The sequence below is a fragment of the uncultured Campylobacter sp. genome (assembly GCF_938045625.1).
Lineage (GTDB): Bacteria > Campylobacterota > Campylobacteria > Campylobacterales > Campylobacteraceae > Campylobacter_A.
Genome location: NZ_CALIAV010000065.1, coordinates 1 through 54,763, shown reverse-complemented (window position 1 = coordinate 54,763; position 54,763 = coordinate 1). Strand labels below are relative to the sequence as shown.

The following is a 54,763-nucleotide window of genomic DNA, read 5'->3' as shown; positions in this document are numbered from 1 at the left end:
AATTCTTTATAAAATACATTAAAAGGTTCATTAATTTTTAATACTTCTCTAAAGCTTGTTGAAAATTTTTTGTTCTTTTTCTTTAGCTTTAGTAGCTTAAAATAATCACTTTGAGTTTTTGTGTTTTCTGGCTCTTTCATAAATTCTAGAAAGCCAATATCGGCATTAAAACTTTTTGCTATAGCTTCTAGTGAATTTAGTTTTCTTATGTCCAAGTATATACCTAAAAATAAAAGTGGATATGGAATAAATAGGATTAGATTGTAATTGACTTACCATCGAATACGATTCGTATTCCAAATTATTTTTCCATACCCTTTTATAATTTTAGCATAATAAATCTAAATATTCTACGCCACGATGTTTGGAAACTCAAACACCGTTTTGCCGCTTTTTATCGTGATTACCGCTGCGCCTTTTAGCATTTTGCCTAGTAGCGGGGAGTTTTGGGATTTTGATTTATTTAGGTTTTTGTCGTAGAGATACTCAAAACCCGGATCGATTATCGCGATGTCGGCGAGATAGCCCTCCGCGATCACGCCTTTGTCTTTTAGTTTTAAAATTTTAGCCGCATTATAAGACGTCAGAGCCGCCATTTTCTCGTAGTCTATCACGCCGTCTCTTACTAGATCTAGTGTCATAGGCACGAGTGTTTGTAGGCCGAGTATTCCAAAAGGCGCCTTGTCGAATTCTAAAAATTTCTCGTCGTTATGGTGTGGGGCGTGGTCGGTCACGATGACGTCGATGAGACCGCTTTTTAGGCCATCTCTGATCGCCTCTACGTCTGATTTCGTGCGAAGCGGCGGCGACATTTTAAAGTTCGTATCGTAGCCTAGCAGCTCGTCCTCGGTATAGGTAAAGTGGTGCGGAGTCGCCTCGCAGGTCACGTTTATGCCGGCTGCGCGAGCCTGCGCGATGAGCTTTAGCGACCACTCGGAGCTAACGTGCGCGATGTGGATGTGGCCGCCCGTGAGCTTGGCTAGTAGCAGATCGCGCGAAACCATGATCTCTTCTTGCTCGCGCGGCATACCCTTGATGCCTAGTATCGCCGAGACGCGGCCTTCGTTCATATGGCCGCCGCGACATAGCGAGCAGTCCTGGGAGTGGTTGATGACGAAGCTGCCGAAGTGCTTTGAGTACTCAAGCGCGTATCTCATCACGTCGCTGCTAGCTACGGGCAGGCCGTCGTCGCTAAACGCCACTGCGCCAGCCTCAGTCATATCGCCCATCTCTACGCACTTTTTGCCGTCCATTTTGCTCGTTATCGCGCCGATTGGTAGCAGGTCGATGAGACCGCGGGCTCTAGCTTTAGCTACCATATCGCGCGTGACGACGGCGTTGTCGTTTACTGGATTTGTATTTGCCATCGGGCAGCAGGTGGTTACGCCGCCTGCGACCGCGGTTTCAGAGCCCGTGCTTATATCGTCTTTATACTCAAGGCCGGGATCTCGAAAATGCACGTGCATATCGATGAGACCCGGCATCACGAGCTTGCCGCTAGCGTCTATTACCTTATCCGCCGTCGGTTCGCTCGCGGTGATGAGAGAGATCTTGTCGCCTTCTATCAGGACGTTTGCTTTTTGTGAGCCGTTATGATTTACGATCGTGCCATTTTTGATGAGAGTTTTCATTTTGTGCCTTTGTTTTTTATGAGAGTATCTAGGATCGCCATCCTGACGGCGACACCGTTTTCGACCTGATTTAGCACGTGCGAGTAGCGCGGATCGTCGGCTACGTCGGAGTTTATCTCGACGCCGCGGTTTATCGGGCCTGGGTGTAGGATCATGACGCCTTCTTTGGCGTATTGCATTTTGGCTTGGGTTAGGCCGAAAAATTTGGAGTATTCGCGTACGGACGGAAATGCTATCTCGTCATCCTGACGCTCTAGCTGGATACGCAGCATGATGATAACGTCCGAGTCCTCGACGGCCTCACGCATATCGGAGCAAATTTGACAGCCAAAAGCCTCCATACCCGTTAAAAACATCGGTGGGCCAAAGAGCTTAACCTTAGCTCCGAGCGTTTTTAGGACGTAGATGTTTGAGCGCGCCACGCGGCTGTGAAAGATATCGCCGATGATGGCGACCGTGAGATTTTCTAGACTGCCGCGATTTTCCAGTATGGTAAAGAGATCAAGTAGCGCTTGGCTAGGGTGTTCGTTTAACCCGTCGCCTGCGTTTACGACGTGAGCATCGGTATTTTCAGCGATAAATTTAGCTGCGCCCGAGCTGTAGTGGCGCACGACTACGATGTCTGTTTTCATCGCGACGATGTTATGGACGGTGTCGATGAGCGTTTCGCCCTTTTTGGTACTAGAGCTTGAGGCGGTGAAATTTATAGCGTCGGCTCCTAGGCGCTTAGCCGCGATTTCAAAGCTCGTTCGCGTCCTAGTCGAGTTTTCGAAAAAGGCGTTTACGGTCGTTTTGCCGTAGAGCGACTTGGCTTTTTTGGTCTCGGAGTTGTTTAATGCCTTAAACTCCTTGGCTAAATTTAGGAAATGGTAAATTTCGTCTTTGGTTAAATTTGTAGCGGTTACGAGGTCTTTTTTGGTATAGCTCATCCGTTTTTTCCTTAGAAAGATAGAGTTAAATCAAAAAAGCGATATTACCCCGTTTTTACTTAAGATTTAATTTTGCAGCCTGCTAAACTCCGCGCCCAGACGCTGTCTAATCTCGTCGCCCGCGCGCTCGCCGTCTTTGAAATTTTCCGTGACGAGATCGTCTAGGCGGCTTAGCACCTCAAAGAGCTCACTTTCCCATTTGTCTGGGTTTCTAGCGGTGTTCATCGTCTCGATAAACGTTAGCTTCTTGCTCATCTCGCTTAGGCTTTCTAAAAACTTTTCTTTGAGATCCTCGTTTTTTAGGGCATCGTCGTAGAGCGCTTTCATCTTTAGCTCTCTTAGCTCGCCGTTTATTATCTCGCAAAAATCCTTGTACTTTTGTACCGAAATTTGACGCGCGGCCTCGGGGGAGTTGTTTGCTAAAGTACCGTTCTCATCGATCTTTCTCGTTATTTTTTGTATCTGCGTGTATAGCACGAGTGCGGCTATGACGCAGATGACGGCATAAAATGCGATAGATGACATAGGTTTCCTTTTTTAGATTTTAAATTTGCGGTTATACTGAAATTTTGCTTTTTTTACTATAAATCGCGCTAAAGCTAACCACCGCCAGCGCGCTCCAGATCAGCAAAAACGACAGCGCCTTAAGCGCGCTAACTTGCTCGCCGTAGTAAAAAACGGCAAGCAAAAGTTGCATCGAAGGTGAGATGTACTGCAAATAGCCGATCGTGCTCAAATTTAGCCTCGTGGCCGCCGAGTTAAAAAGTAAAAGCGGCACGACGGTCGCAGGCCCGCAAAGAGCGATCAAAAGCCCAAACCACGAAAAGCTAAAGTGATTTTGCCCGCTAGCGGCTACGAAAAATAGCGCGACAAGCGCGATAGGAGCGATGAGCGCAGTCTCGACGAAAAGCCCCTCTAAAGATGGCACGCTAAGGCGCTTTCTAATGAGCGAATAAAATCCAAACGTGATAGGTAAAATGATAGAGATGATAGGCAGACCGCCCGCGTCGTAAATTTGCACGCCGATAGCAACAAAGACGATAGCGATGGCAAATTTGCCCGCGCGCGATAGCTTTTCTTTTAAAATCAGCACTCCGAGAAGCATGTTTACGAGCGGATTTATGAAGTATCCTAGGCTAGTTTCCACGATCTTACCGATATTTACGGCGTAGACGTAGATCCACCAGTTTGCGGCGATGAGAACACCCGTGACAAATAGCCAAAACGTAGTTTTTTTGTCGCTTAGAATTTTCTTCGCAGCGCCTAGTTTGCGGCCAAATTTGAGTAGCAAAAACAAAAGCAGTACCGACCAAAGGATGCGGTGAGCGACTATCTCGGTGGCCGAAAGCGCGCTGAGTTGCTTGAAATAAATAGGAAAAACGCCCCAGATCACAAAGACTGATAGGCCGTAGATGAAGCCGATTTTGGTTTGATTTTTGTCTTGCATTTTTCCGCTTTTTTGGCGAAATTATATTTATTTGTCGTTAATCAAAGCTTATGTGGCTCAAAAATGCGCAGCGAGGGCAAATTTGGGGCTAAAATTTGAAATTTTATCTGTAATAAAAGTTCTTTTAGCTAAAATCGGGGTTATTTTTAAAAAAGGTTTAAAGATGTGGAGCAGAGATTCGTGGAGAAAATTTAATATCTTGCAGCAGCCAAGCTACCCAGACGAGGTCTTGCTAAAAAAGGCTGAGGATAAGCTAAAGACGATGCCGCCGCTAGTTTTTGCCGGCGAGGCTAGAAACCTAAAACAAGATTTGGCTAAAGTTTGTAACGGCGAGGCGTTTTTGCTCCAAGGCGGCGACTGCGCGGAGAGTTTTTCAAATTTCAACGCCGTAAATATCCGCGATATGTTTAAAGTGATGCTACAAATGGCGATCGTTTTGACGTTCGCCGGACGCTGCCCCGTCGTAAAAGTAGGGCGCGTGGCGGGTCAGTTTGCTAAGCCTAGAAGCTCGGACTACGAGGAGCAAGGCGGTGTAAAGCTACCAAGCTACCGCGGCGACATCATAAACGGCTTTGAATTTAATACCGAGGCTCGCATACCCGATCCAAATCGCATGATCGAGGCATACTATCAAAGCGCATCCACGATGAACCTGCTTCGCGCCTTTTCTCGCGGCGGTTTAGCCGATCTGCACGAGGTAAATCGCTGGAATCTTGGCTTTATCAAAAAGCCCGAGCTTGACGCCAAATACGGCGAGCTAGCTAGGCAGCTGAGCCAAACACTAGCATTTATGGGCGCTTGCGGTATAAATGCCTCAAATACTCCTGCCCTTAGCGAAACCAAGGTCTACACCTCGCACGAGGCGCTTTTGCTGCCGTACGAGGAGGCTCTAACGAGAGAGGATAGCCTCACTGGCGACTGGTACGACTGCTCGGCGCATATGCTCTGGATCGGCGAGCGCACGCGCGGCGTAAACGACGCTCACGTGCATTTTCTAAGCGGCGTGCACAATCCTCTAGGCGTAAAGATCGGACCAAACGCCACCGCGCAGGACGTCATCGCGCTCGCAAATGCGTTAAATCCGCAAAACGAAGCCGGTAGACTAAACGTAATAATCAGAATGGGCGCGGATAAAATCGGCGAGCGGCTGCCTAAAATCCTACGTGAAGTAAAACGCGAAGGGCTAAATATCGTCTACAGCATCGATCCGATGCACGGCAATACGATAAAAGCCGCAAACGGCTACAAAACGCGCGAATTTGACAAGATCCTAGCCGAAGTGCAGAGCTTTTTTGAAATACATAGAGCAGAAGGCACGCATGCGGGCGGCGTGCATCTAGAGATGACGGGTCAGGACGTGACCGAGTGTACGGGCGGGTCGTTTAAACTAAACGAGGATGATCTCGCGCACAGATACGAAACGCAGTGCGATCCGCGCCTAAACGCCGATCAGTCGCTAGAACTCGCGTTTTTAATCGCAGAGTTTTTAAAGAAAATTTAGCTTTATCGGGCGTAAATTTGATGAAATTTGCGTCCTTTAAATTTGACGCATTAAATTTATCAAAATTTGGCGAGGTTCAAATTTGGCTCGTAAATTTACGGAATTAAAACGAGTCAAATTTACTCACGCCCGCCTTTTGTCTTTCAAATTTGACCGTTTTTGTCTTTTTTAAATTAAATTTACCCCAAATTTCGCGAATTTCTTAAAATTTAATCCAATTTTCGCTACATTAATGAAAAATTATCAAATCGGAGAGAATCAATGAGCGATGTTTACGACATTATCGTGATAGGCGGCGGCCCTTGCGGCATCGCGACCGTCGTAGAGGCGAGAGCCAATGGATTAAAAAAAGTTTTGCTTCTCGAAAAGGGCGACAACCACAGCCAAACTATAAGAAAATTTTACAAAGACAATAAGCGCGTGGATAAAGAGTATAAAGGTCAAGACAGCACCATCCACGGCATCGTATCCTTTGAGGACGGTACAAAGGAGAGCACGCTTGATTATTTCGATAAGCTGCTAGACGAGGAAAAGATCGAGGCCGTGTTTAACTCCGAGGTCGAAAGCGTAAAGAAAAAGGACGGTTTGTTTTTCGTGCACACCGCAAAGGGCGACTATCAAGCCAAAAACGTGATGATAAGTATCGGTAAAATGGGACGCCCGAATAAACCGGACTACAAGATCCCACCTTCGCTAAATAATGTTATAAATTTTAACCTAAACTCCTGTTCTAGCGGCGAAAAAGTCCTCGTAGTAGGCGGCGGTAACTCGGCCGTAGAGTACGCCATCGAGCTATGCCAATACAACAAAACTACGCTGGCGTACCGTAAGGATAAATTTAGCCGCGTAAACGACGTAAACGTAACGGCGCTGTGGGAACTAGAAAAAGCAAATAAGCTAAAAGTGCGATTAAATCACGATATCGCCGAGATCGAAAATGAATCAGGACGCGTTAGAGTGCACTTTTCAAACGGAAAAATCAGAGTCTACGACAGGGTCGTCTACGCTATCGGCGGCTCGACTCCGGTGGATTTTCTACAAAAATGCGGAGTTGAGCTCGACGCAGACAAAGATCCTGTCGTAAACGAGCACTATGAAAGCAGCGTGCCCGGCCTATATATCGGCGGCGACATCGTGCTAAAAAACGGCGGCTCGATCGTGCTCGCGTTAAATCATGCGCATAAGGTAATCCAAGACATCAAGGAAAAATAGAGTTGAGAGCGTTAAATTTAGTTTTATTTTTTATCTGCGGTTGTTTACTCACGCTTGGCGGGTATTATTTGTATTTCGAGTTTACGAAACCGTCTACAAAGCCTACGGAACTCGCCGTGCAGATAATGAACGTCGAAGAAGCGCCTAAAAACGAGAGCGTAGGCGGTACGGGCGAGACAAATTCGGCTATCCTAAGTCAAGCTTTGCCGCAGGAAAAATATGCTAAAAATTTAGACGCGAACTATACGGACGCGCCTATTTTAGGCGACGAGGACGAGCTAAAAGAGCAAATCCGCGTCCTGCGCGCTCAAAATAAGCTACTCTATGACGATAACGTCGATCTAGTGAGTAAAAATCTAGAAATCTCAAATCTTTTAAGCGATCAACAAGCCGAGCTGGAAACCAGACGAAAACAAGCCGCTAGCGCTAACGACAAGCAGCGTCTAAGCGCGATTGATGAGCTAAATAAAAAACTAGCCAAAGCGCAAGAAGAAAACGAAAAAAATAAAAATTTAGAGCAAAATTTGACTTCGCTTCGTAGCGAGATCAAAACTCTAAAAGCCGAGCTTGAAAAAAGGCAGAGCGAATTTGACAAATCAAGTGCTAAAACGCAAAACGAGAGCCAAAATGCACTAAAAAGGTTGGAGGCTCAAAACGACGAGCTAAAAAATGAAGCGACTTCTGCTAGAGCTAAATTTGAAAGCGAACTAAGAACGGCGACCGAGGAGGCCGCAAAACTAAAGAGCGAAAATGCTAGGCTCGCAAACGAGCTAGGCCTAAAAGATAGCGAGATAAAAAGGATCACTAGCGAATACAACGCTCAGGCTCTAAATGCTCAAAATTTATCTAAAAATAGGATCGCCGCCCTAGAAAAAGAACAAGACGCGGACAAGAAAAAAATAAGTGAGCTTGAAGCGAGCCTTGAAAACGCAAATAAAAAAGCCGAGTCAAAAGCTAAGCTAAAAGCGATAAATGATGAGCTAAACGCGACGAATAAAGAGTTGGTCGCAAAGCTCGAGAAAGAAAAACAAGGATTTGAAAAAGAGATTGAACAAAACGAGGCTATATATAAAACCGAGCTTGAAAAGCTAAAAAATCAGCTCGAAAATGAGCGCCAAGAGACCGAGCGAAACGTATCCGAACTAAAGGCTAAAATCTACGAGTTGGAAGATCAAATTTCGCAAAAAGATAGCTCACTGCAAAGTGCGGAAGCTAAGGTTACAGAGCTAAACGAGTCGCTAAATATCCAAAAAGAACTGCTAGCGGACGAGATCGCCGCTGGTAAAAAAAATATCCAAAACTATAAAATTTTAAATAACAAAATCACGACTTTAGTTGAAAACGACATCAAAACAGCCAAGGAAAATAAAGAGCAACTAGACGCTCTAAATGAGCTTTTGACGCATAAAGACGCAGAGCTCGCGACTCTAAGAAAACAGATACAAGACGGAGCTAAAGATCTAAGCGACACGAAGGAAAATTTAGCTAAAACAAGTACGCAAAAAAACATCGCAAAGGGTGAAGTGGCGCAGATACTAACCAAAAATGAAGAGCTGATGAGCGAAAATGAAAATCTAAAAAAGATAATCCAGCTAAATTTTAGAGCCGAAGTTCCTAAAAAAGTTGTTTTCATCGCCTCGGTCGAGTGCTCGGATATGAGCGCGGGCTCAGACAGGCCGACGCAAGTTTGCAAAAACAAGGTAAGCGACTTTTTGCAGAGTTATAATTCAAATTATTATTTCGAGATCACGCCGATAGTGAGCCGCGGTAACTTTATCGCCACGTCAAAAGCGGCAAAAGTGATCCCGCAAGACGAGCTTGAAAAGATCGATTCATACGCAAATTTTGGTATCGGCAAAGAGCGCGCCAAGGTGGCCGGCGAGATGATAAAAGATGAATTCGGTGACTTTTCCCGCATATCGTACAGTAACGACATTATAACGTCTCAAGATAAGCAAGGATTTATCATCAAGGTATATAGATGATAATCACTCAGCCCAAAAACGGCTACCGCTACAATAGTGACACGATGTTTTTGTATGACTTTATCCGTGAGGGTGGAGTGTGCGGCGAGGTGCTAGAGGTTGGCTGCGGTAGCGGGGTTTTAGGGCTGCTTTTAAAGCGCGATTTTCCCAAAATTTCACTCAGTTTGCTTGATATTTTAGAAGCTAACGTAAATTTAGCCGCCGCAAACGCTAGCCAAAATGGACTTGAAGCCGAGTTTATATCGGCTGATTTTGCTAAATTTAAGAGCGAAAAAAGATATGATCTTATCGTCTCAAACCCGCCCTTTTACCACGACGGCGTGAAGAAAAGCGAAAACGAGCACCTTCGCACCGCTAGATATAGCGAAAATTTGCCGCTTAGCGAGCTTGTGGGTAGCGCAAATTCGCTGCTAAAGCCGCGCGGAGTTTTTAGCTTTTGCTACGACGCTAAGCGTATATCTGAAATTTTGCTTTGTTTGAGCGAATTTAAATTTACGCTTACTAGGCTTTGCTTCGTGCATCCAAAAGCGGACGGCGCGGCAAATTTGGTACTAATCGAGGCCAAAAAAAGCTCAAAATCCTTGACTCAAATTTTACCGCCGATTTTCGTTTTTGAAGGCGGCGTTTATAGTAAAAAGGCAGCCGAAATTTTCGCTACGGCAAATACGCAAAGCAAGGACGCTGTGGAGTGAGTTTGCTAAGACAAAGCGGTTTTGGTTATGAATTTGACGCTAGCAAGTGCGAGCTGTGCGGCGGTAAATGCTGCACTGGCGAGAGCGGCTATATATGGATAAGCTCCGCGGAAATCTCGGCACTGGCGGAATATTTAAAAATAAGCGAGGATGAGTTTAGATCGCGATTTTTAGATAAATTCGGATACAAATTTAGCCTCAAAGAAAAGCCCTATGAGGGCGGATTTGCGTGCGTTTTTTTTGACGAAACGGCAAAAAACTGCTCGGTTTACGACTTTCGACCGAGCCAGTGCCGCACCTTTCCGTTTTGGGACTATTTTAAGGATAAAATCAATGAATTGGAGAAAGAATGCGCGGGAATAAGGCGATTTTAAAATTTATATTGGCGGCCTTGCTTGTTTGTTTTGCTACCGCCAAAGACGGTTTTGACGAGAATTTGTACGTTATCAAGGCGCTTTTGGCGGTTGAAAACGCTAATCACGACGAGGCGACCGAGCTTTACGAGCAGCTTTACGAAAAAACTAAAAACACGGACTATCTAAAAGAGGCGCTCAGGCTCGCGTTTTTTTCTAAAAACGTAAATTTTAAAAGCATTTTAGCGCTCAGCCAAAAGGTACTAAAAGACGACGTGGACGTGCTTCGCATACAGGGCGCAAATTTGATGAGCGAAAATAAACTCGACGAAGCCGCAAGGATAATGAAAGAGCTCGTCCAAAAAGAGGACGTCTCTAAAAACCACGTCATGCTCTCTGCCGTCTACTCTATGCAAAACGACAACAAAGCCGCTCTAGGCGAGCTCGAGCGCGCGTATGAGCTAGATAGGAGCGTGGAAAATTTGCTACGCATAGTCGATCTTTTATATAACAAAATGAACGACAAAAAAGAGGCAATCAGGCACCTGGAGAGCTCGCGCCGTATCGACGGCTGCGAGGTAGAGACCTGCACGGCGCTAGTGGATATCTACGCGCAGGACGGCCGCTACTCCGATATGATCGATGTTTACGAGAGTCTTTTTGAAGCGACGAAAGAAAAAATCTATCTCGAAAAAGCGCTCGGCGTCTATGTTTTTCAAAAAAACTACGACGCGGCGATCAAATTTTTGCAAAAATACTCCTACAACGACGATGCTTTGATGGATCTTTACGCTGCGACGGGGGATTTTGCTAAGGCGTATAAAAAGGCGCAGGAGGCATTTGATAAGAACTTTAATCTCGAATATCAAGCCAAAATGGCGATATATCAGTACGAAAGAGATACGGATAAACAAACCAAAAAGATAGATAAAGATAGCCTAAAACAAGTGATCGCCAACTTTGAAAAATCAGCCGTAAAGCTAAATAATGCACTATATCTAAACTACTACGGCTACCTACTCATAGATCACGATATAGACGCGAAAAAGGGCATAGAGCTAGTAAATAGAGCCCTCGAGCTAGAGCCGGGTTCGGTGTTTTATCTAGACTCGCTAGCGTGGGGATACTATAAGCTAGGCGAGTGCAAAAAGGCTGACGAGATAATGCGGCAAGTCCTGCACGACGAGGAATTTGTAAATTCGCCCGAAGGCAAAGAGCATATAAACTCTATCAAAGAGTGCCTAAAAAAGGGTAAAAAATGATACTAGATCAGATAATTGAACGAACTAAAGAGGACTTGGCGCTGCGAAAATCGCAAACGCCTTTTGAAAAACTACAAGAGCTCGCTGTGAAAAATCTGCGCGAGATAAAAGACGCGGCAAAGGCGCTAAAAAGCAGCGCAGACGAGCCGTATCGCATCATCGCCGAGGTCAAAAAGGCAAGCCCTAGCAAAGGGCTGATAAGGCCAAATTTTGCGCCCGTAGAGATAGCAAAAGAGTACGAAAAAGGCGGCGCAAACGCTATCTCGGTTCTAACCGAGCCGCATTTTTTTAAAGGAAATTTGGAGTACTTGGCGGCCATCAGACGCGAAAGCTCGCTGCCGCTACTTCGCAAGGATTTTATCGTAGACGAGTATCAAATTTTAGAAGCGCTCGTTTACGGAGCCGATTTTATACTACTTATCGCAAAGGCTCTTGGCGCCGATGAGCTAAAACGGTTGCTTGATTACGCGCGCTCTTTGGGGCTTGAGGCCTTGGTCGAGACGCACGACGAAGAGGACGTAGAAAAGTCAAATTTCGCATGCGCAAAGATAGTCGGCGTAAATCACCGAAATTTAAGCACGTTTGAGATGGATATGAGTCTTTGCGAGAAGCTGTTTTCTGAAATCAAAAACGCAAGCGTAATCGTCGCTGAAAGCGGTATCTACGAGCATTCACAGCTAAAAGAGCTTCATGCTCAAGGAGCCGACGCATTTTTGATAGGCGAGCATTTTATGAGGCAAGAGGACTTGGCAAAAGCCGTAAAAACCGTAAAGGAGGGCTGATATGGAGCACATTTGCGCGCCGTGGAGGAGCGAATATTTTAGTAAAAAGGAGCAGGGTTGCGTCTTTTGCAACGTCGTAAATCACCCAGAAAAAGACGTCGAGACGGGCGTTTTGTTTCGCGCAAAGCGGTGTTTTGGGATTATGAATCTCTACCCGTATACGCCTGGACACTTTATGGTGATACCTTATGTACATACCGATAATATCGAAAGCCTAGACGAGCAGACGTGGTCGGAGATGAGCGCCTACGTGCGCGAGGGCGTGAAAATTTTAAAACGCGAGCTAAACGCGGCTGGTGTAAATATCGGGATGAATCTTGGCAAAGCAGGGGGCGCGGGCATCGCAGAGCATGTGCACTATCATCTAGTGCCACGCTGGAGCGGCGATACGAATTTCATCACCTCCATCGCCGAAGTACGCGTAAACGGCGTGCCTTTTACTCCGCTTTACGAGAAGCTAAAAGCCGCATTTGCTAATGTTTGCTTTAATGAGCGGTAAATTTATTTTTACCAAATTATTTTTTGGTAGAATTATCAAAATTAAAAGATATTAAGGCATACGATGAGATTTATTTTGCCGATATTTTTATCGTTTTCTTTTGTTTTTGCAGGCTTTAGCTGCGATGATGCTTTGACTGAGAAGCAGCGATTTTTCTCGCAAAATTTAACCTTTTCGGGAGAATTTGAGCCAAACTGTAATGACTCTATCCTGGGGCTAAAAGAGGTTCAAATTTTACTCTCAGCCGCTCAAAAGATCCGCGCCGAAAGTCTTGCTTGCGTTGGGAATTTAGCAACCAAAAATTTAAACGAGTTTAAATTTAAGATTTTAAAAGCCTCCTATGCGCCCGAAATTTACGCCAAAGAGCTAGAAAATCCCGATGAATACGAAAAACTCGTAGCGCAAAATAGAGCCAGGCTTCGCTACTGGGGACATCAAAGTTTAAGTAACTTCACGGTTTTTAAGGACTTTAACAAAGACTACAACGCCGTCTTGGGGCCGCTGGTAAACTACTACAAATCAAATTTCAAAATAGACGAAGGCAGCGCGATTTATTACGCTTCGAAGGTCGCAAACGAGTTTTTAAAATTTGCCGCCGCGACTTTGCAAAACGGCGATATGGACGAGTTTGCGAGAAAGGTTAGCGACCCGACTTTTACAAAATACGGCATAAATGAGGCGATATATTCTGGCGCCGTTTCGCAAGCCTCGCTTCAAAACGCTTTTAATGCCGCGCTTCTTTACGAAAAAAGCGAGGACATCATAAAGGAATTCTTGCACGCGGGCGTAAATTTAAACTACGGATTTGAGAGTTCGCTGTTTTTCGCGCTTAAAAATTTAAATAACGTAAAGCTCCTGGTTTCTAGTGGAGCGGACGTAAACTATGCAAATTTGCTCGGCGTCACTCCGCTTTTTAATGCCGTGCAGCTAAATGACATAAATTTGGTTAAATTTCTCCTCGAAAACGGAGCTCTAGTAAACAAAAGGCTGATAGACATGAGCACCAAGCTTGCATATAGCGCAAATTTGAGCGTTCAGTTGCCAAGTTTCGTAAAGCTCTGCGACTTTGACGGGGCGTCAAAAAGCGTGCTGATGAGCGCGGCAGGGGCGGCAGATGTGGAGATATTGCAGCTTTTGGTAGATAACGGCGCGGAAGTGCAGGCGGTGGATGATAACGGACTAAACGCCCTAGACTACGCGATTATCGGCAAAAAAGAGATCAACGCGCAGTATCTAAGGGCGATGGGGCTTGAGTCAAATTTGATCACCGAATAAGGAGAAAGATATGAAAGGAACGGCTTTTATTACTGGCGCTACGTCGGGTTTTGGCGAGGCGATAGCTAGGACGCTCAGCCGCGAAGGCTACAAGATCGTAGCACTGGCTCGCCGCAAGGAAAGGCTCGAAGCTCTGGCAAAGGAGCTTGGAAACACTCACATCATCGTCGCCGATATCCGCGATAAAAAGGCGGTTTTTGACGGCGTGGCAAATTTACCGCAGGAGTTTTGCGATATCGAAGTGCTCGTAAATAACGCAGGCCTAGCGCTGGGACTTGAAGGCGTAGCGCAAACTAGTATCGAGGACTTTGAGACGATGGTTGATACCAACATCAAAGGCTTTTTATACTCGACCAAGGCCGTTTTGCCGCTCATGATCGCGCGAAAGAGCGGCTATATCTTTAATCTAGGCTCGACCGCTGGCGCATGGCCGTATCCGGGCAGTCACGTTTACGGTGCGAGCAAGGCGTTTGTAAAGCAGTTTAGTAGAAATCTGCGCAACGACATCCGCGGTACCGGCATCCGCGTGACAGAGATAGCTCCCGGTATCTGCAAGACCGAGTTTAGCGAGGTTCGTTTTGGCGGCGATAAGGCTAAAGCCGATGCGGTTTACGAGGGCGTGGAGTACATCACCGCCGATGATATCGCGCAGATAGTGCTAAACTGCCTAAATATGCCTCACCGCGTAAACATCAACGTCGTCGAGGCGATGGCGACGCAGCAGACTTGGGCTGGGCTTTTTATCGAGAAAAAGTAGGCTTTTGCCGTTTGCGGATTCGGGTTAAATTTGACTCTTTTATCAAATTTAACCCGAAATTTGATGCCTAGTATTAAATTTCAAGCGGCAAACTTAATAGCGTTTTAAACCTGTGCGGTTTGAAGCAGATATCGTAAATTTACCTTTTTATACAAATGACGCTCTGCGCTTTAAATACAAAATTCGACCAACAAGCCAGAGTCTAAAATTCCTGTAAAAATCTAAACTACGAGGAAATTTAAAATTTGCCGCCGAGCGCCGTTTTAAACAAAATTTCCACAAGAGACTCATTTTTAACATAAATTTTTAATAAAGAGCTAAAAATTTTGAATTCTAAGCGAATTTAAAACAAAAATTTAAGCCGCATTTAGCTAAATTTATGCCTTAAATACCGACCGACCGCACACGGTGCGGAAAATTTGATTAAACCGACGAAAAGCAAAAAGGAGTTTTTGATGAAAAAGATTTTATTTTTGTCGCTTTTGCCGATCTTGGCGTTAGCCGTAGATCCCGAAGTAGCGAAAAAAAATGCCGAAATTTTCGGCTTTTGGACGCTCATACCGCCCGTGGTGGCGATAGTTTTGGCGTTTATCACCAAAGACGTCGTTTTGTCGCTGTTTATCGGCGTTTTTAGCGGTACATTTCTCATAAACGTCATCGATTCTAGCATCCCGATGACCTTCGTAAAGGGCTTTACTGACATCGTAAAAAGGGTCGTGGGCTCGCTGGCCGATAGCTGGAACGCGGGCATCGTGCTTCAGGTGCTTTGTATCGGCGGCGTGGTCGCGCTCATCACCAAAATGGGCGGAACCAAAGCCGTGGCGATATGGCTGAGCAAAAAGGCTAAAACAGGCGTTTCGGCTCAAATTTCAACCTGGGTGATGGGACTTTTCGTCTTTTTCGACGACTACGCGAACTCCCTCATCGTGGGCCCGATCATGCGCCCGATAACGGACAAATTTAAAGTCTCTCGCGAAAAGCTAGCCTTTATCATCGACGCTACCGCCGCTCCGATAGCGGGCCTAGCCGTCATCTCGACTTGGGTCGGACTTGAGATCTCTCTGATCAAACAAGGCTACGAGCTCATCGGCATAACGAACGTAAACGCCTTTAGTATATTCGTCGAGACGATGCCTTATAGATTTTACAACCTTTTCATGCTGTTTTTCATCGTCTGCACCGCATTTATGGGGCGCGAATTCGCCGGTATGCTAAAAGCCGAGCGCAGAGCTAGAGCGGGCGAACTGCACCCTAGACGGGGCGGAGCTATGATAGAGGACGTCGAGGATAAAACGCTAGAGCCTAAAGAAAACATAAAACTACAAAGCTCAAACGCCGTTATTCCGCTTTTGGTGCTTATTTTGGGCGCGTTTGTTAGCTTTTATTTTAGCGGTCTGGGTGCTCTTGAGGGCGAGGTTCTTGAGAGCGCGAAGGCTCATCCGCTTACGTTCCACACCTTCCAAGCTACTTTTGGCGCTGCCGATGCGTCCGTGGCGCTATTTCAGTCTGCTTTATTAGCTACGGTGGTGGCGATATTTATGGCTGTTTATAGAAAAATTTTGACCGTTCGCGAGGCGATAGAGACATGGGGCAAGGGCTGGAAAACCATGATAACCACGATCATCATCCTGCTTCTTGCGTGGTCGCTTAGCTCGGTGATCAAGGAACTTGGCACGTCTCGCTATCTAGTCGATCTGCTTTCGCAGTCTACGCCAAAGATCGTCCTTCCGGCGGCGATTTTTATGCTGGGTTCGTTTATCAGCTTTTCTACCGGCACCAGCTACGGCACGATGGGCATTTTGATGCCGCTTGCGATACCGCTAGCTAGCGCGGTCGGCATGCACAGCGGACTAGAGGGCGACGCCTTGCACGCTTATATGATAGTAAATATCTCAGCCGTTCTAACGGGCGCGATATTTGGCGATCACTGCTCTCCGATCTCGGATACTACGATACTCTCGTCTATGGGTGCTGGGTGTAACCACATCGATCACGTCCAGACGCAGATGCCTTATGCGCTTGCAGTTTGCGCGATCAGCATTTTTGCGGGATACTTCCCGACCGCACTTGGCCTAAGCATCTGGATAGTGCTTCCTTTGGGGCTTTTGGTGACGGCTTTGGTTGTTAGATTCGTCGGGCAAAGGGTTTAAATTTGCCCGATAAGTTTTGCAAATTTTTAGGAGAGTGCGGTAGCTGCACCCTTGATATGCCTTACGAGGAACAGGTTAAATTTAAAACCGAGTTCATAAGGCGCGAATTTGAACCGTTTTATAACGGCGAATTTGAGTTTTTCGCCTCGCAGAGTGCCGCTTACCGCACTAGGGCGGAATTTGGGGTTTGGCGCGACGGCGAGGAGCTAAGATACACGATGTACGGCGCTAAAGCCAAGCGTATTTTTATAGACGAGTGCCCGAAAGTAGCCGCTCCTATCGCAAATTTGATGCCGCGTTTGCTCGAAGCGCTTGCGAAAAATCAAATTTTAAAAGAGAGACTCTTTGGCGCCGAGTTTATCTCGTGCGCGAGCGGGATACTGGCGACGCTGCTCTATCATAAGCGTCTATGCCAAGCCGAGCAGAGCGAGATAGAGAGCCTAGTGCGCAAATTTGCCGATCTGAGCGTAACGATAGCTGCGAGGGCAAAGGGGCAAAAGCTGCTAAGTAATGAACTAAATTTAGAGGACAGCCTAAACATCGGCGGTAAAATTTATAAATTTACATTCGGCGACGGAGCTTTTATCCAGCCAAACACTGCCGTAAACGAAAAGATGATCGCGTGGGCGAAGAGCTGTGTAGAGCGCGGCGCAGATCTGCTCGAGCTTTACTGCGGACACGGAAACTTTACCGTCCCGATGGCGGAAAAATTTAAGCGCGTTTTGGCGACCGAGATATCGAAAAGCTCAATCGCAAATGCGCTCAAAAACTGCGAACTAAACGGCGTAGATAACATCAAATTTTTGCGAATGAGCGCCGAGGAGCTGATGAACGCGTTTGGGCGCGAGCGCGAGTTTAACCGCCTAAGAGAGCTTGATATCTTTAGCTATGACTTCTCGCACGTTTTGGTTGATCCGCCGCGCGCGGGGCTTGATGAGAGCGTGATAAATTTCATTAAAAACTACGAAAATATCATCTATATCTCCTGTTCGCCGCAGAGTCTAAAACGCGATCTAGCGCAACTTGCTCTAACGCATGAGGCGGTTAAATTTGCCGTCTTCGATCAGTTTGCAAACACAGCTCACATCGAGTGCGGCGTACTTTTAAGGAGTAAAAATGCCTAGCGATCTAAGGCAAATTTTATCCTCCGCTAAAAATATCGCGGTCGTGGGCCTTAGTCCAGATGAGGGCAAGCCTAGCAACGAGGTGGCGAAATTTCTAATCGAGAGCGGTTTTAACGTATTTCCCGTCTACCCAAAATTTGATGAAATTTTAGGGCGTAAGGTTTATCGAAATTTGACCCAAATAGATCAAGATATCGACATCGCCGTGATGTTTAGAAAAGGCGAGTTTGCGAGCGAGCTAGTAAAGGACGCCGTCAAAAAGGGCGTAAAAACGCTGTGGTTGCAGCTTGGTATAACAAACGATGCCGCAGGAGCGGTCGCGCGCGAAAACGGGATAAATTTCGTGCAGGATAGGTGTATAAAAATCGAGCTACAAAGGCTTAACTGGGCTAAATTTGACGACGAAGCTTGCACTGTAAATTTAGCGGCCCGCGGCAAAAAGTAAATGTAAAAACGAAAATAAAGAAAACGTAAGCAAAAATACGGTAAATAAACGCGCAAGCAAAAAGCGATGAAAAGTAAAATTCAAACAAAAAACGAAAGGCTAAAATGATCTCTCTAAATAAAATAATCCAAGCCAAGCGCACGATAAGCGGCTTTGTGTACAAGACGCCGTTTGCCTACAGCGCAAAGCTAAGCCTCGCAAGCGGCGCGCTCATCTACCTAAAAGAGGAAAATCTCCAGCGCACGGGCGCGTATAAGATCCGTGGCGCGTATAATAAAATCGCAAATTTAAGCGCACAGGAGCGTAAAAAAGGCGTCGTCGCAGCAAGTGCGGGCAATCACGCCCAAGGCGTAGCTATTTCAGCGCGCGAGTTTAAGACGCCTGCCACCATCGTGATGCCTGAGTCTACGCCGCTTTTAAAGGTGCTAGGCACAAAAGATCTAGGCGCCGAAGTCATCCTAAAGGGCGATAACTTCGACGAGGCCTACGCCTACGCCGTTGAGTACGCCAAGCAGCAGGGCATGAGCTTTATTCATCCATTTGACGACGAGTACGTGATGGCTGGGCAGGGCACGGTGGGGCTAGAGATGCTTGACGATCTGGCCGAGCTTGAGACCATCATCGTACCGGTGGGCGGCGGCGGGCTAATCAGCGGCATATCAAGCTGCGTAAAACAGGTAAACCCCGACATCCGCGTGGTCGCCGTGAGCGCAAAGGGTGCGCCTGCTATGTTTAACAGCTTTGGCGCTAAAAAGAGCATAAACTCAAAAACAGTTCGCACGATCGCCGATGGTATCGCGGTTCGAGACGCGAGCGAGACGACTCTGGCAAATATCCTAGAGTGCGTGGACGAGTTCGTGCAGGTCGATGACGAGGAGATCGCAAATGCGATTTTGTTCCTGCTTGAGACGCAAAAGATCGTGGTCGAGGGCGCGGGCGCGGTCGGGGTGGCTAGTATCTTGCATAACAAGGTCAAATTTAAAGCCGGCGAGCGTATCGGCATCGTGCTAAGCGGCGGAAACATCGACGTGCAGATGCTAAACGTCATCATTGAAAAAGGCCTCATCAAATCCCACCGCAAAATGGCGCTGCAAATCACGCTGATAGATAAACCAGGCGCGCTCATGAGCCTAACCGATAGCCTAAAGATCGCTAATGCCAACATCGTAAAAATCGACTACGACCGCTTCTCCACGAGTCTGGAGTACGGCGACGCTAATATCACGATCACGCTAGAAACCAAGGGCGAAGACCACCAAGAACTCATCAAAAAAGTGCTTAGAGAGCATGATTTTAAATTTATTCAGGTGTTTTAAGCTGTTTAAATTTGAGCCCAAATTTAGCTATCAAATTTGGGCTTGGCGTTAAATTTGCCTCAAATTTGCGTCAAATTTAAAACCCGTATCTCAAAGGTGCGGGTTTTGCCAAACTGCGCCGTAAATTTAAATTTATATCGATACAAAACAACCCAAAACTCAAATTTAACGATTATTTTAACGAATTTCGCTAAAATCGCCTTTTAAAGGAGCAAAGATGATAGATGTTACAAGCCTTATTTTAACGATTTTGCTAGCGGTTTGCGTATTTACGATTTTTAGATTTAATAAAGCCTTAAAAACCGCGCAAAAGCCTGCGATGACGCAGATTAGCACCGAGATATCGCAGCTAAAATCCATCGGCGAGCTATCCGTTTTTCAGGTCTATAGCAAAGAGATCGTGACCAAAACCGACCACGCATTTGGCAGCTTTGGCAAGGAGTATCTGCGCTGGCTGGTGAGCGAGAAAAAGCTCTCGATGATATTTGAGTTTGAGATAAATTTCATCTACGACCTAACGAGCCCGCGCCTAGAGATCGTAAACGTCGCGAGCGAGGAGTATCTCATCAAGATGCCGCCTTGCAAATACAAATTTTCGATCGCGAATATGAAATTTTACGACGAGAAAAACGGCAAATTTATCCCGTTTTTGCTGCCTGATTCGCTAAATGGATTTTTCGGTAGCAGCTTTAGCGAGGAGGATAAAAACAGGCTCATAGAGGAGGCGCGCGCCGAGGTCGAAAAGATGTCCGTACGCCTGATAAATCAGCTCCAGTCCAAGATCCACAAATCCGCGCGCGATACGCTAGAGGCGATCGCAAAGAGCTTCGGGGCTAGGGCGGTGAGATTTGAGTTTAACGACGAGGGCGAGCAGGTTCGGCTAAATCTGCAAAACGTGGCATGAGGGCAAGATGGCATTCGTAAAAGCGCTTTTGATAGGTAAAGCAAGACAGTACGGCAACGCGGCGGCCACGGGCGAGCTGGGCAAGGCGTGGCGCTCGGCGATATTTAAAAATGCGCAAACGGACGAAATCTACGCGAACGAGCTTGGTTTTGAGGGCGACGAGGTAGCCGACGCTAAGCATCACGGCGGCGTAAACAAAGCCGTGTTTGCAAACTCGCTAGAAAACTATCCCGCGTGGGAAGCTTATCTTGGGCTTAAAAATTTGCCGTTAGGCGCGATGGGCGAAAATTTAACCGTTAGCGGGCTGGATGAAACTAGTGTAAACGTTGGCGACGTGCATAAAATCGGCTCGCTGGTGCTACAAGTAACCCAGCCGCGAAAACCGTGTTTTAAGCTCGCAAAACGCTGGGGAAATGCAAATTTGGCTAAAGAGATTTTTGCTACGGGATTAACCGGCTGGTACTACAAAGTGCTTGAAAACGGGTCATGCAAGGCCGGCTGCGAGATAGAGATCCTGCAAAAAAACGAAAATGCTCTAAGCGTGATGCAGATAAATAAACTATTTTTTAATCCGAGTGAAAATTTGGATTTGTTGCCTAAATTTAGAGCTCTTGAAGCGCTACCTGCTAGCTGGCAGGACGATATAAATAGGCGCTTAAATGGCTCGTATAGCACGGCTTTTATGGAAAAACTTTGAAAAAACGGCGAAAATTTGCCAAAAAGCTTGACAAATAAGGTAAAAATATATATAATCACATTTCTTTTTACAGGCTGGGGTATCGCCAAGCGGTAAGGCAATTGGTTTTGGTCCAATCATCCAGAGGTTCGAATCCTCTTACCCCATCCACTCAAATTTCATCGCGGAGTAGAGCAGTGGTAGCTCGTCGGGCTCATAACCCGAAGGTCGGCGGTTCAAGTCCGTCCTCCGCAACCAAATCTAAAATTTACCCTTCACTTACCCCAAAAAATCAAATTTTGAATTAAAGAAAATTATTTATGAGCTTTGACGTATCTCAAATTTTAATCGTTTTGCTGCTGATCGTAATCGTTTTGCTGGCTTTAAAGCTATTTAAAAAGCAAAAAATCAAGCAAACTAGATATAAAAGTGATAGCGGCGATACGGTAAAAAGCCGTGCCGAGCTCATCGTGGCAAATTGGCTATTTTACCGCGGTATAGAGTTTATCTACGAGAAAAAGGTGCCGACCAAAGAACGCGTTATTAGTGATTTTTACCTGAAGCAAAGCGAAATTTATATCGAATTTTGGGGACTTGAGACGCCGCAGTATCTAAAAAGAAAAAGTAAAAAAATCAAAATTTACAAGAAAAACCGCCTAAAACTCATCCAAATGAACGACGATAGCCTGCGCGATCTAAACGTGTTTTTCGCTAAAGAATTTGCAAGACTCGGCGTGAAATATCAGATCAAACCAAAACAGTAAAATTTGTCAAATTTAAACGTTCCCGTCTTTGTCGCAAATACAAAACGCAAGAAAATGACCGTTAAATTCGGCGTATACAAAATTTACCAAATTAGAATAAAGGCGTTTGCAGTCATTTAAAAAATAGATATTAGTAAGGTATAAGAGCTGAAGTTGCCGATCGTAGTGCGCGAGCGATAAAGCCGTTTGAGCAGGGGTATGAGGATATGGTTGTTAAAAAGATTTACCGCTCGCGTAACGCTAGGCGATCGTTTATGCTTTTAAGGTCGGCAAATTTGCCCCAAAATGGTACGCAGTCGGCGGCGAGTTTGATTAAATTTGGTTGCCGCGATGAAAAACAACCCAAATCGTATCGCGCACCATTTTAAGGTTTGGCAAATTTAACCAAAATAACGATTCTTGTAAATTTGCCTCGCTCATATTACTACATCGCCAAATTTAACCTTTAGCATTTTCAAGATGCGGGTTATGCCCAAAATCGGTCAAATTTGATAAATCCGTAAAAATTAAACAAAAACTTACAAGCCTGGTCGCTTCGTTTAAATTTAACTAAAGTCCGTTTGCGTCACAGTTAGACGCGGCAAAAAGTCCGTAAAATCTCAAGCAAAGCCCGCGCAAAAGCCTAAATTCAAAGCTAAAAATGTATAATTACCCCAAATTTTTAAACAAGGAATAACAATGGATAGAGTAGAACAGGCCATAAACGACATCAAAAACGGCAAAATGGTCGTAATGGTCGACGATGAGGATCGCGAAAACGAGGGCGATCTGGTATTTGCGGCGACGTTTAGCGACACGCAAAAGGTAAATTTCGCCATCACTCACGCAAAAGGCGTGCTGTGTCTCGCGCTAAACGAGGAGATCGCGCGTCGTCTTGATCTAAATTTGATGGTGGATAAAAACACATCCTGCCACGAGACGGCGTTTACCGTCACCATAGACGCCAAAAATACGACCACGGGCGTGAGCGCATACGAGCGCGACGTCACGATCCGCCTAGCGGCCGATCCGATGTCAAAGCCGCAGGACTTCGTGCGCCCGGGACATATTTTCCCGCTCATCGCTAAAAAAGGCGGCGTACTAAGCCGCACCGGACACACCGAAGGCTCGGTCGATCTATGCAAGCTTGCCGGCCTAACGCAAGCAGCCGTCATCTGCGAGATCGTAAAAGAGGACGGAAATATGGCCCGCAGACCAGATCTAGAGGCGTTTTGCGAGAAATTTGGGCTAAATATGGTCTCGGTCTCCGAGCTCGTGCAGTACCGCCTAAAACACGAAAGCCTAATCGAGATAAAAGAAAAAAGCACGGCTAAGATAGCGGGCTTTGACGCCCTAAAATGCGAGATCCTAGATCACAAAGGCGAGCGTCACTATGCCTTTGTTTTTGGCGAGATAAAAGACAAAACCGCGGTCAAATTTCATCAAATTTCAAGCGACGTAGAGCTACTGTGCTCGGATAAATTTGACGACTTGCGAGATTCGCTCGAGTATCTAGCTAAAAACGGCGGCGTCGCGGTGTTTTTACAAGGCGAGGAGAAGTGCGGTGGACAGGTCAAGGACTACGGCATCGGGGCACAAATTTTACACAAGCTAGGCGTCAGCCGTATCGAGCTTTTAAGCGCAAATAAAAACAAAGATTTCGTCGCGTTAAAGGGCTTTGGACTTGACATCGCGGGCTACAAAGAGTAACGCAAGCGGGCCTAGCGAGGTCGCCAGGGCCTTTGCCAAGACGCTAAATTTGGGGCTTTTATACGCCGATAAAAAAGGCGTCATAAAATTTATAAATAAAAAATTTGAGCGAATTTTTGCTCTGGCGCCAAAAATTTTTTACGGGGCAAAATTTGACGATATGATCGTTGTGGCGCAGGGACTTGGCGAGCTAAAAAGCTTTGAAAATCTCAAAAATAGCCCGCTAAACTCGAGCGATTTTATAGTAAAAAAGGGCGAAAAAAGCTTCAGGCTAAACGTATCGAACGTGCTTGAGGGCGGGGTGAAATTTGACGGATTTATCCTCGCGGTCACCGACGTTACGCACGAAAAGGAGCTCGAAAAAAAGGAGCTTGAGCAAAGGCGCTCGGTGCTGGTTCACGCCAAAACCGCGCTGGTAGGCGAGATGATAAACTCCATCTCGCATCAGCAGCGCCAGCCTCTAAGCGCGCTGGGGCTGTATCTAGATAACATTGAGGAGTGCGCGAGCGAGGGCGAATTTGAGCGCATACCGGCTCAAATCGCAGCCTGCAAAAAGAGCCTAAGGCTCATGGACGAAACGATAAAGGCGTTTAGAAATTTTTATTCAAGCGGCGAGGGGACGGCGAAATTTGATCTCGTTAATATCATAAACGAGCTTATTTTGATAGTGCGGCCAGAGCTAAACTCTCACGGTATCGAGCTAAAATTTGCTCACGAGGGCGGCAAATACGAGCTTAAAAGCGTCGCTAGCTACGTGAGGCAGATCCTGCTCTCTTTGCTCTCAAACGCCAAGGACGTGCTGGTTGATAGCGGATGCGAAACGCCGCAAATTTTGATCGAGCTAAAGAGGGCCGGCGAGCTATTTAGCGTGAGCGTGAGCGATAACGGCGGCGGGGTAAAAGCAGATAGCGATAAAATTTTCGAGCTATTTTTTACGACGAAAAATACGGGCACCGGCACAGGGCTAAACGTAGCTAGGGAGCTTGCCGTAAAAAAGCTAGGCGGGTCGCTGGAGCTTGAAAACGCGGCAAATCCGACTAAATTTACGCTATTTTTGGGCGAAATTTAGACGTGGCTGTAAATTGGAAAATTAGTTTGAGGAATTAAGAACTACAAGCAAGAAACGAGGCTAGCGTGTATAGCAAAATAAAAAATATCTTAAACGGCGTAAATTTGCTCATCGTCGAGGATAACGAGAGCCTGCGCGAAAGTATCAAAATATCGGTCGAAAACTACGTGAGCGAGGTTTACGCCTGCGCAAACGCGAAAGAGGCGCTGGAGGTTTTTGAGGCAAAGGGCGTAAATTTGGTGCTTTCGGATATCAACATGCCACACATGAACGGACTTGAGATGGCGGCTCGCATCAGGGGGCTGGATAAGGACGTGCCCATTATTTTTCTCACCGCATACGATAGCGACGAAAACGTGCTTAGTGCGATAGAGCTAGGCAGCTTTGGCGTACTAAAAAAGCCCTTTGAAAAGCGCGAACTCATCATGGAAATGAGCTTTGCGGCGAATAAATTTAAAAACGATTTTGCGGAGGTCGATCTAAAAAACGGCTTTAAATTTAATGCCTTTAGCAGGCGGCTAACAAAGGACGGCGAGCCTGTGGCGCTAACGAAAAAAGAGCAAAATTTGCTCCATCTTTTTCTAAAAAATCAAGGGCGCGTCGTGAGCTTTGAGATGATCGAGGCGTGCGTCTGGCAGGAGGGTAGCTGCACCGCCGACGCGATACGAAGTTTTGTGTATAAACTACGCAAAAAACTCTATCCAGAACTCATTCAAAATGCCCAAGGCAGCGGATATGCGCTTATCTTGGGCGAGCAAAATCAGCGCACGGTGAGTCAAACGAGCTATATCTGAGGCAAGACGGCTTAATCAAAAAGTCATAGTTTAATACGAAACTCGGCGATTATAATCCGTTTAAAATTTACGTTTTCTTAAAAGCGTAAATTTAGCATAAATTAAAATTTAAGTCGTAAAATGCGAATTGCTAATTTTAAAATCAACTTTAAGGAGAAAATATGCAAATAAATTCGCAAGAAGTAACGCAGGCGCCGGGCAATAACACCGTCTTTCAAACTTGGTTGCTAAGCGGCGACGAAAACGCCTGTAAAAAGGGCTTTGAGAGGCTTTGCGCTTTGGTGGTAAATTTAAACAAAACGGCTAAAGTGAGGTTTGGCGCGGAGGCGAACGTAAACTGCGTTATCGGCATCGGACGCGACGCGTGGCTAAAACTAGGACTTCCGCAACCGCTACCAAAAGAGCTTGTAAATTTTAAAGCTATAAAAGGCGACAAGCACGAAGCCGTGAGCACTGCGGGCGATATCCACGTGCATATTAGGGCGTTAGACGCTGCGGACTGCTTTGATATGGCGCAAAATGTAAAGGCCGAGCTTTTTAAATTTGCCAAGCTCGCAGACGAAACTCAGGGTTTTAAATACCACGACGGCAGAGCGATTATCGGCTTTGTAGACGGCACCGAAAATCCAAGCGGCGAAGACCGAGATTATTTTGCCAAAGTCGGTGACGAGGATAGGAAATTTAAGGGCGGCAGCTACGTATTTGTACAAAAATATAAACACAAAATGAGAGAGTGGAATGCAACTAGCGTGAGCGAGCAAGAAAAAGTCATCGGCCGCACTAAGGCAGACGACATCGAGATGAGCGAGGATGAAAAGCCTAGCAACTCGCACTCCGCCGCGGCAAACGTAGGCGATGATAAAAAAGTCGTTCGCGGAAATATGCCTTTTGTCGAGGGAAGCGTGACGGGGACGTACTTTATCGCGTATGCTAGCACGTTTTCGACGGTTGAAGCGATGCTAAATAAGATGTTTATCGGCGAGCCGCGCGGCAACTCGGATAGATTGCTTGATTTTAGCACGCCGGTCACCGGAGCGCTATTTTTCGCGCCTACTTTTGATATGCTCTCAAGCTATAGCGCGGAGTAGGATTTTTCGGCTCGCGAACCATCCTAAATTTCGGGCGTTTTGCGGGCTGACGCTTTCAAATTTGCTTTCAATAACCTTGCCGAATTCGCTTTTAAAATTTAAAACCGAGACTAGTATTTTTTCGTAAGCTTTTACCGCTAAATTTGCAAAATTTACTTGCAAATTTACGGCATGAACCGCGCAAATATAAAATTATATTTTCATAAAATCATACTTTCATCATACTTTTCTTATATAATCCTTTTACATCTTAAATTTAAGGGAGAAAAATGAAAAAAATCCTACTATCAAGCTTGCTTGCCTGTTCGCTCTTTGCAGCGGGCGAGGTATACAGCCCGTCGGTAAAAGACGTCTATGCCGACGCGACGTCGCAAAAAAGCATAGGCAGGCTCTTGCCGACGAACGGGGTTAAAATTTTAGCCACGCAGGGCGACCGCGTGAAAATCTCCGTCAAAGGCTACCAAAATCCCGCCGTTAGCAACGTTGTTTATTTTAGTGACTCCGAGCGCGTCATCGCCGTGGCGTTTGCCAAAACCGCGACGCCCGATATAAAGGTCGTAAAAAAGGGCGCTAACGGCAAATGGGACGAGGTCGAGACCGTGGTCTATGCGCAAAAAGACGGCTTTACGAGCGATCTAGGCGGACTTTTTGCTAAGGGCGACGAGCTTTACAAAGAGAGCTGCGGAGTGTGCCATTCGCTACATCAAACCACGCACTACAAGGCAAATCAGTGGCCTAACCTGCTAAAATCGATGATCGCGCGAACGGCGATCGGCAAAGACGACGAGTGGCTGGTGATACAGTACTTGCAAAAGCACTCTGCCGACGTGAACGTGGCGAAAAAGTAAAAAGCGGCGCGTAAATTTGACGAGGGTTTACGCCTAACGCGCTCGCAAATGGACGAGATTTGCGGGAGCTAAATTTTTATAAAGGTCGCGGCAAAGCGGCTGTTTTTAAAACGCCGAATTTGAAGGTTCGGCGGATGGTAAATTTAGCGCGTAAGACGAGATGCGCGCTAAATTTGAGCGACTACTTTGCGGGCTAGGCTGCGCGAACGAGGCTTTTAGCCGTCAAATTTGACTCGCTGGACTAGAGAGCGGTCAAATTTGAGCGTAAAAGCTTAAATTTGAGTCCGTGCAAAAGACCGGCTTTGCCAGTTTGTGAAGTAAATTTTAACAGGGTACCCTACGCAGTAGGGACTTTAGGTGGGTGCAGGGAGCGCTTGCGCTTCCGCTCGGAGGTCGGATTTTATTCGACCGAGAAATAAAAATAGGAGAGAAAAATGAACCTACAAAGACGAGATGTATTAAAGGGCGGAGCGGCGCTTGCGGCGGCTCCTTTGTTTTCTAGCGTAACGGCGTCAAATTTACTCGGCGCCGAGCTAAATACGGCAAACGTACGTAACGGCGAGGTGCTAACGGCCGCTCACTGGGGTATGCTAAAAGTTAGCGTCAAAGACGGCAAGATCGTAAAATCAGAGCCGTTTCAAAAAACGAGCGAAGTGTATAATCCGTTGCAACACTACACCGCCGACATGGTCTATAAATCGCGTATAAAATACCCTATGGTGCGCAAAAGCTACCTAGAAAATCCGGACTCGCCAAAACCCGAACTAAGAGGCAAAGACGGCTGGGTACGCGTACGCTACGAGGACGTGATAAAGCTAGTAGCTAGAGAGCTAAAAAAGACGAGAAAACAAAAGGGGCTAGAGGGCGTGTTTGCGGGTAGCTACGGCTGGAAATCAAGCGGCAACGTGCACAACTCGCGAATTTTACTTCATAGATTTATGAACCTTAGCGGCGGATTCGTGGGGTCTTTGGGTGACTACTCGACGGGGGCTAGCCAGATCATCATGCCTCACGTCGTGGGTAGCATCGAGGTCTACGAGCAGCAAACTAGCTGGCCTGTGGTACTAGAAAACTCAAAAGTAGTCGTCATCTGGGGAGCAAACCCGATGGCAACCCTTCGTATAGCGTGGACTAGCACCGACGAGCAGGGCTTTAAGTACTTTGAAGAGCTAAAAAACAAAAAAGATATCAAAGTGATCATCATCGACCCTATTAAAAGCGATACGGCGCAGTACTTTGACAAGGCTCAGTGGATCGCTCCTGTGCCAAACACCGACACCGCGATGATGCTAGGCATGATGCACTACCTATACGAGAGCGGCAAATACGATAAAAACTTCATCGAGACCTATACGAGCGGCTTTGATAAGTTCCTGCCGTATCTGCTGGGTAAAACCGACGGCACGCCTAAAAATTTGGAGTGGGCGAGCAAAATTTGCGGCCTTCAAGCAAGCCTCATAAAAGAGCTTGCCAATACCTTCGCCGCTAACCGCACGATGATAATGAGCGGTTGGGGCATGCAGCGCGCGCATCACGGCGAGCAGCCGCACTGGGCAATGGTGACTTTGGCGGCGATGTTAGGACAGATCGGGCTTCCTGGCGGAGGATTTGGCCTTAGCTACCACTACTCAAATGGCGGCGCTCCGACTTGCAAGGGTGCTGTAATCGGCGGAGTAAATAGCGCAAGCGTGGGTAAATTTAACGACGAGGGCGAGTTTATCGGTACCGATAGCGGAGAATTTGACGCAAACGGCCGCTTCGTCGCTAAGGCTGCGGCGGTTGCGGGTACGGGTCAAAGCTGGCTACAAAAGGCGACTCACTATGCATTCCCAGTCGCTCGTATCGCAGACGCCCTGTTAAATCCGGGCAAAGTGATCGATCATAACGGCAAGAAAATCACGTATCCTGATATCGACTTTATCTACTGGGTCGGTGGTAATCCTTTCGCCCACCATCAGGAGACCAACCGCCTGCTAGAAGCGTGGCGCAAACCTCGCACGGTAGTCGTAAACGAATCTTATTGGACGCCGACGGCTAAGATGGCTGATATCGTATTTCCAACCACAACCGCATACGAGCGCAACGACGTCACGATGACGGGCGACTACTCAAACATGAACATCGTACCGATGAAGCAAGTCGTGGAAAAATACGGCGAAGCTCGCGATGATTATCAAATTTTCACCGATCTTTGCAAAGCGTATGCTAAAAATTTAGTCGTCGCCTACACCGACAACGGCAAGGACGAATTCGACTGGATCAAAGAGTACTACGGCGCGGCGTACGAGCAGGTTAAGGCTATACCTGATTTTGAAACCGATATGAAGCCGTTTGAGGAGTTTTGGAATGAAAATAAGCCGGTAACTTTTGCCTCGACGCCTGAGAGCGATACGTGGGTGAGATTTGGCGAGTTTAGAGAGGATCCGGTGCTAAATCCTCTAGGAACGCCAAGCGGCCTAATCGAAATTTACTCCGAAACCATCGAGAAAATGGGCTATGACGACTGCGGCGCGCATCCGATGTGGTTTGAGCCGATCGAGTGGCTAGGCATGAAAGATAAACCTGCCGAGCTACACATGCTAAGCCCGCATCCGACCGATCGCCTCCACTCGCAGCTAAACCAAACCTCTCTGCGCAAAAACTACGCGATTGCAAACCGCGAGCCGATCTGGATACACCCTAAAGACGCCGCGAAAAAAGGTATCAAAACGGGCGATTTGGTTAGAGTATTTAACGCGCGCGGCGAAGTTCTAGCGGGTGCCTTGGTGACGCAAGATATCAAAGAGGGCGTAGTTAAGCTCGCTGAGGGCGTATGGTACGACGGATTTGACGCGGGTCTTTGCAAAAACGGCTCGCCAAACGTACTAACTATCGATATCCCGACTAGCAAGCTAGCTAACGGCAACATCAGCCACACCGCGCTTGTAAATATCGAGAAATTTACGGGCAAGGCGCCTGAGCTAACGGCGTTTAGCGATCCGAAATTTGCTTAAATTTGAGGCTGCAAACTAAAATCTGCGGCTTAAATTTGATAGAGCCTCGCCGGGTTAAATTTGACTCGGCGAGGCGTTTAAAATTTAGCTTTTAAATTTAACTTGAAGCAGTTAAATTTGGATTAAATTTATCGTTTTTGCTACGCTGATTTTGCTTTCATACCGCTTTATATTTTATTCTCATAAAAATTACTTCTTATTTTTAATAAATTTGGACTGGATTTTGCTTTTAAAACATAGTTAATGTAAAGTTTTAATTTTATTTAATTTTTAACGTAGTAAAATAGAAATTTTAATCAAAATCTAAGGAGAGAAAATGCGTTCTATCACAAACAAGATCGCGCTAATGCTCATCGTCGCGCTGATCGTTTCGTTTGCCGCTATTTCGGCGGTTAGTTATTATACGGCTGAGAATAAGGTCGTTCAGCTCGTTAGCCAAAATCAGGCTCAAATTTTAAAAGACGTCAATACTGTTGCTAATTCGTTTTTTGAAGATTATTTGGCTATGGTCAAAAAAATAGCTGTAAACATCGAGAAAATTTCAGACGACGGCGATGATATAATGCGTCATTTGGTGCTAGAAAAAGAGCTTGCAAATTCGTTGGTTACTTATGTTTACTATGGACGCGAGGATGGTTATTTTTTCCAATCGGACGGTAAAAGAACAACCTTGGCCGATAACTATGATCCGCGAACTAGGGGTTGGTACGGAGCGGCTAAAAATGAAAATAAAGCTATTTATATGCAGCCTCGCTTAACTTCGACTAACGATTTGGTCGTAACTTTCGTAGCACCTGCGGTAAAAAACGGTAAATTTGTCGGTATAGTAGGTATAGATATCGATATAAAAACTCTAAGCAAAAAAATCCTCGATATGGGCAAGACCGAATACGGCTATGTTTATCTAATGAATCAAGACGGCGTCATGCTAATGCACTCAAATCCTGAGAATGTCGGCAAATCAGTCGACTCTACTACATATCTCTCCAAGCAATACGCAGAAAAGAAATTTGATAAAAACGGACTTATTCCTTATACTAACTATAAGGGCGAGAACGTAACGGCTAAACTTTTGCCTATCAACGATAAAGGCTGGCTAGCAGTCGCAGCTATCGGAGCGGATACTTTTTCTAGCAATACCCTTCCTCTACTTAAGGCTCAGCTTGCGCTAGCGGCGTTATTTATAGTCGCTCTTTCGATTTTTGTTTATGTATTGCTTAAAAAATCTCTCAGTCCGATAAAAACTATCCAAGAAAAGCTTGAGGATACGTTTAAATTCGTTACACATGAGGTATCTAAGGCTCCTGAAAAGTTAGCCGTAAATACGCAGGATGAATTCGGCGTTATGAGTAGGGCTATCAACGAAAATATAGATAAAGTAGTCTACGGCATCAAAAAAGATAGCGCTCTGATCGAGGAGATGAACGGCATCGCAAATCTCATGATAAAAGGCCATATGGGCGCAACTATAAAGGCGGATCCTAATAACCCGGCTCTAGTGCAACTAAAAGATTTGCTAAATAAATTCTTTAGCTCAATATCGTCAAATTTAAAAGACATCGCACGCGTGCTAAACTCATATAACAAAAATGATTACACCGCTAAAATCGAGCTCAAAGATGAGCTAGAAAGCGATCTAAAAGATATGATCATGGGTATAGAGAGCGCCGGTGTAGCTGTTAGCAATATGCTAAAAGAAAATCTAAACGAGGCTGAAAGCCTAGAAGCAAAAGCTAAAATCCTAGCCGAATCTATGAAAAATCTAACCGACGGAGCCCATAAGCAAGCAGACTCCATCCAAGAAAGCGCCGCCGCGATCGAGCAGATGAGTAGCTCTATGAACGCGATCAGCCAAAAGGCGCAGGACGTAACCCGCCAAAGCGAAGAGATTAAAAACATCATCGTAATAATCCGCGATATCGCCGATCAAACCAACCTGCTAGCTCTAAACGCCGCTATCGAAGCGGCAAGGGCGGGCGAACACGGTAGAGGCTTTGCCGTAGTTGCCGACGAAGTACGCAAACTAGCGGAGCGAACCCAAAAATCTCTAAGCGAAATCGAAGCCAACGCAAACGTGCTAGCTCAAAGCATCAATGAGATGAGCGAGAGCATCAAAGAGCAATCAGACGGTATAAATATGATAAATCAGTCAGTCGCGCAGATAGATACGATCACTCATCAAAATATCTCTATCGTAAATACTACCAACGACGTAACGGCCGAGATAGACGATATGGCTAAAAATATCGTCTCGGATGTTAGAAAAAATAAATTTTAAATCGAATTTTAAAAGCGAATGTCAAAAATCAGGCATTCGCTTTTTTGATTTAAACTCTACTTAATCCATTTGCAACACCGGCAAATTTAATCGCTTTGTAGCTTTCTCTTGTTTTTTCATCTTAAATTTGTGCCCTTTCGAGCTAAATTTGCCGTAAAATTTGACTATAATTTTGCAAAGGATAAAACATGCAAGAATGGGCTTTATGGGCGCTAGCTTCGGCGGTTTTTGCCGCGCTTACGGCGATTTTCGCCAAGGTCGGGCTTGAGGGCGTGGACTCAAATTTCGCGACCTTTATCAGGACGCTGGTTATCGCCGGGGCGCTGATTTTGTTTCTCACGTATGCTAAAAAGTGGCAGCCCCTTGGCGAGCTAAGCGCGCGAAACTGGGTGTTTTTGACGCTTAGCGGACTTGCGACGGGCGCGTCGTGGCTAGCGTATTTTAAGGCGCTTCAGATAGGCTCCGCCTCGCAGGTAGCGCCCATAGATAAGCTTAGCGTCGTTTTGGTAGTCGTTTTTGCGGTTATATTTTTGGGCGAGCGCCCGAGCGTCAGAGAGTGGATCGGTATCGCACTGATAGCTAGCGGCGTGTTTACGCTGGTTTTTGCAAATAGATAGCTTACGAGTAAATTTGATTTGAGTTAAATTTACCAAATTCGGCGAGCGTAAAAGCTCGCGTCAAATTTGTACCCATCAATCACAAATTTGATATATGCACATTGTCAAATTTCAACCGCAAAAATACAAGCTATCAAATTTTGCCCTTAAATTTCGCTTCATGCTCCAAAAGCCAAATTTTAGTCGCCAGCCCTTCGCCGCCGCTGTATCCGCCGAGGCCGTTTGAGGCGACGACTCTGTGGCAAGGCACGACGATTGGGATTTTGTTTTTCGCGTTTGCAGAGCCTGCCGCGCGAAATGCCCTCGGCCGCCCAGTCATCGCTGCGAGCTGGGCATACGTAACTCGCTCGCCATATGAGATCTTTTGCAGATTTTCATAAACGCACCTCTGAAACGCCGTACCGCAGATATTTAGTCGCGTTTTAAAGGTTTTTAGCTCGCCTTTAAAATACCTTTCAAGCTCGCTTAAGCAGAGCCTTAAATTTGCGTCCGTTACGTCAGTGCGGACAAAATTTCGCACGAAATTTATCTCGCAAACTCCGCTCTCGTCGCCGCAAATCTCCAAAACGCCCACAGGCGAGTCAAAATACGCTTTTTGCATAGTAATTCCTTAAAATCAAGTGCTTAAATTTAGCCAAATTTCGCTTTGTTTTGCTAAAATTACGTAAATTTTAATAAGGATAAAAGATGGATTTTTTCACGCAGTACGAAAAACACGTAAAAGAGCGCGAGGTCCTGGGCGTGCCGCCGCTGCCGCTAAACGAGGAGCAGACCAGAAAAGTCTGCGAGCTTTTAAAGCTCGAAAGCGCGCACGAGAAGGAGTTTGGCGGCGTAGGCGAAGCGATGAACGCCGCAAAGCTAGATGAAAATCAAAAGAGAGTAAAGCGGCTCGTAAATTTACTCGCAAATCGCGTAAATCCGGGTGTAGATGACGCGGCGAAGGTAAAGGCGGAGTTTTTAAACGAGATTATAAATCACGGACTTGAGATAAGCGGCCTTGACAAAATCGGCGCCGTAAATTTGCTGCGACCGATGCTGGGCGGATACAGCGTCATCGTGCTGATTGAGAGCCTAAAAAGCGCCGACGAAGCCGTAGCACAGGCCGCCTGTAACGCGCTAAAAGAGACGATTTTCGTGCATGATTATTTTAACGACGTGGCGCAGCTTGCTAAAAGCAATAAATTTGCGCTAGAAGTGCTACGCTCGTGGGCGGAGGCGGGGTGGTTTAAAGCGCGCGAGAGCCTGCCTAGGCGTATCAGAGCGGCCATCTTTAAGGTTGCAGGTGAAACCAACACCGACGATCTAAGTCCCGCTAGCGAGGCCTACACGCGCTCGGATATCCCGCTACACGCAAACGCGATGCTGGTTAAGCGTCAGCCAGGCAGCCTAGAGACGATCGGCGAGCTCAAAAAAAGCGGGCTCGAGGTCGTCTACGCGGGCGACGTCGTAGGTACGGGCAGTAGCCGAAAAAGCGGCATAAACTCCATCCAGTGGCACCTCGGGCGCGAGATAGAGGGCGTGCCAAACAAAAAGACGGGCGGTATCGTGATAGGAACGGCGATCGCGCCGATATTTTTTAACACCGCCGAGGATAGCGGCGCGCTACCGATCGTAGCCGACGCGAGCGCGCTAGAGACGGGCGACGTGGTGGATATCTATCCGTACGCGGGCGAGATTTTTCGCGTAGGGCGGGTAAATTTGAGCGCCGAGAGCAAATTTGACGGAGTACAAATTTACGGTGAAGCTAAATTTGAAAATTTAAACGAAAACGAAAAGCCCGAAGGCGAGCCCATTGCTCGCTTTACGCTTGCGCCGAACACGATATTTGACGAGATCAGAGCGGGCGGGCGCATACCGCTCATCATAGGTCGCTCGCTTTGCGGTAAGGCTAGGGCTGCGCTAAATTTGGGCGCGGAGGATATATTTGCCAAGCCTGTGCAGCCGCAAACGGACGAGAGCGAGGGCTACACACTAGCTCAAAAGATCGTAGGCAAGGCCTGCGGCGTGCAGGGCATCAGAGCCGGGCAATACTGCGAACCCGCGACGCTAACCGTAGGCTCGCAGGACACCACCGGGCCGATGACGCGCGACGAGATCAAGGAGCTGGCTAGTCTTGGATTTTCAGCCGATTTCGTGTTGCAGAGCTTTTGCCACACGGCGGCCTATCCAAAACCAAGCGACCTTGAGACGCAAAGGACGCTACCTAAATTTATGAGCTCGCGCGGCGGAGTGAGTCTGAGGCCGGGCGACGGCGTCATACACTCGTGGCTAAACCGCATGGTACTGCCAGATACCGTGGGCACGGGCGGCGACTCTCATACGCGCTTTCCTATCGGTGTGAGCTTTCCGGCTGGTAGTGGACTGGTGGCATTTGCGGCGGTATCCGGAGCTATGCCGCTAAATATGCCAGAGTCCGTGCTTGTGCGATTTAGCGGGCGGTTGCAAAAGGGCGTGACGCTACGCGATCTGGTAAACGCAATCCCGTACTACGCGATCAAGCGCGGGCTGCTCACGGTCGAAAAGAAAGGCAAGAAAAACGTATTTGCGGGTAAAATTTTAGAAATCGAGGGGCTGGAGGAGCTAAAAGTCGAGCAGGCATTTGAGCTAAGCGACGCCTCGGCTGAGCGCTCTGCGGCGGCCTGCGCGGTAAATTTGAGCGAGCAAAGCGTCGCTGAATACGTCCGCTCAAACGTCACTCTCATCGAGGCGATGATAGAGGCCGGGTATGAGAGCAGGGCGAGCCTGGAGCGCCGCGCGGCAAAAATGCGCGAGTGGCTAGCGGCGCCCGAGCTGCTGCGATCCGACAAAAACGCGCGCTACGCCGAGGTGATCGAGATAAATTTGGACGAGATCATGGAACCGATCCTAGCCTGCCCGAACGACCCAGACGACGTCGCGACCCTGAGCGAAGTGCTAGCTGATAGCTCGCGCCCGCACAAGATCGACGAGGTGTTTGTGGGTAGCTGTATGACCAATATCGGCCACTACCGAGCGCTCGGCGAGGCTCTGCGTGGGCTCGGCACGCTGCCTACTAGACTCTGGATAGCGCCGCCAACAAAGATGGATCAGCGGCTGCTGGAGGCGGAGGGCTACTACGATATCTTTCGCGCGGTGGGTGCCCGCACGGAGGTGCCCGGCTGCTCGCTTTGTATGGGTAACCAAGCCCGCGTAAATGACGGTGCGACCGTGTTTTCGACCTCGACGAGAAATTTTGATAACCGCATGGGTATGGGCGCTCGTGTGTATCTTGGTAGCGCCGAGCTAGCGGCAGTTTGCGCCGTGCTAGGTAGGCTACCAAGCGTCTCAGAATACATGAATATCGTACCCCAAAAGCTTGCAGGCAAAGAGGCGCAGATCTATCGGTATCTAAATTTTAACGAGATAGAAAATTTTAAAATTTAATTTTTCGTTGCAGTAGCGTATTTTGCACCGGCGTATATACTACTTTAGATAGTTTGGACGGCTGGCGTGTCGCATTTTCACGCTTGCGCGTCTAAACGTCTTTGCAGCGATAATCTTACGGACGGCGACTGCGCTGATCGACTAGCTTTTAGGCTAGGCAAATTTTGCGGTAAGTAGGCTGCGCCGATATTATCGGTATAGCCTAAATTTAGTCCAATGGGGTCTGAATAAGTGTGCGAGACGTTAAGCGGTAAATTCTTGTAGCTTGTAGGTTAAAGCGTAGTCTATATGCCGCATAAAATGCGTTTAAATTTTGCCCTTTTTTACGTAAATTTTTGCTTCTTTTTTTGGCGCCTACTTTAAACAAACCGTACGCTATTTACGAATTAAATATTATTTAAATTCAACTACTTTTTTATTTTAAAAATGTAAAATCTCGTTTAAAAACTTAAGGCACTAAATGACAGCACTTCTGGTAGCCGAATACATCGGCATCGCCTCTGCAGCCACGAGCGGATTTATCTTTGCGGTTAAGCGCGACTGCGACTGGCTGGGTATCTTTATCGCCGCACTTCTAACCGCGCTTGGAGGCGGATTTATGCGCGATGCTATCGTCTCGCGCCCGCCGTATTCATTTACGCACTACGCTCCGTGCATTATCGTGATGGCGATGCTCTTTCTCTCGGCGTTTTTGCGCCTGCACAAGCGAAGCGATATCGAGAAAAAATTCCTTTTCGTCACTACCGACGCCGTGGATCTGGTGAGTTTTTCTATCGTTGGAGCGATCGTGGCGCTACAGTTTGGTTATAATGTCTTTGGCGTCGTGCTGCTCGCGCTTTGCAACGGCGTGGGCGGCGGCATGATACGCGATGTGCTGTTTAACGAGATCCCATGGTGCTTAAAAACGGGGCTTTACGCGACTGTTAGTATTGTCGTGGGGCTTATATATTTTGCGATGGATTATGCGGGATTTACGAGCGTGTTTTGGGTGATGGGGCTTTTTGCGTTTGGCGTCGTGTTTAGACTTGCGGCGTATTATCTGGGCTGGAGCTTGCCGAAGCTGCAGAAGTGAAATTTGTTCTATTTCGCAGTCACAACGGCGCTTGAAATTTGAGAAATCGACCGCATTTACTTAGATAGCGAAAACGGCGAAATAGCGCGTTAAATTTGAAAATTTGACAGCGATCGGCTCCGGTTTTGGCGGCTTTGGCGGCGGCTCCCGGATGCGGATCGTTTGGCGCCTAAATTTAGCCTTGCTTGTGTGGCTGGCGGCTGTGCGCGGCACTTAAATTTAGACTTTCTTTTGCGTCCGGCTTTGGCGGCGGCTCAGCTACGAAGACCGAATTTGACCCTTGGTTGCTTTTTGTAACGAAGTTTGGTTAAATTTAAGCCGGCGGTATCGCTTTGCTCGGTGTAAATTCGGCGGTCAAATTTGAGCGGGCGTTTTGCCGGGCAAAAAATCAAGCGGCAGGCGTTTTATAAAATTTAAAATATCTTTAGAGCAGAGCTACGGTCGGCTAAATCTAAAGCCGTCATATCAAGAAAAATCCGCGTTTGACGGTAATTTTAAAGGAAAAAATATGAATTTGCGAAATTTACGCGCAAGATATGAAGAATACGGACTCGGACGTATATTTGAGGAGATAAAAAACTATGCTAAAAATGCGGTGGAAATTTCGCTAAAAGCAAGCGACGATCAGCAAATACCGATAGGGGCGTCGAAATTTGAGGGACCACTGGATCTACCGCGAAACGAGCCGTGGACAAAACTGGAAAACCGGCGAGCCGCTTCATTTTATAGCGCAGATAAATTTTAGCGAAATTTCAAAGTTTGATACCCAGAGCGAGTTGCCGAGTCGCGGTATGCTCTATCTCTTTTATGATTGCGCCGGGATGCCGTGGGGATACGATCCGAAAGACGGCGCTTTTAAAAAGGTGATTTATGCGGAGGATACGAGCGAGCTAGAGCGTAAGGTTGCGCCGTTTGAAAACAACGAAGCGTTTGCGGCGACTTCTTTAAAATTTGCAAATACGACCGAGTTGCCGGATTTGGAGAGCGATTTGGTCGGCGATATCGAGATGAGCGATGACGAAATCGACGCGTATTGGCAGATGGCGGATGATTTTTGCGAGCAGCGCAGTGAAAATAAAATTTTAGGACATTCGGACAATATCCAGGGCGGTATGGAGCTAGAGTGCGAGCTTGTAACGGCTTTTATTGCGGCGGCGATGAGGATTATAGCGGGTTGGAGTTTGAAAAATTTCGGCAAAATATCGGCGAGTGGACGCTGCTACTACAAATCGGCAGTAACGACGAAAACGAGATGATGTGGTGCGATTGCGGTAAAATTTATCTGTGGATCAGAAAAAACGATCTATGCGAGAAGAAGTTTGATAAAAGCTGGCTAGTGCTGCAGTGCGATTAAATTTGCGGCCTTATAGGATCAAATTTGAGGATTGCTGTGCTAAATCGGCACGAACTAAAAACACTCAAATTTGGCTTTCGTCTGCTGGATAAAAAGACAGAGTCGACGATGGTTGTTAAAATTTAGTAAATCAGAGTCAAATTTAAAAGTTTAATCCGCTTTTTGCAGTATTGCAGCGGCGATAGCAAAGCCTCCGTCGTGACTGATGGTAATTTGCGCGTCTTTTAGGTTAAAGTTTTTGATGATTTTTTCTGAGAGCTTTACTTTGGGGGCGTTTTTCTCGTCTTTATAAATTTGAGCGTCAAAGAACGAAAACTCAGCCGAGATCCCGCAGCCAAGAGCCTTGCTGATAGCCTCTTTAGCTGCGAAAAATCCAGCTATCGTAGCGTCCGTTTTTGCGATACGTATCTCTTCATCGTTTAAAAAATATCTCAAAAAATCCTCGCCTCGCCGCTCTTTAAGCCTTGAGATACGCGAGATCGCTACGATGTCTATGCCGATCATTGCACCACAAAGTCGGTAAAGTAGATATTTTTTATATGACCGTCGGCCAAAACCTCGTTTAGGCGGTCGACTATCTCGTCTTTTAGGCGGTTTTTGCCTTTTTGAGTACTTACCTCTTCGTACGTTTTAGACGAGAGCGTAGAAACGACGATATCTCTTATTAGCGGCTTTTTCTTATCGATTTCAGGCGTTAACGTATCGGCGCTAAGCTCTAGATCAACCTTCGTTTTTAGGTATCTCGAGCCGCTTTCGCTAAGCAAATTTACGATAAACTGATCGAGCGGATAAACCGGGCCCATATTTACATAATCGTTTGATCGCTTGCCCGCCGTATTTTTAGGCGTTGAAGCTTGAACTTGCTCGGTTTGAGTTTGTACAGCTTGCGCTTGAGCATTCTCTTCATTGCCGCCCATTAGTAAGAACGCCAAAAGTCCGCCGACCACCAAAAGAAGCAGTAAAATAACAATGATGATGATGAGAACCAGCCCGTTTCCCTTTTTGCCTTGATTTTCTGAAATTTCTTCAGCCATCTATTCTCCTTAAAATTTTAGCTATAATTATATCTTAAATTTTTGAAAAATGAGAAGGCAATGGTACATAAAACAAATGCCGCGAGGTTTCTAGACGGCAAACATATCCCCTATGAGCTAGTTGAATACGAAGTGGATGAGAGCGATCTGAGCGCCGTTCACGTAGCTGCCGTTTGCGGCGAGCAAATAGAAAAAATATATAAAACCATCGTCTGCGAATGCGAGCCTAGAGGCTATGTCGTAGCGTGCATACAGGGTGATTTGAGCTTAAATTTAAAAGCTCTGGCTAGACTCAGCGGACATAAAAAATGCGAACTTTTAAACTTAAGAGAACTTGAAAAAGTGACGGGCTATATCAGGGGTGGCTGCTCGCCGATAGCGATGAAAAAGGCGTTTGAGACGTTTTTTGACGAGAGGATTTTAAAGCAAGATTACGTCTACGTGAGTGCCGGGGTGCGCGGAAAACAGATCAAAATTGCACCTCAAAGCTTAATAGAAGCTGTCAACGCAAAGCTTGGAGACGTCGCCGTTTAGTAAAATTTAACCCAAAAATGCTAAAATACGCCGTCTTAAAATAAAATAAATTTATAAAGGTAAAATTTTGATAGACGAAATTTTTAGAGAATACGATATACGCGGTATTTACGAGCGCGATCTAAATGAAATCAGCGTCAAAGCGATCGGGTTAAATTTGGGTCGAGAGATGCTACGCCGAGGCGCAAAAAACGTTAGCGTAGGATATGACGCTAGACTAAGTGCGAATGAGATTTTCGGCTGGCTGGTTAGTGGGCTAAATTTGGCCGGGATCAAAGTCTATGATATCGGCTTGCTACCGACTCCGGTCGGGTATTTTAGCGTGTTTTCAAACAAATTTGACGCAAACATAATGATAACCGGTTCTCATAATCCAAAAGAGTACAACGGCTTTAAAATCACGATTTTTAAAGATAGTTATTTCGGCGAGGATTTGCAAAAGCTAAAAGTCGCCGTGCTAGATGATATCACGGCAAAAACGCAAATACTGGATGATCTGAGGGCTGAAAAATTCGATATCGCGACGCCTTATAAAAATTTTCTCATAGAGCAGTTTGCGCATCTAAAAGCCTTACCGCTTAAAATCGTCATCGACTGCGCAAACGGTGCGGTTGGAGCGGTACTGCCCGAAATTTGCGAGGCGTTAAATTTGGATGCGAAAATTTTATACCCCGAGCCCGACGGCAACTTCCCAAACCATCACCCAGATCCAAGCGAGGAGAAAAACTTAATCGATCTAAAATCTGCGCTAAAGGGCGAATTTGACATAGGATTTGGCTTTGACGGCGACGGCGACCGTATCGCGGTTTTAACCAAAAAACGCAACATAAAAGGCGATGAGCTAGCCTATCTATATAGTCTTGCGATGAAAAATCCGCGTGTACTTGGCGAGGTCAAATGCTCGCAAAATATGTACGACGAGATCGACGCGCACGGCGGTAAAAGCTTCATGGGCAAGACCGGCCACAGCAATATCAAAAAGGCGATGAAAGAGCTAAATATCGACATGGCGGCCGAGGTGAGCGGGCATATTTTCTTTAAGGAGCGGTATTTTGGCTTTGACGATGCGACGTATGCGATGTTTCGCGCGCTAGAGCTGGTCGCAAAGGGCTTTAACCTAGACGGCGAGCTAGATAAACTGCCAAAGGTTTTCAGTACCGACGAGATCAAGGTAAAAACGACCGACGCACAGAAATTTAAGCTTGTGGCAAAGCTAAAAGAGGTTTTGGCTGAAATTTACGAAAATGGCGATGCGCAAAATTTGCTAGCAGGCCTAGGTAAAATAGCCGAAATCATCGACATAGACGGAGTTAGAGTGAGATTTGAGGACGGTAGCTGGGCACTAGTACGAGCCTCAAATACGACGCCTGTTATCGTTACGAGATTTGAGACCAAGGATCAAAATTTACTGGTGCGGCTTCAAGAAACATTTTTAAATTTGGTCGAAAATTTAAAGCAAAAGGCGTAAAAAATGACAAACGTTATACTTTGCGGAGGTTCGGGCACGAGACTTTGGCCGCTATCTCGCACTCTGATGCCAAAGCAATTTATTAGGCTTTTTAACGGCAAATCTCTCTTTGATCTTACGCTTAGACGCAACGTGCACGCGCAAAAAACGATCATCGTTTGCAACGAGGCGCACTACTTTTTGGCGCTTGACGAATGCGGTAGTAAAAAAATAGATAAATTTATTCTTGAGCCATTTGGTAAAAATACCGCCGCGGCGATTACTTTTGCGGCGCTTTGTTGCGATGAGGACGAAATTTTACTAGTTACTCCAAGCGACCATCTAATCGAGAACGAAGCGGAGTACAAAAAAGCGCTTTTGATCGCGCAAAGCTACGCAAGTCAAGGCTTTTTAGCGACGTTTGGCATAAAGCCTTGCGAGCCAAACACCGGTTACGGCTACATCAAGGCCGATAAAAACGGCGACGTGGAGCGGTTTATCGAAAAGCCCAACCTTGAAACCGCGACTAAATTTATAAAAGAAGGCGGATATTATTTTAACAGCGGTATGTTTTGCTTTAAGGCGGGCGTGTTTTTAAGCGAGATGAAAAAATACGCGCCAAGTATCGTAAAAGACGTTACTGCGGCGATAGAGGGCTCGGCGAACGAACCGAATTTGCTAAAAATAAGTCCGAATTTTATGGATAAGATCGAAGATATCAGCATCGACTATGCGCTAATGCAAAAAAGCCTAAATATCAAAATGGTACCTCTTGATGCGGGCTGGAGCGATATGGGTAGCTTTGACGAGCTGAGTAAAAAGATAAAAAATATCGGCGAATCGCTACAAATAGACGCAAGCGAAAATTTCATCCTGACCAAAAAACCGACCGCGCTCGTAGACGTGCAAAATTTGCTCGTAGTCGATACCAAAGACGCGCTTTTGATCGCTAAAAAAGGCAGTTCGCAAAAGGTAAAAGAGGTTTATAAACACTTTTTGAATTCGCTTCCCGAAATTTGCGAAGCGCACACGAGCGTATACCGTCCGTGGGGCAGCTACGAGGTGCTAGGCGAGGGTAGCGGCTACAAGATGAAAAAGATCGTGGTTAAGCCCGGCAAAAGGCTGAGTCTGCAAAAGCACTTTAAGCGAAACGAGCACTGGGTCGTCGTCGAGGGCGAGGCGCTAGTAACCATAGATGATAGTGAGATGCAGATAAAACGAAACGAGTCGATATATATAAAAAGCGGGCAGATTCACCGGCTGGAAAATACGGCAAACTCCGATCTCATCGTTATAGAAGTGCAAACGGGCGAGTATCTGGGCGAGGACGATATAGTTCGTATCAGCGACGACTACGATAGAAAGTAGCGGCGGAGCGGATGAAAAAAGCTCTGGTTTGCGACTGGCTAGAAACCTATGCCGGAGCTGAGCGTTGCGTGCAGAGTTTTACGGATATTTGGGATGATTTTGAGGTTTTTAGCCTTGTTGATTACCTTAAATTTGACGATAGACAAAAGATTTTAAATGGCAAATTCGCTCGAACCAGTTTTATTCAAAATTTACCGTTTGCAAAGAGTAAATTTAGGAGCTATCTGCCGCTTTTTCCGCTGGCGATAGAGCAGTTTGATCTGAGTGAATTTGACGTCGTGCTGTCTAGTTCGCACGCCGTAGCAAAGGGCGCTCTGACGCATTCAAACCAGCTTCATATAAGTTATATCCACACTCCGATGCGCTATGCTTGGGATATGTATTTTGACTATTTGCGTCAAAACGAACTAGAGCGCGGGCTAAAATCGATGCTGGCTAGGTATATTTTACATAAAATACGTCTGTGGGATATCGCCGCGGCAAATAGAGCCGACGTTTACGTCGCAAACTCAAATTTTATCGCTCGCCGTATACGTAAAATTTACGGCAAAGACGCCACCGTGATCTACCCGCCCGTAGATACCGCAAATTTTAAATTAAACGAAAATAAAGAGGATTTTTACGTCACGGTTTCAAGGATAGTGCCTTATAAAAAGATCGATTTAATCGTGCGCGCCTTTAACGAAAGCGGCAAAAAGCTAGTCGTAGTGGGTGACGGCGAGCAGATGAATGAGATCAAAAATATCGCCAAAAGCAATGTTGAAATTTTAGGTTTTCAAAGCGCACGTGAGACTGCGGAGCTGATGGGTAAGGCAAAAGCCTTCGTCTTTGCTGCCGTGGAGGATTTTGGTATAGCGCCCGTGGAAGCTCAGGCCTGCGGGACGCCCGTCATCTGCCTGGGTAGGGGCGGCGCGAAAGAGAGCGTGATAGACGGCATCACGGGTGTTTATTTTAGCGAGCAAAGCGAGGACAGCCTAAATGAAGCGGTTGTAAAATTTGAAAAAATAAGAGACAAATTTGATCCGCAAGCAATCAGACAAAATGCGCTAAAATTTTCAAAAGAGCGCTTTGAAGGTGAGATAAAGGAGCTCGTGGAGAGTAGTTACGAGAGATTTTTAGAGGGCGTGTTATGAGTCTGCGCTCTAAAATTTTGCTAAAAGCCGTGATCGATTACGTCGTCGTTGTCGCTACTGCGCCGATTTGGCTTACTGTCGTCGCCGTTATAGCAGCAGTCATAAAGATAAACGAGCCTGGCGAGAGCATCTTTTTTAAACAAAAGCGAATAGGGCGTTTTGGCAAGCCGTTTAGCTGCTATAAATTTAGATCGATGCATAAAAATTGGCGTAAAATTTTAGACGATTATCTTGCGCAAAATCCCGCAGAGGCCGAGCATTTTGCCAAATTTCACAAATACGAATTTGATCCGCGCATAACAAAAGTCGGCGGGTTTATCAGACGCACTTCGCTTGATGAGTTGCCGCAGCTTTTTAACGTTCTTAGGCTTGAGATGAGCCTGGTCGGACCGCGTCCGTATATGTTTTACGAAAAAAAACAAATCGGTAAAAATTTAGGCAAGATAACAAGGGTTAGGCCGGGGCTTACGGGGCTTTGGCAGGTGAGCGGCAGGAATGAAATTCCATTTGACGAGCGAGTAAAAATGGAGTGCGCATATGTCGATAATCTTTCGATTTTTAGGGATTTTTTGATACTTGTTCGTACGATTTTCGTGGTTTTAAAATAAATTTTACTCGTAGTATTTTTCGTACCTTTTGGTTGATTTTAAGCTTGCTTTCTAAATCTTATTTTGTTTATCTTTTGTTCAATAAAATAGAAATTTATAAATCCAAATATAATCGAACCAGTCGTTACAAAAGCTAAATTTACGTTTCCTAGTAAAAGCTGGCTGAGCCAAATAAAAAGAAAATGGCTGATAAAAATCGCGTATGAAAGCGAGCCTGCGATATCGTTAAATTTGAGCTTAAATTTAAACCTCTCATGCGCTAAAACGATAGCTGCGCCGATCAAGTATCCAAGCATCGTCTCTGCGCCAAAGGCACTAAATTTGTGCGAGTCAAAAAGATAGCCCGCCAGCGCCGCTACCGCCGCGTAAAAAACGGTGAGCTTGCCAAGCTCTTTTTGATATATCAAAAATCCTGTATAAAACATAAAAAATACGCCGCAAACAAGCCTATATCCGTAGATATCAGCATTTATAAAGCCCAAATTCGCCGCTGCATAAACGCCTAGCGAGCCGGTAGCTAGCGCGTAGCCCAGCCGTCTAAATTTGATCGCGAGTACGAGCAGGGCGTACGCCTGAAGCTCGGCTCCTAGCGACCAAGCTGGCGGTATGAGGAAATTTAGCCCAACGGGCGCGTCTATGACGGAAACGTCGAGCCAAAAAAAATAGTTTAACGGCGCGATGAGAGCATTTAGAAGTAAATTTTTCACGCTAAAATTTGGATGCAAATAAGACGTCACGCAAAAAAACAGTATCGTGAGCGTAAACGCAAAGAAAAACGCGGGATAAATGCGCAAAAATCTATCTTTTACAAAGTAGCTTATTTGCGCGTTTTGAGGCGCGATTTTGATAAAAACCTTTGATGTGACGAGTCCTGCTAGGATATAAAAAATCACGACGGCAAATACGCCTATGTTTTTACCGGCCAGTCCTATACCAACGTGCGATAGTAGCACTAAATACGCTAAAATAAATCTAATATAACCAAACATTTTGTTCCTAATTTTTGTTTTTACGGCATTTTTGCGGCTACGCCTAGCAGGATTTTGCGGTGCAATTTGTTTTTTCGTAAATTTCCGCCGCTTTCGTTTCTCGGACTACGACCGTTGCAACCTACCAAAAATGACGCCTTTTGCCGAGCTTTATTGCGCAAGGCGATTGTCGCATTTTTTGGCCGGCTAGCTACGTGTAAAATTTGCCGCCCTTATCTGCATTTTTGCCGAGCATGCGCAAAATTTAAACGCCGAGTCTGCGCTTTTGCGTTTATTTCGGTTTTGATTTTACCGTAAATTTAAGCATTTTGGACTTTTGTACCGGATTTAAATTTTGAAGCAATTTAAAGTAGCGGTGAATTTAAAAATCTCCGCTTTCGCCGAATTTAACGCTAGAGCCTAAAATTTTGCAAACCAAGTCTAAAATTTCTAAATTTACCTCTAGCGCGTATTCGTCTATGACTTTAAAAACTTCTTGCCTCACATCTAAAACGTCGTCCGCATAAGATTTTACGTAGGTTTCCTCGGCGATTTTAGCTAGCGTAAAAGTATCTATATCTTTTTGCCTCATCGCTGTTTTTAATGTTTTTGAGAGTTTCCATTTTAGATTTTCCATATTTTTCCTTCGATATTTTTGCGGTACGGGTTTTGGCGCGCAAATTTACATCCACTCCAAAACCTGCGTGATATCGCCCGCGACGAAACATTTTAGCCCTTGCACATCAAGCGGTTTGCTTGGCACGATCGCGTTTTTAAATTTCTGCGTTTTTGCCTCTTTTAGGCGCTGATCGAGGTTAAATATCTCGCGAATCTCGCCGTTTAAGCTAAGCTCGCCCATAAATACGCTCTCTTTGCTGATCGGACGATTTTTAAAGCTGGAAATGATCGCCGCGACCACGGCTAGATCGGCCGCAGTTTCGCTGATCTTGACGCCGCCGCTCACGTTTATAAAGACGTCGTAGTGACCCAGCGGTATTTCGAGCTTGCGCTCAAGTAGCGCTAGTAGCATATCTAGGCGGTTTTTTTCGTAGCCAGTGGAGCTGCGTTTAGGATACGCGCTCTCGCACACGAGCGCCTGGATCTCGACGCTAAGCGCGCGCGAACCCTCCATCGTGATCGTGATCGCCGAGCCGCTAGTAGCCTTGCCTCGCGTGAAAAATTTGCCCGCGACATCGTTGGCGCTGATTAGTCCGTTTTCGCTCATCTCAAAAATCCCCACTTCGCTAGTCGAGCCGAATCGATTTTTAAACCCTCGTAGCATACGCAGCTCTCGGCTGGAGTCTCCCTCGAAATAAAGCACCACGTCCACCATGTGCTCCAAGATACGCGGCCCCGCAATCGAGCCGTCTTTTGTGATATGCCCAATGATAAAGACGCATATGTTTTCATTTTTGGCTAGGCGCATGAGCTCGAAAGTGATCTCGCGCACCTGCGATACGGAGCCTGGTGCGGAGGCGATTTTTTCGCTGTAAAGCGTCTGTATAGAGTCGATGACGAGGATTTTGTACTCGTTTTTGCGCACTTCGGCGAGGATGTTTTCTAGTAAAATTTCCGTGAGCAGAAACAACCCGTCTTTGACCGCGTCAAGGCGCTGGGCGCGCATTTTGATCTGGCTTGCGCTCTCTTCGCCGCTCACGTAGAGCGTCTTTTTGCCTTGGGCGGCGAAATTTGACGCGATTTTTAGCAGCAAGGTGCTCTTGCCGATGCCGGGACTTCCGCCGATTAGCACTAGCGAGCCCTCCACGACGCCGCCGCCAAGAACCAGGTCAAGTTCACTATTTTCCGTGCTGATACGCGTGACTTTTTCGATCTCGACCTCGCTGATTTGCTTTGCGAGACTCGGTTTTGCAGAGCTTTTTGATATCTCTTTTAGCGTTTCTATTTGCTGCGCATTTAGCTCTAAAAAGCTATCCCAAGCCCCGCATTGAGGGCATTTGCCGACCCATTTGCTCTGCTGATTACCGCAGGCTTGACACTCAAATACGGTTTTAGTTTTCGCCATTTTTTTCCTTTTCGCGATTATACTTTAAAATGTTTAAATTTTACTCCCGCCGCGCGGTTAAATTTCAAATCGAAACACGCGCGAGCGAAAAATAAGTAAATTTAACTCAAATCAACGAAAATTCAACTTTATCTAAATACAATTTGTCAAATTTAAAACTAAAATGGAGCAAAAATGAAACAAAAGCTTAGCAAAAATCAGTTTTTAGTCATCTCACTCACGCTTTTTGCCATGTTTTTTGGCGCGGGGAACTTCATCTTTCCGCCAAATTTAGGGCGAGAGGCTGGGCAGAATTTTTACGTCGCGATCATGTTTTTTTGCGCTACGGCGGTGCTTTTACCGGTGCTTGGCGTCGCAGCGATCGCTAGGGCAAAAGGGCTTCAGAGCCTAGTACGCCGCATAGATCCCGTATTTGCAGTGGTTTTTACCGCGCTTTTATACCTCACGATCGGGCCGCTTTTTGCGATACCTCGCGCGGCGAATATGCCCTTTGATATCGCCGTTAAGCCGTTTATCGCGGCTGAAAATTTGCAAATTTGGCTGTTTTTCTACTCAGCGGCGTATTTTGCGTTAAATTATTACGTCTGTATGAACCCGTCAAAACTAGTCGATCTACTCGGCAAATACCTAACTCCGCTGCTTTTGGCGCTTATTTTACTGCTTTTTGGAGCGGGATTTTTTTTCCCGATCGGCGAGTTCGTCGCTCCTAGCGGAGACTATGCGCAGCGCGCCGCGGCTAAGGGCTTTGTAGAGGGCTATCAGACGATGGACGCGCTGGCGTCGCTGGCGTTTGGTATCATCGTGATAAACGCTATCAGAACCGTGGGCGTAAAAGACGAGCGTCACCTGGTTTCATCGACGATAAAGGCCGGCATGACGGCGGGTGTGATTTTGATGGCGATTTACTTGATGCTGGGCTACCTTGGCGCGACGTCGGCGGAGCTGTTTAAGGACGCGCCGGAGATAAACGGAGCCGAGCTGCTATCTCGCATCAGCGGTCATTATTTCGGCAAGGCGGGCGTTTTGGTGCTGGGTTCTGCGTTTTTCCTAGCTTGCATCACGACGACGCTGGGGCTCATCAGCTCTGCTAGCGAGTACTTCGAGGAGCTAACGGGCGGACGCGTCAAATACAAAATTTGGGTCGCGGCGTGGTGCTTGATCGGCTTTGGCGTGGCGAATTTCGGCCTCACGACCATCATCAAGGGCTCGATCCCGGTGCTCATCGCCATCTATCCGATCGCCATTATGCTCATCATCCTTTCGCTCATCAATCCGCTGATCGACTCGAGCAAGCTCGTCTACCGCACCTGCGTCTACGTCTGCGTAGTCGTCGGCACGATAAACGGCCTTGATATCGCCGGAGTATCGGTACCACTAGTGACCGATCTAGTTAAGAAGCTGCCGTTTTACGACTCGATGCTTGGCTGGATCGTGCCTAGCGCGGTGGCATTTGCGGTGACCTACATACTACATCTTGTGCTAGAAAAGAAAGAAAATACTTTTTAACTGCTAGCGGCAAAGCGCCGAACTCGTAAGAGGTCGGCGCTTTGTCAAATTTACCCAGCCGTCAAATTCCCCGTGCGTCTAAATTTACCCAGCCGTCAAATTTACCCAGCTTATTGATTTAACTAGTAAAAATTTGACTACTCTATTATGTTTACTGAATTTAATTTGCGAATACATAAATAAAAAAATAGCTTGCTAAATTTTATAAAATTTAGTTGCAAGAGCCTTTATTTGATTGTTTGAGTTTGTTGTGAAAAATCATTTGTCGTTTTTTTGGCAAGGCGGGCATTATCGTCAAGACATTAAATTTAAGCAGTCAGCCCAAAGGCTTAGATTATATAAAACTATAGTTTTAAATAGCACCTGAACGAAACTAGCTTAAATTTGCCGAGCACTGCTGTGACTTTATGGTAAAAACCAAGACTAACTTTATAAGTTTTGGCAAAACAAATCGGCCAGTTACGGCTCGCGAATAGTCGAATTTACAAGCCTAACATAGTCTTTAGAAGCATGTAAATAAGTGCTGCCGAGCCGCCTGCAATCGGTAGGGTAATGACCCACGCAAGCACGATAGGCTTGACCATTTTCCAGTTGGCGTCGCGGTTTAGGATACCGATGCCAAGGACCGCGCCGATGAGGATGTGCGTCGATGATACGGGAATGCCTAGCTTTGTGGCTAACAGGATAACGGTACTGGCCGCTAGCTCGGCGCTAAAGCCCGTCGTAGGTAGGATCTCGGCTAGCTTGCTACCGATCGTGGCGATGACCTCTTTGCCTAAAAACCAAAGCCCGACCACGAGTGAGATACCAAATGTCACCATCGCGATGCCCGGCACTGGAGCGGTGGCGTTTATGGAGCCTGTTTTTAGCACGTCTAGGATCGCGGCAAACGGACCCACGGCGTTTGCTATGTCGTTGGCGCCGTGAGAAAATGCAAACGAGGAGGCCGTAAATATCTGAAACCATGAGAAAATGCGGTTCGTGCTCTTTTCGGCATTGTCTTTTTTCATCACGTTTATCATCGCAAGCGTGGCGAGATAGGTGACTATGCCGATGACGCAGATGATCCAGATCGTGCCAATAAAACCTAGGTCTAAATTTAGATGCTCAAGCCCTTTAAAAAGCATCATTGATGAGATGATGATCGCGCCGATGCCTGCCACCATTGGGATGTGTTTGCGCATGGCTTTTGACGTGTCGATCTCTTTTTCGCGCTCTTTCATGGCTTTTATAGCGAGCTTGTATTCGCTGCGTTCGCCGCTTTCGACGTCGTCCTCGTCAAGGACCGCGATCTTGCTTAGTATCCTTATCTGCTCGCTTTCGGGTTTTGTTTTTAGCTCTTGTAGATAGCGCTCTTTGTAGGCTTTACGTTCGCGTTTTAGTACTTTTAGCTCTAGGGTAAATTTGCGAGTCGGGATCAAAATTTTAGATTTTATGTAGCCGTAAATGAAGTAAGAAAGGATGCCTCCTAGTAGCGGCGAGATCACCCAGCTAACGGCGATCCTGCCTATCTCGCTCCAGGAGACCATAGCTAGAGCCTTATCTCCGCCCATCGTCGTAAAGCCCATCGTAAGCCCAGCGCCAACGATACCGCCTACTATCGAGTGCGTCGTGGAGATAGGTAGACCCTTTTTAGACGCGATAAATAGCCAAATGCCCGAGCTTAAAAGCGCCGACATCATAATCAGCACGAAAAGCATCGGCTCCGTGCCCTCCTGCGGGAAGCTCACGATGCCTTCGCGGATGGTTTTAGTCACCTCTCCGCCGGCGAATATCGCGCCGCTAAGCTCGAAAATAGCGGCTATGACTAGGGCTTGCTTTATCGTGACGGTCTTGGCGCCTACGCTCGTGCCAAAGGAGTTCGCGACATCGTTGCCGCCGATGTTAAACGCCATAAAGATACCGAAAATACTAGCGATACTGAAAAGCAAAAAGTGATGAGTCGGGATGTACTGATAGCCCCAAACGAAAAATCCAAACGCAGTGATTATAAAGATCGCAAATGCAAAGAGATTGTCGCTTCTCAAGCAAGTCCTTTTAAAAATGAATGGTTAATTATAGCTACATTTTTCTTAAGCAAGCCAAATTTGGGCGGTTTTATTAGCTTTAAATTTTAGCTTCGTTATAATTTGCCCACTTAAATTTAAAGGAGAAAAAATGACGATTAGGGAGCAAATTTTAGAGGACATCAAGACTGCGATGAAAGAAAAAGATAACTTTCGCCGCGACACGCTAAGGCTCATAAACTCAGTCATCAAACAAGTCGAAGTCGATGAGCGCGCCGAAATGACCGACGAAAAGGTGCTACCGATCCTGCAAACTCAGATAAAACGCCGCATGGACTCTATCGAGCAGTATAAAAACGGCGGTAGGGACGATCTAGCGCAAAACGAGCAAAAAGAGATCGATATCATAAACGGATATTTGCCTAAACAACTAAGCGCAGACGAGCTGGAGGCTGAGATAAAAGTGATCATCGCCGGACTAGGCGAGGGTGCAAATATCGGCACCGTAATGAAAGCAGCCAAAGAAAAAATCGGCGCTAGAAGCGACGGCAAGAGTATAAGTGAGTGCGCAAAGAGATTGCTGGGCTAAATTTGGCATTTAAATTTGACCGAGTTTGCTTTGAAATTCGGTCAAATTTAAGGCGAGGGCAGGCTGGCTTTAAGTAGATTTGCCTTTATGAGATTTGACGCGACACGGCAAATGATTGCTGTTTTTGGTCAAATTTGGAGAGTTTATATCGTGCGGCTTGTGATTGGCGCGAAGTAAATTTTGCTAAGTTTGCGATACCTAGTATAAATTTTGCCGACGCCAATTGTGTTTATAGAGGGTTCAAATTGGCTCTAGAGTTTTTGACGATGTAAAGCTTTCAAAAATGGGGTTTTGCAAAATTTTATAGAATGGATTTTTTGGTTTAAAGTAATGCAAAAGAGCAAAATTTGAGCCAAATGTTTTTAGCTCAAATTTCGTATAACGTTACTTTACACTTTCTTCTATCGTCGAGTCTATTATCTTAAATATCTCACCGCTTGCTTGTTTGACTTTAGCAAATCTATCGACGAATTTTTGGATATCGTTCATATTGTAACCATTTTTTGAGTCGTCTAGGTTAGCTTTTACCAGATCGCTTATTTGTTTTGCGGGAGCGCTTGCCTTCTCAAAGCTTTTTGAATTTGCAAAATATGCCGCCGCGCTCTCGTACCATGCGTTTAAATTTTGCGTTTGTTTTTGCATATTTTCGTCGTCGCCTCTTTCGTTGATAACGTTTCCGTATGCGGTCTGTAGATATGTCACTCGGTTGATCTTGCCGATGATGCCGATGGTTTTGTTTTCGACGTATTTTGAGATTTTTGCGCTTTGCGTCGCACCTTGGCTAAATACATTCACGGCATCTCTAAATTTAGACACGCTTACGTTTGCGACTTGCGCTATTTGAGTGATTTTGTTGGAATTGTCATTTAGATCGTTTGTTTGTTGTTGCAGAGTTTGGATGTTTATGCCGATTTCGCTTGTAGCTTTTTGCGTATTTTCGGCTAGCTTTCGCACTTCGTCCGCAACTACGGCAAAGCCTCGTCCGTGCTCGCCGGCGCGCGCCGCTTCGATAGCAGCGTTAAGGGCGAGTAGGTTTGTTTGCTCGGCGATATCTTTGATTAAATTTACGACCGATGAGATTTCCTCGGTTCTGTGGGTTAAATTTTTAATAGCTTCGGTAGACTCTGTGATAAGGTGCTCTAGGTTGCCCATATTTTGGCTAAGTTCACTTACGGCCGACATGCTTTCGTTGGCCTTTACCGAAGTATCTTGTGCCATGGTTGAAATTTGGGTTAAATTTTTAATGCTTTGATTGAGGTCGTTTTGCACTTCTAAAATGCCGTCGTTTCCGTTGCCGAGCTCGCTAAATTTTTCGGAGAGTATGCCTCTGGTTTTACCTTTTTGCCCGGCTTTTATACCCTCGACGCCTTCGCTCATGGAAATGGCATTGGTTCTAAAAAGACCTCGAAATCCCTCTGCAAAAATATTTCTATAAGTTATTCCGCTTTCGGCTGATTTTACGCAAGTGCCCATTTCTCTTTGCAAAGCTTCGATTTGATCGAGCAAATCGTTTATACCAAGTGCTATTTTGCCGATTTGAGAGTTTGGATCTATTTGTAAAATTCTAGGTTCCAAAAAGCCGTTTCTAGCCTGTTCGACCACATTTAAAATTTCATCGTAATTTACTTTTTCTTTTTTAAAAAACATGATTTTCCTTTTATAATCTTTGTAAGTCGTTCATTAGCTCGTCATAGCTCTTATTTTTTTCTTTTAAAATATTATCAAGAAGTTTAGATGAGGCTTCCATGCCACCGCTCTTTTCAGCTTCCAAGAGCTGTCTGTAAAGCGGAATAATGATTTCTAAGGCTTTTGGATTCGGCTTTCGTCTAACCGAATAATAACCGATAATGTTGCCGTTTTGATCAAGAGAAGCGGTAACGTTTGCAAATACCCAGTAAAATGAACCGTCAAAGCTCTTGTTTTTAACATAGGCAAAAACCTCTTTTTTATTTTTTACGTACTCCCATAAAATTTTAAAAACAACGCGTGGCATATCTGGATGCCTCACGATATTATGTGGTTTCCCGATTAACTCATTACCTTTTGCGCCGACTATTTGAGCAAAAGGGATATTGCAATAAGTTATTTTTCCTTTTGTATCGGTTTTTGAAACTAAAAACGCATCTGCACTAACTTGACGTTCATGTAAATTATTTTGCATTTCTTTCCTTAATTGTTGTTTTAATTATCGTCCTTGAACCGCATTTCCAAGATCCCACATAGGCATAAAAATACCAAGCGCCAAAAGTATAACCATGCCCGCCATAAATAAAAGCATAATCGGTTCCACATAGCTTGAAATATTATCAACCAGGTCACTAAATTTAGCCTTATAGTAGTCAGTTACTTTCTCAAGCATTGCATCTATTGCACCGCCTTTTTCGCCTGCGCTTAGCATCTGAATAAGCATACTCTCGTAAAGCTGGGTATCTCGAAAAGCTTCTGTCAAGGATACGCCTCTTTGAACAGCAATCTTGATTGTGGCAAGCTTATCGTGTATGTCTTGGTTTTCTACAGTTAAAGTTGCTGTTTCAAGGGCATCAGCAATTGGAATACCTGCTCTTACAAGTTCTGTAAAAATAAGATTAAATCTATTCATTGTTGAGTAGAATATAACTTTATTAATTAAATAAACTTTT

At 46.0% G+C, this 54,763-nt stretch carries 52 protein-coding genes and 2 tRNA genes; 39 read left to right on the top strand and 15 right to left on the bottom strand.

Annotated elements, in window-relative coordinates; genetic code table 11:
• The 5 genes from Q0386_RS07070 to rarD form a co-directional block, all read right to left on the bottom strand.
• On the bottom strand, positions 1-215 hold a 215-nt coding region (locus Q0386_RS07070; RefSeq protein WP_299029053.1), incomplete at its 3' end, for a hypothetical protein.
• A gap of 135 nt (positions 216-350) precedes the next feature.
• Positions 351-1,631 carry a dihydroorotase family protein gene (locus Q0386_RS07065; RefSeq protein ID WP_299029050.1) on the bottom strand — a complete coding sequence of 427 codons (1,281 nt, stop codon included), beginning with the start codon at positions 1,629-1,631 and terminating at the stop codon, positions 351-353.
• Complete coding sequence (locus Q0386_RS07060; protein WP_299029048.1) at positions 1,628-2,560, bottom strand: aspartate carbamoyltransferase catalytic subunit; 933 nt, start codon at positions 2,558-2,560, stop codon at positions 1,628-1,630. Before Q0386_RS07060 ends, Q0386_RS07065 begins: the two co-directional genes overlap by 4 nt.
• A gap of 66 nt (positions 2,561-2,626) precedes the next feature.
• Positions 2,627-3,085, bottom strand: coding sequence for a hypothetical protein (locus Q0386_RS07055; RefSeq protein WP_299029046.1), 459 nt, complete (start codon positions 3,083-3,085; stop codon positions 2,627-2,629).
• A gap of 31 nt (positions 3,086-3,116) precedes the next feature.
• The gene (gene rarD / locus Q0386_RS07050; protein WP_299029044.1) at positions 3,117-4,007 is read right to left on the bottom strand and encodes an EamA family transporter RarD; all 891 of its coding nucleotides are present in this window, start codon (positions 4,005-4,007) and stop codon (positions 3,117-3,119) included.
• Positions 4,008-4,170: 163 nt separating this feature from the next.
• Between rarD and Q0386_RS07045 the strand changes: the two genes are divergently transcribed.
• From Q0386_RS07045 to Q0386_RS06915, 27 genes are all read left to right on the top strand, one after another.
• Entirely contained in the window at positions 4,171-5,508 is a 1,338-nt protein-coding gene (locus Q0386_RS07045; protein ID WP_299029042.1) for a class II 3-deoxy-7-phosphoheptulonate synthase, read from the top strand.
• Positions 5,509-5,769: 261 nt separating this feature from the next.
• Positions 5,770-6,720: an NAD(P)-binding domain-containing protein gene (locus Q0386_RS07040; RefSeq protein ID WP_298946708.1), complete on the top strand. Its 951-nt coding sequence runs from the start codon at positions 5,770-5,772 to the stop codon at positions 6,718-6,720.
• Between the two features lie 2 nt (positions 6,721-6,722).
• Positions 6,723-8,705 carry a vesicular transport factor Uso1p gene (locus tag Q0386_RS07035; protein ID WP_299029039.1) on the top strand — a complete coding sequence of 661 codons (1,983 nt, stop codon included), beginning with the start codon at positions 6,723-6,725 and terminating at the stop codon, positions 8,703-8,705.
• The gene (locus Q0386_RS07030; RefSeq protein WP_299029036.1) at positions 8,702-9,397 is read left to right on the top strand and encodes a methyltransferase; all 696 of its coding nucleotides are present in this window, start codon (positions 8,702-8,704) and stop codon (positions 9,395-9,397) included. Before Q0386_RS07035 ends, Q0386_RS07030 begins: the two co-directional genes overlap by 4 nt.
• Positions 9,394-9,771 carry a YkgJ family cysteine cluster protein gene (locus tag Q0386_RS07025; RefSeq protein WP_299029033.1) on the top strand — a complete coding sequence of 126 codons (378 nt, stop codon included), beginning with the start codon at positions 9,394-9,396 and terminating at the stop codon, positions 9,769-9,771. Before Q0386_RS07030 ends, Q0386_RS07025 begins: the two co-directional genes overlap by 4 nt.
• Entirely contained in the window at positions 9,747-11,012 is a 1,266-nt protein-coding gene (locus Q0386_RS07020) for a hypothetical protein (protein ID WP_299029030.1), read from the top strand. Before Q0386_RS07025 ends, Q0386_RS07020 begins: the two co-directional genes overlap by 25 nt.
• Positions 11,009-11,794, top strand: coding sequence for an indole-3-glycerol phosphate synthase TrpC (gene trpC, locus Q0386_RS07015; protein ID WP_299029027.1), 786 nt, complete (start codon positions 11,009-11,011; stop codon positions 11,792-11,794). Before Q0386_RS07020 ends, trpC begins: the two co-directional genes overlap by 4 nt.
• Position 11,795: 1 nt before the next feature.
• Positions 11,796-12,293, top strand: a complete 498-nt coding sequence (locus Q0386_RS07010) for an HIT domain-containing protein (protein ID WP_299029024.1) — start codon at positions 11,796-11,798, stop codon at positions 12,291-12,293.
• A 63-nt stretch (positions 12,294-12,356) separates the two neighbouring features.
• Entirely contained in the window at positions 12,357-13,568 is a 1,212-nt protein-coding gene (locus Q0386_RS07005) for an ankyrin repeat domain-containing protein (protein WP_299029021.1), read from the top strand.
• A gap of 10 nt (positions 13,569-13,578) precedes the next feature.
• A complete protein-coding gene (locus tag Q0386_RS07000) occupies positions 13,579-14,325 on the top strand; it encodes an SDR family NAD(P)-dependent oxidoreductase (RefSeq protein ID WP_299029018.1) in 747 nt (248 codons plus the stop codon).
• A gap of 455 nt (positions 14,326-14,780) precedes the next feature.
• Entirely contained in the window at positions 14,781-16,475 is a 1,695-nt protein-coding gene (locus Q0386_RS06995; protein ID WP_299029015.1) for a Na+/H+ antiporter NhaC family protein, read from the top strand.
• A gap of 2 nt (positions 16,476-16,477) precedes the next feature.
• Positions 16,478-17,599 (top strand): tRNA (uridine(54)-C5)-methyltransferase TrmA, encoded by a 1,122-nt coding sequence (trmA, locus tag Q0386_RS06990; RefSeq protein ID WP_299029012.1) that lies wholly within the window; start codon positions 16,478-16,480, stop codon positions 17,597-17,599.
• Complete coding sequence (locus tag Q0386_RS06985) at positions 17,592-18,044, top strand: CoA-binding protein (RefSeq protein WP_299029009.1); 453 nt, start codon at positions 17,592-17,594, stop codon at positions 18,042-18,044. Before trmA ends, Q0386_RS06985 begins: the two co-directional genes overlap by 8 nt.
• A gap of 104 nt (positions 18,045-18,148) precedes the next feature.
• A complete protein-coding gene (gene ilvA, locus Q0386_RS06980) occupies positions 18,149-19,360 on the top strand; it encodes a threonine ammonia-lyase (RefSeq protein WP_298946727.1) in 1,212 nt (403 codons plus the stop codon).
• 217 nt (positions 19,361-19,577) lie between these two features.
• Positions 19,578-20,264, top strand: a complete 687-nt coding sequence (locus Q0386_RS06975) for a DUF4230 domain-containing protein (protein ID WP_299029006.1) — start codon at positions 19,578-19,580, stop codon at positions 20,262-20,264.
• A gap of 7 nt (positions 20,265-20,271) precedes the next feature.
• Positions 20,272-20,961, top strand: coding sequence for an MOSC domain-containing protein (locus Q0386_RS06970; protein WP_299029003.1), 690 nt, complete (start codon positions 20,272-20,274; stop codon positions 20,959-20,961).
• Between the two features lie 75 nt (positions 20,962-21,036).
• A tRNA-Gln gene (locus Q0386_RS06965) sits at positions 21,037-21,111 on the top strand.
• Between the two features lie 12 nt (positions 21,112-21,123).
• Positions 21,124-21,198 (top strand) — tRNA-Met (locus Q0386_RS06960).
• Between the two features lie 62 nt (positions 21,199-21,260).
• Positions 21,261-21,704 (top strand): helicase IV, encoded by a 444-nt coding sequence (locus Q0386_RS06955; RefSeq protein WP_299029000.1) that lies wholly within the window; start codon positions 21,261-21,263, stop codon positions 21,702-21,704.
• Positions 21,705-22,382: 678 nt separating this feature from the next.
• Positions 22,383-23,393, top strand: a complete 1,011-nt coding sequence (locus tag Q0386_RS06950) for a bifunctional 3,4-dihydroxy-2-butanone 4-phosphate synthase/GTP cyclohydrolase II (protein WP_299028997.1) — start codon at positions 22,383-22,385, stop codon at positions 23,391-23,393.
• A complete protein-coding gene (locus tag Q0386_RS06945; protein ID WP_299028994.1) occupies positions 23,368-24,462 on the top strand; it encodes an ATP-binding protein in 1,095 nt (364 codons plus the stop codon). Before Q0386_RS06950 ends, Q0386_RS06945 begins: the two co-directional genes overlap by 26 nt.
• A 65-nt stretch (positions 24,463-24,527) precedes the next feature.
• A complete protein-coding gene (locus tag Q0386_RS06940; RefSeq protein WP_299028991.1) occupies positions 24,528-25,256 on the top strand; it encodes a response regulator transcription factor in 729 nt (242 codons plus the stop codon).
• Between the two features lie 161 nt (positions 25,257-25,417).
• Positions 25,418-26,344 carry a Dyp-type peroxidase gene (locus tag Q0386_RS06935; protein ID WP_299028988.1) on the top strand — a complete coding sequence of 309 codons (927 nt, stop codon included), beginning with the start codon at positions 25,418-25,420 and terminating at the stop codon, positions 26,342-26,344.
• A gap of 269 nt (positions 26,345-26,613) precedes the next feature.
• The gene (locus Q0386_RS06930) at positions 26,614-27,192 is read left to right on the top strand and encodes a cytochrome C (protein ID WP_299028985.1); all 579 of its coding nucleotides are present in this window, start codon (positions 26,614-26,616) and stop codon (positions 27,190-27,192) included.
• 434 nt (positions 27,193-27,626) lie between these two features.
• Positions 27,627-30,185 (top strand): molybdopterin-dependent oxidoreductase, encoded by a 2,559-nt coding sequence (locus tag Q0386_RS06925; RefSeq protein WP_299028982.1) that lies wholly within the window; start codon positions 27,627-27,629, stop codon positions 30,183-30,185.
• A 316-nt stretch (positions 30,186-30,501) separates the two neighbouring features.
• The gene (locus Q0386_RS06920) at positions 30,502-32,463 is read left to right on the top strand and encodes a methyl-accepting chemotaxis protein (RefSeq protein WP_299028979.1); all 1,962 of its coding nucleotides are present in this window, start codon (positions 30,502-30,504) and stop codon (positions 32,461-32,463) included.
• A 188-nt stretch (positions 32,464-32,651) separates the two neighbouring features.
• Complete coding sequence (locus Q0386_RS06915) at positions 32,652-33,080, top strand: EamA family transporter (protein ID WP_299028976.1); 429 nt, start codon at positions 32,652-32,654, stop codon at positions 33,078-33,080.
• 133 nt (positions 33,081-33,213) lie between these two features.
• On the opposite strand, the gene Q0386_RS06910 is transcribed toward Q0386_RS06915, so the two are convergent.
• A complete protein-coding gene (locus tag Q0386_RS06910; protein ID WP_299028974.1) occupies positions 33,214-33,681 on the bottom strand; it encodes a methylated-DNA--[protein]-cysteine S-methyltransferase in 468 nt (155 codons plus the stop codon).
• A gap of 86 nt (positions 33,682-33,767) precedes the next feature.
• On the opposite strand from Q0386_RS06910, the gene Q0386_RS06905 reads away from it, so the two are divergent.
• The 5 genes from Q0386_RS06905 to Q0386_RS06885 all read left to right on the top strand — a co-directional run bounded on the left by Q0386_RS06905 (position 33,768) and on the right by Q0386_RS06885 (position 38,908).
• Positions 33,768-36,482 (top strand): bifunctional aconitate hydratase 2/2-methylisocitrate dehydratase, encoded by a 2,715-nt coding sequence (locus Q0386_RS06905; RefSeq protein WP_299028971.1) that lies wholly within the window; start codon positions 33,768-33,770, stop codon positions 36,480-36,482.
• A 460-nt stretch (positions 36,483-36,942) separates the two neighbouring features.
• The gene (locus Q0386_RS06900) at positions 36,943-37,554 is read left to right on the top strand and encodes a TRIC cation channel family protein (RefSeq protein WP_299028968.1); all 612 of its coding nucleotides are present in this window, start codon (positions 36,943-36,945) and stop codon (positions 37,552-37,554) included.
• A gap of 508 nt (positions 37,555-38,062) precedes the next feature.
• Positions 38,063-38,299 carry a hypothetical protein gene (locus Q0386_RS06895; RefSeq protein ID WP_299028965.1) on the top strand — a complete coding sequence of 79 codons (237 nt, stop codon included), beginning with the start codon at positions 38,063-38,065 and terminating at the stop codon, positions 38,297-38,299.
• Complete coding sequence (locus tag Q0386_RS06890; protein WP_299028962.1) at positions 38,208-38,810, top strand: DUF1963 domain-containing protein; 603 nt, start codon at positions 38,208-38,210, stop codon at positions 38,808-38,810. Before Q0386_RS06895 ends, Q0386_RS06890 begins: the two co-directional genes overlap by 92 nt.
• Positions 38,807-38,908 (top strand): DUF1963 domain-containing protein, encoded by a 102-nt coding sequence (locus Q0386_RS06885; protein WP_299028959.1) that lies wholly within the window; start codon positions 38,807-38,809, stop codon positions 38,906-38,908. The genes Q0386_RS06890 and Q0386_RS06885 overlap by 4 nt, the downstream gene beginning before the upstream one ends.
• 150 nt (positions 38,909-39,058) lie before the next feature.
• On the opposite strand, the gene acpS is transcribed toward Q0386_RS06885, so the two are convergent.
• Positions 39,059-39,412, bottom strand: coding sequence for a holo-ACP synthase (gene acpS / locus Q0386_RS06880; protein ID WP_299028956.1), 354 nt, complete (start codon positions 39,410-39,412; stop codon positions 39,059-39,061).
• Positions 39,409-39,942 (bottom strand): flagellar basal body-associated protein FliL, encoded by a 534-nt coding sequence (fliL, locus tag Q0386_RS06875; protein ID WP_299028953.1) that lies wholly within the window; start codon positions 39,940-39,942, stop codon positions 39,409-39,411. Before fliL ends, acpS begins: the two co-directional genes overlap by 4 nt.
• Positions 39,943-40,002: 60 nt before the next feature.
• On the opposite strand from fliL, the gene ybaK reads away from it, so the two are divergent.
• The 5 genes from ybaK (at position 40,003) to Q0386_RS06850 (ending at position 45,032) form a co-directional block, all read left to right on the top strand.
• Entirely contained in the window at positions 40,003-40,476 is a 474-nt protein-coding gene (gene ybaK / locus Q0386_RS06870; protein WP_299028950.1) for a Cys-tRNA(Pro) deacylase, read from the top strand.
• A gap of 67 nt (positions 40,477-40,543) precedes the next feature.
• Entirely contained in the window at positions 40,544-41,944 is a 1,401-nt protein-coding gene (locus Q0386_RS06865) for a phosphomannomutase/phosphoglucomutase (RefSeq protein ID WP_299028947.1), read from the top strand.
• Positions 41,945-41,947: 3 nt separating this feature from the next.
• Entirely contained in the window at positions 41,948-43,291 is a 1,344-nt protein-coding gene (locus Q0386_RS06860; protein WP_299028944.1) for a mannose-1-phosphate guanylyltransferase/mannose-6-phosphate isomerase, read from the top strand.
• 11 nt (positions 43,292-43,302) lie between these two features.
• Complete coding sequence (locus Q0386_RS06855; RefSeq protein WP_299028941.1) at positions 43,303-44,424, top strand: glycosyltransferase family 4 protein; 1,122 nt, start codon at positions 43,303-43,305, stop codon at positions 44,422-44,424.
• On the top strand, positions 44,421-45,032 hold the full coding sequence (locus Q0386_RS06850; protein WP_299028938.1) for a sugar transferase: 612 nt from the start codon (positions 44,421-44,423) through the stop codon (positions 45,030-45,032). Before Q0386_RS06855 ends, Q0386_RS06850 begins: the two co-directional genes overlap by 4 nt.
• 38 nt (positions 45,033-45,070) lie before the next feature.
• Here the strand turns inward: Q0386_RS06850 and Q0386_RS06845 are convergent, their stop codons facing one another.
• From Q0386_RS06845 to radA, 3 genes are all read right to left on the bottom strand, one after another.
• Positions 45,071-46,021, bottom strand: a complete 951-nt coding sequence (locus Q0386_RS06845) for an acyltransferase (protein ID WP_299028936.1) — start codon at positions 46,019-46,021, stop codon at positions 45,071-45,073.
• A 361-nt stretch (positions 46,022-46,382) separates the two neighbouring features.
• On the bottom strand, positions 46,383-46,637 hold the full coding sequence (locus Q0386_RS06840; RefSeq protein WP_299028933.1) for a hypothetical protein: 255 nt from the start codon (positions 46,635-46,637) through the stop codon (positions 46,383-46,385).
• A gap of 45 nt (positions 46,638-46,682) precedes the next feature.
• On the bottom strand, positions 46,683-48,023 hold the full coding sequence (radA, locus tag Q0386_RS06835; protein WP_299028930.1) for a DNA repair protein RadA: 1,341 nt from the start codon (positions 48,021-48,023) through the stop codon (positions 46,683-46,685).
• 174 nt (positions 48,024-48,197) lie between these two features.
• Between radA and brnQ the strand changes: the two genes are divergently transcribed.
• Positions 48,198-49,529, top strand: a complete 1,332-nt coding sequence (gene brnQ, locus Q0386_RS06830; protein WP_299028927.1) for a branched-chain amino acid transport system II carrier protein — start codon at positions 48,198-48,200, stop codon at positions 49,527-49,529.
• Positions 49,530-50,011: 482 nt separating this feature from the next.
• Here brnQ and Q0386_RS06825 read toward each other — a convergent pair whose 3' ends face one another.
• The gene (locus tag Q0386_RS06825) at positions 50,012-51,556 is read right to left on the bottom strand and encodes an inorganic phosphate transporter (protein WP_299028925.1); all 1,545 of its coding nucleotides are present in this window, start codon (positions 51,554-51,556) and stop codon (positions 50,012-50,014) included.
• A gap of 130 nt (positions 51,557-51,686) precedes the next feature.
• Here Q0386_RS06825 and Q0386_RS06820 point away from each other — a divergent pair, with 130 nt between their 5' ends.
• On the top strand, positions 51,687-52,124 hold the full coding sequence (locus Q0386_RS06820) for a GatB/YqeY domain-containing protein (protein ID WP_299028922.1): 438 nt from the start codon (positions 51,687-51,689) through the stop codon (positions 52,122-52,124).
• A 384-nt stretch (positions 52,125-52,508) separates the two neighbouring features.
• On the opposite strand, the gene Q0386_RS06815 is transcribed toward Q0386_RS06820, so the two are convergent.
• From Q0386_RS06815 to Q0386_RS06805, 3 genes are all read right to left on the bottom strand, one after another.
• Positions 52,509-53,276: a methyl-accepting chemotaxis protein gene (locus Q0386_RS06815; RefSeq protein ID WP_299029056.1), complete on the bottom strand. Its 768-nt coding sequence runs from the start codon at positions 53,274-53,276 to the stop codon at positions 52,509-52,511.
• A 505-nt stretch (positions 53,277-53,781) separates the two neighbouring features.
• Positions 53,782-54,285: a PAS domain-containing protein gene (locus Q0386_RS06810; protein WP_002947680.1), complete on the bottom strand. Its 504-nt coding sequence runs from the start codon at positions 54,283-54,285 to the stop codon at positions 53,782-53,784.
• A gap of 24 nt (positions 54,286-54,309) precedes the next feature.
• Positions 54,310-54,763, bottom strand: a 454-nt coding sequence (locus tag Q0386_RS06805; protein WP_299028919.1) for a type II secretion system F family protein, incomplete at its 5' end; no start/stop codon positions are given.

Excerpts from the sequence above, each read along its gene's own strand:
- Q0386_RS07065 (WP_299029050.1), bottom strand. The coding sequence starts at position 1,631 with ATGAAAACTCTCATCAAAAATGGCACGATCGTAAATCATAACGGCTCA.
- Q0386_RS07060 (WP_299029048.1), bottom strand. The coding sequence starts at position 2,560 with ATGAGCTATACCAAAAAAGACCTCGTAACCGCTACAAATTTAACCAAA.
- Q0386_RS07055 (WP_299029046.1), bottom strand. The coding sequence starts at position 3,085 with ATGTCATCTATCGCATTTTATGCCGTCATCTGCGTCATAGCCGCACTC.
- rarD (WP_299029044.1), bottom strand. The coding sequence starts at position 4,007 with ATGCAAGACAAAAATCAAACCAAAATCGGCTTCATCTACGGCCTATCA.
- Q0386_RS07045 (WP_299029042.1), top strand. The coding sequence starts at position 4,171 with ATGTGGAGCAGAGATTCGTGGAGAAAATTTAATATCTTGCAGCAGCCA.
- Q0386_RS07040 (WP_298946708.1), top strand. The coding sequence starts at position 5,770 with ATGAGCGATGTTTACGACATTATCGTGATAGGCGGCGGCCCTTGCGGC.
- Q0386_RS07030 (WP_299029036.1), top strand. The coding sequence starts at position 8,702 with ATGATAATCACTCAGCCCAAAAACGGCTACCGCTACAATAGTGACACG.
- Q0386_RS07020 (WP_299029030.1), top strand. The coding sequence starts at position 9,747 with ATGCGCGGGAATAAGGCGATTTTAAAATTTATATTGGCGGCCTTGCTT.
- trpC (WP_299029027.1), top strand. The coding sequence starts at position 11,009 with ATGATACTAGATCAGATAATTGAACGAACTAAAGAGGACTTGGCGCTG.
- Q0386_RS07010 (WP_299029024.1), top strand. The coding sequence starts at position 11,796 with ATGGAGCACATTTGCGCGCCGTGGAGGAGCGAATATTTTAGTAAAAAG.
- Q0386_RS07005 (WP_299029021.1), top strand. The coding sequence starts at position 12,357 with ATGAGATTTATTTTGCCGATATTTTTATCGTTTTCTTTTGTTTTTGCA.
- Q0386_RS07000 (WP_299029018.1), top strand. The coding sequence starts at position 13,579 with ATGAAAGGAACGGCTTTTATTACTGGCGCTACGTCGGGTTTTGGCGAG.
- Q0386_RS06995 (WP_299029015.1), top strand. The coding sequence starts at position 14,781 with ATGAAAAAGATTTTATTTTTGTCGCTTTTGCCGATCTTGGCGTTAGCC.
- Q0386_RS06985 (WP_299029009.1), top strand. The coding sequence starts at position 17,592 with ATGCCTAGCGATCTAAGGCAAATTTTATCCTCCGCTAAAAATATCGCG.
- ilvA (WP_298946727.1), top strand. The coding sequence starts at position 18,149 with ATGATCTCTCTAAATAAAATAATCCAAGCCAAGCGCACGATAAGCGGC.
- Q0386_RS06975 (WP_299029006.1), top strand. The coding sequence starts at position 19,578 with ATGATAGATGTTACAAGCCTTATTTTAACGATTTTGCTAGCGGTTTGC.
- Q0386_RS06970 (WP_299029003.1), top strand. The coding sequence starts at position 20,272 with ATGGCATTCGTAAAAGCGCTTTTGATAGGTAAAGCAAGACAGTACGGC.
- Q0386_RS06955 (WP_299029000.1), top strand. The coding sequence starts at position 21,261 with ATGAGCTTTGACGTATCTCAAATTTTAATCGTTTTGCTGCTGATCGTA.
- Q0386_RS06950 (WP_299028997.1), top strand. The coding sequence starts at position 22,383 with ATGGATAGAGTAGAACAGGCCATAAACGACATCAAAAACGGCAAAATG.
- Q0386_RS06935 (WP_299028988.1), top strand. The coding sequence starts at position 25,418 with ATGCAAATAAATTCGCAAGAAGTAACGCAGGCGCCGGGCAATAACACC.
- Q0386_RS06930 (WP_299028985.1), top strand. The coding sequence starts at position 26,614 with ATGAAAAAAATCCTACTATCAAGCTTGCTTGCCTGTTCGCTCTTTGCA.
- Q0386_RS06925 (WP_299028982.1), top strand. The coding sequence starts at position 27,627 with ATGAACCTACAAAGACGAGATGTATTAAAGGGCGGAGCGGCGCTTGCG.
- Q0386_RS06920 (WP_299028979.1), top strand. The coding sequence starts at position 30,502 with ATGCGTTCTATCACAAACAAGATCGCGCTAATGCTCATCGTCGCGCTG.
- Q0386_RS06915 (WP_299028976.1), top strand. The coding sequence starts at position 32,652 with ATGCAAGAATGGGCTTTATGGGCGCTAGCTTCGGCGGTTTTTGCCGCG.
- Q0386_RS06910 (WP_299028974.1), bottom strand. The coding sequence starts at position 33,681 with ATGCAAAAAGCGTATTTTGACTCGCCTGTGGGCGTTTTGGAGATTTGC.
- Q0386_RS06905 (WP_299028971.1), top strand. The coding sequence starts at position 33,768 with ATGGATTTTTTCACGCAGTACGAAAAACACGTAAAAGAGCGCGAGGTC.
- Q0386_RS06900 (WP_299028968.1), top strand. The coding sequence starts at position 36,943 with ATGACAGCACTTCTGGTAGCCGAATACATCGGCATCGCCTCTGCAGCC.
- Q0386_RS06895 (WP_299028965.1), top strand. The coding sequence starts at position 38,063 with ATGAATTTGCGAAATTTACGCGCAAGATATGAAGAATACGGACTCGGA.
- Q0386_RS06885 (WP_299028959.1), top strand. The coding sequence starts at position 38,807 with ATGATGTGGTGCGATTGCGGTAAAATTTATCTGTGGATCAGAAAAAAC.
- acpS (WP_299028956.1), bottom strand. The coding sequence starts at position 39,412 with ATGATCGGCATAGACATCGTAGCGATCTCGCGTATCTCAAGGCTTAAA.
- fliL (WP_299028953.1), bottom strand. The coding sequence starts at position 39,942 with ATGGCTGAAGAAATTTCAGAAAATCAAGGCAAAAAGGGAAACGGGCTG.
- ybaK (WP_299028950.1), top strand. The coding sequence starts at position 40,003 with ATGGTACATAAAACAAATGCCGCGAGGTTTCTAGACGGCAAACATATC.
- Q0386_RS06860 (WP_299028944.1), top strand. The coding sequence starts at position 41,948 with ATGACAAACGTTATACTTTGCGGAGGTTCGGGCACGAGACTTTGGCCG.
- Q0386_RS06855 (WP_299028941.1), top strand. The coding sequence starts at position 43,303 with ATGAAAAAAGCTCTGGTTTGCGACTGGCTAGAAACCTATGCCGGAGCT.
- Q0386_RS06850 (WP_299028938.1), top strand. The coding sequence starts at position 44,421 with ATGAGTCTGCGCTCTAAAATTTTGCTAAAAGCCGTGATCGATTACGTC.
- Q0386_RS06845 (WP_299028936.1), bottom strand. The coding sequence starts at position 46,021 with ATGTTTGGTTATATTAGATTTATTTTAGCGTATTTAGTGCTACTATCG.
- Q0386_RS06840 (WP_299028933.1), bottom strand. The coding sequence starts at position 46,637 with ATGGAAAATCTAAAATGGAAACTCTCAAAAACATTAAAAACAGCGATG.
- radA (WP_299028930.1), bottom strand. The coding sequence starts at position 48,023 with ATGGCGAAAACTAAAACCGTATTTGAGTGTCAAGCCTGCGGTAATCAG.
- brnQ (WP_299028927.1), top strand. The coding sequence starts at position 48,198 with ATGAAACAAAAGCTTAGCAAAAATCAGTTTTTAGTCATCTCACTCACG.
- Q0386_RS06820 (WP_299028922.1), top strand. The coding sequence starts at position 51,687 with ATGACGATTAGGGAGCAAATTTTAGAGGACATCAAGACTGCGATGAAA.
- Q0386_RS06815 (WP_299029056.1), bottom strand. The coding sequence starts at position 53,276 with ATGGGCAACCTAGAGCACCTTATCACAGAGTCTACCGAAGCTATTAAA.
- Q0386_RS06810 (WP_002947680.1), bottom strand. The coding sequence starts at position 54,285 with ATGCAAAATAATTTACATGAACGTCAAGTTAGTGCAGATGCGTTTTTA.